The 44,744-nt window shown below is 68.2% G+C and carries 43 protein-coding genes, 1 other RNA gene and 1 riboswitch (1 of these 45 only partly in view); of the genes, 22 read left to right on the forward strand and 22 right to left on the reverse strand.

Going from position 1 to position 44,744, the window contains the following annotated elements:
- Positions 1 to 809, reverse strand: the start of a protein-coding gene (locus ABU113_RS10310) for a hypothetical protein (protein ID WP_454559429.1). The gene continues 922 nt to the left of window position 1, outside the view; the window shows 809 of its 1,731 coding nt (coding positions 1-809); its start codon is at positions 807 to 809; its stop codon lies off the left edge, out of view.
- A gap of 117 nt (positions 810 to 926) precedes the next feature.
- Between ABU113_RS10310 and ABU113_RS10315 the strand changes: the two genes are divergently transcribed.
- From ABU113_RS10315 to ABU113_RS10330, 4 genes are all read left to right on the forward strand, one after another.
- Entirely contained in the window at positions 927 to 2,114 is a 1,188-nt protein-coding gene (locus tag ABU113_RS10315; protein WP_454559430.1) for a class I SAM-dependent rRNA methyltransferase, read from the forward strand.
- A gap of 120 nt (positions 2,115 to 2,234) precedes the next feature.
- The gene (locus ABU113_RS10320; protein ID WP_454559431.1) at positions 2,235 to 4,364 is read left to right on the forward strand and encodes an NAD-dependent epimerase/dehydratase family protein; all 2,130 of its coding nucleotides are present in this window, start codon (positions 2,235 to 2,237) and stop codon (positions 4,362 to 4,364) included.
- A 9-nt stretch (positions 4,365 to 4,373) separates the two neighbouring features.
- A complete protein-coding gene (locus ABU113_RS10325) occupies positions 4,374 to 5,507 on the forward strand; it encodes a glycosyltransferase family 4 protein (RefSeq protein ID WP_454559432.1) in 1,134 nt (377 codons plus the stop codon).
- Positions 5,508 to 5,595: 88 nt separating this feature from the next.
- Positions 5,596 to 6,606, forward strand: a complete 1,011-nt coding sequence (locus tag ABU113_RS10330) for an NADP-dependent oxidoreductase (protein WP_454559433.1) — start codon at positions 5,596 to 5,598, stop codon at positions 6,604 to 6,606.
- Between the two features lie 28 nt (positions 6,607 to 6,634).
- On the opposite strand, the gene ABU113_RS10335 is transcribed toward ABU113_RS10330, so the two are convergent.
- From ABU113_RS10335 to ABU113_RS10355, 5 genes are all read right to left on the reverse strand, one after another.
- Positions 6,635 to 7,498, reverse strand: coding sequence for a dienelactone hydrolase family protein (locus tag ABU113_RS10335; protein ID WP_454559434.1), 864 nt, complete (start codon positions 7,496 to 7,498; stop codon positions 6,635 to 6,637).
- Positions 7,499 to 7,625: 127 nt separating this feature from the next.
- Entirely contained in the window at positions 7,626 to 9,032 is a 1,407-nt protein-coding gene (gene fumC / locus ABU113_RS10340; protein WP_454559471.1) for a class II fumarate hydratase, read from the reverse strand.
- Positions 9,033 to 9,094: 62 nt separating this feature from the next.
- Entirely contained in the window at positions 9,095 to 9,583 is a 489-nt protein-coding gene (locus ABU113_RS10345; RefSeq protein WP_454559435.1) for an SspB family protein, read from the reverse strand.
- Positions 9,584 to 9,681: 98 nt separating this feature from the next.
- Positions 9,682 to 10,034: a transfer-messenger RNA gene (gene ssrA / locus ABU113_RS10350) on the reverse strand.
- Between the two features lie 17 nt (positions 10,035 to 10,051).
- A complete protein-coding gene (locus ABU113_RS10355) occupies positions 10,052 to 10,360 on the reverse strand; it encodes a hypothetical protein (protein ID WP_454559436.1) in 309 nt (102 codons plus the stop codon).
- A gap of 141 nt (positions 10,361 to 10,501) precedes the next feature.
- Between ABU113_RS10355 and ABU113_RS10360 the strand changes: the two genes are divergently transcribed.
- Positions 10,502 to 10,975, forward strand: a complete 474-nt coding sequence (locus ABU113_RS10360; protein ID WP_454559437.1) for an Lrp/AsnC family transcriptional regulator — start codon at positions 10,502 to 10,504, stop codon at positions 10,973 to 10,975.
- Positions 10,976 to 11,456: 481 nt separating this feature from the next.
- On the opposite strand, the gene ABU113_RS10365 is transcribed toward ABU113_RS10360, so the two are convergent.
- The 4 genes from ABU113_RS10365 to ABU113_RS10380 form a co-directional block, all read right to left on the reverse strand.
- On the reverse strand, positions 11,457 to 11,933 hold the full coding sequence (locus ABU113_RS10365) for an RT0821/Lpp0805 family surface protein (RefSeq protein WP_454559438.1): 477 nt from the start codon (positions 11,931 to 11,933) through the stop codon (positions 11,457 to 11,459).
- 90 nt (positions 11,934 to 12,023) lie between these two features.
- Entirely contained in the window at positions 12,024 to 13,454 is a 1,431-nt protein-coding gene (locus tag ABU113_RS10370) for a sensor histidine kinase (protein WP_454559439.1), read from the reverse strand.
- The gene (locus tag ABU113_RS10375; protein ID WP_454559440.1) at positions 13,423 to 14,088 is read right to left on the reverse strand and encodes a response regulator; all 666 of its coding nucleotides are present in this window, start codon (positions 14,086 to 14,088) and stop codon (positions 13,423 to 13,425) included. Before ABU113_RS10375 ends, ABU113_RS10370 begins: the two co-directional genes overlap by 32 nt.
- A gap of 22 nt (positions 14,089 to 14,110) precedes the next feature.
- Positions 14,111 to 14,509, reverse strand: coding sequence for a PepSY domain-containing protein (locus tag ABU113_RS10380; RefSeq protein ID WP_454559441.1), 399 nt, complete (start codon positions 14,507 to 14,509; stop codon positions 14,111 to 14,113).
- 95 nt (positions 14,510 to 14,604) lie between these two features.
- On the opposite strand from ABU113_RS10380, the gene ABU113_RS10385 reads away from it, so the two are divergent.
- Positions 14,605 to 16,401, forward strand: a complete 1,797-nt coding sequence (locus ABU113_RS10385; RefSeq protein ID WP_454559442.1) for an ABC-F family ATP-binding cassette domain-containing protein — start codon at positions 14,605 to 14,607, stop codon at positions 16,399 to 16,401.
- A gap of 260 nt (positions 16,402 to 16,661) precedes the next feature.
- On the forward strand, positions 16,662 to 17,735 hold the full coding sequence (locus tag ABU113_RS10390) for a methyl-accepting chemotaxis protein (protein ID WP_454559443.1): 1,074 nt from the start codon (positions 16,662 to 16,664) through the stop codon (positions 17,733 to 17,735).
- A 33-nt stretch (positions 17,736 to 17,768) separates the two neighbouring features.
- On the opposite strand, the gene yaaA is transcribed toward ABU113_RS10390, so the two are convergent.
- The 9 genes from yaaA to ABU113_RS10435 form a co-directional block, all read right to left on the reverse strand.
- Positions 17,769 to 18,545 (reverse strand): peroxide stress protein YaaA, encoded by a 777-nt coding sequence (gene yaaA / locus ABU113_RS10395; RefSeq protein ID WP_454559444.1) that lies wholly within the window; start codon positions 18,543 to 18,545, stop codon positions 17,769 to 17,771.
- A 333-nt stretch (positions 18,546 to 18,878) separates the two neighbouring features.
- Positions 18,879 to 20,669 carry a succinate dehydrogenase flavoprotein subunit gene (sdhA, locus tag ABU113_RS10400; protein WP_454559445.1) on the reverse strand — a complete coding sequence of 597 codons (1,791 nt, stop codon included), beginning with the start codon at positions 20,667 to 20,669 and terminating at the stop codon, positions 18,879 to 18,881.
- A 3-nt stretch (positions 20,670 to 20,672) separates the two neighbouring features.
- Positions 20,673 to 21,053 carry a succinate dehydrogenase, hydrophobic membrane anchor protein gene (gene sdhD / locus ABU113_RS10405; RefSeq protein WP_454559446.1) on the reverse strand — a complete coding sequence of 127 codons (381 nt, stop codon included), beginning with the start codon at positions 21,051 to 21,053 and terminating at the stop codon, positions 20,673 to 20,675.
- Positions 21,054 to 21,068: 15 nt separating this feature from the next.
- Entirely contained in the window at positions 21,069 to 21,455 is a 387-nt protein-coding gene (sdhC, locus tag ABU113_RS10410) for a succinate dehydrogenase, cytochrome b556 subunit (RefSeq protein ID WP_454559447.1), read from the reverse strand.
- Positions 21,456 to 21,647: 192 nt separating this feature from the next.
- Positions 21,648 to 23,876 carry a TonB-dependent hemoglobin/transferrin/lactoferrin family receptor gene (locus tag ABU113_RS10415; protein WP_454559448.1) on the reverse strand — a complete coding sequence of 743 codons (2,229 nt, stop codon included), beginning with the start codon at positions 23,874 to 23,876 and terminating at the stop codon, positions 21,648 to 21,650.
- Between the two features lie 223 nt (positions 23,877 to 24,099).
- Positions 24,100 to 24,549: a hypothetical protein gene (locus tag ABU113_RS10420; RefSeq protein WP_454559449.1), complete on the reverse strand. Its 450-nt coding sequence runs from the start codon at positions 24,547 to 24,549 to the stop codon at positions 24,100 to 24,102.
- Between the two features lie 32 nt (positions 24,550 to 24,581).
- Positions 24,582 to 25,397 carry a DUF4198 domain-containing protein gene (locus tag ABU113_RS10425; protein ID WP_454559450.1) on the reverse strand — a complete coding sequence of 272 codons (816 nt, stop codon included), beginning with the start codon at positions 25,395 to 25,397 and terminating at the stop codon, positions 24,582 to 24,584.
- Between the two features lie 193 nt (positions 25,398 to 25,590).
- Positions 25,591 to 26,643, reverse strand: a complete 1,053-nt coding sequence (locus ABU113_RS10430; protein WP_454559451.1) for a 1,9-bis(guanidino)-5-aza-nonane synthase — start codon at positions 26,641 to 26,643, stop codon at positions 25,591 to 25,593.
- A gap of 129 nt (positions 26,644 to 26,772) precedes the next feature.
- Entirely contained in the window at positions 26,773 to 27,972 is a 1,200-nt protein-coding gene (locus tag ABU113_RS10435; RefSeq protein WP_454559452.1) for an alanine racemase, read from the reverse strand.
- 174 nt (positions 27,973 to 28,146) lie between these two features.
- On the opposite strand from ABU113_RS10435, the gene ABU113_RS10440 reads away from it, so the two are divergent.
- From ABU113_RS10440 to ABU113_RS10460, 5 genes are all read left to right on the forward strand, one after another.
- Positions 28,147 to 29,151 (forward strand): threonine ammonia-lyase, encoded by a 1,005-nt coding sequence (locus tag ABU113_RS10440; protein WP_454559453.1) that lies wholly within the window; start codon positions 28,147 to 28,149, stop codon positions 29,149 to 29,151.
- A gap of 143 nt (positions 29,152 to 29,294) precedes the next feature.
- Positions 29,295 to 30,503, forward strand: a complete 1,209-nt coding sequence (locus ABU113_RS10445; RefSeq protein ID WP_454559454.1) for a PEP-CTERM sorting domain-containing protein — start codon at positions 29,295 to 29,297, stop codon at positions 30,501 to 30,503.
- Positions 30,504 to 30,616: 113 nt separating this feature from the next.
- Positions 30,617 to 31,414: a polyphosphate kinase 2 family protein gene (locus ABU113_RS10450; RefSeq protein ID WP_454559455.1), complete on the forward strand. Its 798-nt coding sequence runs from the start codon at positions 30,617 to 30,619 to the stop codon at positions 31,412 to 31,414.
- A gap of 173 nt (positions 31,415 to 31,587) precedes the next feature.
- Positions 31,588 to 31,956 carry a hypothetical protein gene (locus ABU113_RS10455; RefSeq protein ID WP_454559456.1) on the forward strand — a complete coding sequence of 123 codons (369 nt, stop codon included), beginning with the start codon at positions 31,588 to 31,590 and terminating at the stop codon, positions 31,954 to 31,956.
- 217 nt (positions 31,957 to 32,173) lie between these two features.
- Positions 32,174 to 32,614, forward strand: a complete 441-nt coding sequence (locus ABU113_RS10460) for a hypothetical protein (protein WP_454559457.1) — start codon at positions 32,174 to 32,176, stop codon at positions 32,612 to 32,614.
- A gap of 116 nt (positions 32,615 to 32,730) precedes the next feature.
- Here the strand turns inward: ABU113_RS10460 and greB are convergent, their stop codons facing one another.
- Both greB and ABU113_RS10470 read right to left on the reverse strand, forming a co-directional pair.
- Positions 32,731 to 33,204 carry a transcription elongation factor GreB gene (greB, locus tag ABU113_RS10465; RefSeq protein ID WP_454559472.1) on the reverse strand — a complete coding sequence of 158 codons (474 nt, stop codon included), beginning with the start codon at positions 33,202 to 33,204 and terminating at the stop codon, positions 32,731 to 32,733.
- Between the two features lie 167 nt (positions 33,205 to 33,371).
- Positions 33,372 to 35,405 carry a transglycosylase SLT domain-containing protein gene (locus tag ABU113_RS10470; protein ID WP_454559458.1) on the reverse strand — a complete coding sequence of 678 codons (2,034 nt, stop codon included), beginning with the start codon at positions 35,403 to 35,405 and terminating at the stop codon, positions 33,372 to 33,374.
- A gap of 116 nt (positions 35,406 to 35,521) precedes the next feature.
- Between ABU113_RS10470 and dapA the strand changes: the two genes are divergently transcribed.
- On the forward strand, positions 35,522 to 36,397 hold the full coding sequence (gene dapA, locus ABU113_RS10475) for a 4-hydroxy-tetrahydrodipicolinate synthase (protein ID WP_454559459.1): 876 nt from the start codon (positions 35,522 to 35,524) through the stop codon (positions 36,395 to 36,397).
- Positions 36,398 to 36,425: 28 nt separating this feature from the next.
- Positions 36,426 to 36,911: an SsrA-binding protein SmpB gene (smpB, locus tag ABU113_RS10480; RefSeq protein WP_454559460.1), complete on the forward strand. Its 486-nt coding sequence runs from the start codon at positions 36,426 to 36,428 to the stop codon at positions 36,909 to 36,911.
- A 68-nt stretch (positions 36,912 to 36,979) separates the two neighbouring features.
- On the opposite strand, the gene ABU113_RS10485 is transcribed toward smpB, so the two are convergent.
- Positions 36,980 to 37,549, reverse strand: coding sequence for a TMEM165/GDT1 family protein (locus tag ABU113_RS10485; RefSeq protein WP_454559461.1), 570 nt, complete (start codon positions 37,547 to 37,549; stop codon positions 36,980 to 36,982).
- Between the two features lie 111 nt (positions 37,550 to 37,660).
- A riboswitch (yybP-ykoY riboswitch) is annotated at positions 37,661 to 37,775 on the reverse strand.
- A gap of 113 nt (positions 37,776 to 37,888) precedes the next feature.
- Between ABU113_RS10485 and ABU113_RS10490 the strand changes: the two genes are divergently transcribed.
- From ABU113_RS10490 to ABU113_RS10525, 8 genes are all read left to right on the forward strand, one after another.
- Positions 37,889 to 38,605, forward strand: a complete 717-nt coding sequence (locus ABU113_RS10490) for a sulfite oxidase-like oxidoreductase (protein ID WP_454559462.1) — start codon at positions 37,889 to 37,891, stop codon at positions 38,603 to 38,605.
- A 104-nt stretch (positions 38,606 to 38,709) separates the two neighbouring features.
- Positions 38,710 to 39,183: a Fur family transcriptional regulator gene (locus tag ABU113_RS10495; RefSeq protein ID WP_454559463.1), complete on the forward strand. Its 474-nt coding sequence runs from the start codon at positions 38,710 to 38,712 to the stop codon at positions 39,181 to 39,183.
- A 116-nt stretch (positions 39,184 to 39,299) separates the two neighbouring features.
- Positions 39,300 to 41,219 carry a 1-deoxy-D-xylulose-5-phosphate synthase gene (dxs, locus tag ABU113_RS10500; protein ID WP_454559464.1) on the forward strand — a complete coding sequence of 640 codons (1,920 nt, stop codon included), beginning with the start codon at positions 39,300 to 39,302 and terminating at the stop codon, positions 41,217 to 41,219.
- A gap of 89 nt (positions 41,220 to 41,308) precedes the next feature.
- A complete protein-coding gene (locus ABU113_RS10505; RefSeq protein ID WP_454559465.1) occupies positions 41,309 to 41,566 on the forward strand; it encodes an antitoxin in 258 nt (85 codons plus the stop codon).
- On the forward strand, positions 41,566 to 41,961 hold the full coding sequence (locus tag ABU113_RS10510; protein ID WP_454559466.1) for a PIN domain-containing protein: 396 nt from the start codon (positions 41,566 to 41,568) through the stop codon (positions 41,959 to 41,961). Before ABU113_RS10505 ends, ABU113_RS10510 begins: the two co-directional genes overlap by 1 nt.
- Positions 41,958 to 42,698 carry a TlyA family RNA methyltransferase gene (locus ABU113_RS10515; RefSeq protein ID WP_454559467.1) on the forward strand — a complete coding sequence of 247 codons (741 nt, stop codon included), beginning with the start codon at positions 41,958 to 41,960 and terminating at the stop codon, positions 42,696 to 42,698. Before ABU113_RS10510 ends, ABU113_RS10515 begins: the two co-directional genes overlap by 4 nt.
- A 13-nt stretch (positions 42,699 to 42,711) precedes the next feature.
- Complete coding sequence (locus tag ABU113_RS10520; protein WP_454559468.1) at positions 42,712 to 43,938, forward strand: class I SAM-dependent RNA methyltransferase; 1,227 nt, start codon at positions 42,712 to 42,714, stop codon at positions 43,936 to 43,938.
- Positions 43,939 to 44,022: 84 nt separating this feature from the next.
- The gene (locus tag ABU113_RS10525; RefSeq protein ID WP_454559469.1) at positions 44,023 to 44,385 is read left to right on the forward strand and encodes a hypothetical protein; all 363 of its coding nucleotides are present in this window, start codon (positions 44,023 to 44,025) and stop codon (positions 44,383 to 44,385) included.
- Positions 44,386 to 44,744: the final 359 nt, after the last annotated feature.

Here is a 44,744-nt window from a genome sequence, read left to right on the forward strand (position 1 = left end):
ACGGTCACGTCGGCATCACGGGCGCTGCCGTAGACGTAGACATGGGGGCGCACGCCCGCCTGACGCAGCAGCGCCAGCACCAGCCGGGAATCGAAGCCACCCGAGAGCGGGCATTGCACATTGTCGCCGTAGAGCCGGGCTGGCACCTCGAACATCCGGCCGAGCTGGTCGGCCATGCGCGTCACCAGGGTATCGACCGGCTCGTCGCTGACGACCGACGGCAGCCGCCGTGGTGACTGGTGTACGGTGACATGTTCGCCCAGCGACAGCTGCGCCGTCGGTGCCAGCCTGGCGATGCCGTCCAGCACCGTGTCCTGGCCAAGCGGCGTCGACGTGAACGCGAACTCGTAGACCGCCTGGCGGTTGAAGCGCAGGGTCGTCAGCGACTGGGCGAGCGCCAGAAAGGACGTCGACACCACGTCGTGGCTGGCGTCGTGATAAACGTGGAAGCCGCCGAACCAGTCGGCGAACACATGCAGCTGGTTGTTCTTGCGCACCAGCGCGCCGAACTGGCCCAGCACGTCGGTCCAGCGGTCGAACGGTGGCGCGAAATCGGCCAGCAGGCGTTTGAGCGCGGCCTCGCCGCCTTGGCCCTGGTAGAAAAGGGTGCCGGCCACCGCGATGAAGTCGTCGCCTTCGGTGGCGAGCGTTGCCAGTCCGGGGTGGATGTGGCCGACGTGGAAACCGCGGTGGGTTGGCGTCGCGAAAGCCTGTGGCTCGGCAAAGCCGTGGCGGGCGAACTGTGCGCGCGCCTGCGCCAGCCGGGCGTCGGCCCGCGCGTCGTTCCGGCAGAGATACCAGCCGCCCATCGTCCCCTCGTTCCGTTCCGCGGTCGGGGCAGAAATCCCCTTCGGCCCAACGCGATCAAGCTCTAGCCATGTCGGCAAAGGATTGAAACTCGGTGAATGCACCGCTACCCACCGTCCATGACAAATCCTGACGCCTGCCCCAAGATCGCCCTTGCCGCCGACACCAAGCCCGCCGCCGTGCGGGGGCGCCCCTGGGTGTTCGCCAACCAGCTCAAGATGACGGCCGAGACCCGCGCCCTGCCGCCGGGCTCGGTGGTGCGGCTGATGGAGCCGGACGGCCGCCTGCTCGGCCTCTACCACTTCAACCCGCATTCGCTGATTGCCGCCCGCCTGCTCACCCGCAATCACAGCCGGGCGATCGACGCGCGCTTTTTCACCGAGAAGCTGACACGCGCGCTGTCCCTGCGGGAGCGGCTGTTCGATGCGCCGTGTTACCGCCTGGTGCATGGCGAGGGCGACGGCCTGCCCGGCCTGATCGTCGATCGCTATGGCGATGTGCTGGTGGTCCAGCCCAACACCGCCGGCATGGACGCCAGCCTCGATCTGATCGTCGCGGCGCTGGAGAGCCTGGTCAAGCCGGCCGGCATCGCCGTGGTCGCCGATGGCCCGGCCCGCGCCCAGGAAGGGCTGGCGCCGCGCGCCGAGGTGCTTGTCGGCGCCGTCGCCTCGCCGGTGCCGCTGGTCGAGAACGGCATCACCTATCTTGCCGACCCGATCGGCGGCCAGAAGACCGGATGGTTCTACGATCACCGGCTCAACCGCGCCTTCGCCGCCGGGCTGGCGCGCGGCCAGAGCGTGCTCGACCTCTACACCTACGCCGGGGCCTTCGCGCTCGCCTGCGCCCAGGGCGGTGCGGCCCAGGTGACGGCGGTCGACCGCTCGGCGCCGGCGCTGGCGCTGGCCGCCGAGGCCGCCGCGCGCAACGGCTGGGCCGACCGGGTGACGACCGAGACGGCGGAAGTGTTTGGCTGGCTGGAGAATAATAACCGAACGTTCGGTTTGGTGGTTGCCGACCCGCCGGCCTTCGCCAAGACCCGCAAGGACATTTCCGCCGCGCTGAAGGGTTACGAGAAGCTGGCCCGGTTGAGCACGGCGAAGGTGGCGCCGGAGGGCTTCCTGTGTCTGGCCTCGTGCAGCCATCATGTGGCGCCCGAGGCGTTCCTCGATGCCTGCGCCGCCGGCATCCGGGCCGGCGGGCGTTCGGCGCGGCTCATTCACCAGGCCGGCGCCGGGCCGGATCACCCGGTCCACCCGCAGTTGCCGCAGACTGCCTACCTGAAGTTTCTGGCCTTCGCACTGGACTGATAAGATGTTGCGATGTTTCAGGGAAGTTTAACGCTGGTGGCCTAGACGAGACCCGCGGCAGACATGCGCGACCGGCTGCCGGTGGCGACATCTGAACGGATGAACTGATAGGAGGGGTATATGGTTGGCCGTCGTGTCGGCATTATCGGGGCTGGCTATATCGCCCAGACGCATCTTGAGGCGCTGGCGGCGCTGCCATCGGTACAGGTCGCGGCGATTGTCGACCCGAATGTGAAAGCCGCCGAGCGGCTGGCCGCCCAGCGCAGCGGCGTGCGGGTGTTCGCCGATCTTGCCACGGCGATTGCCGAAAAGGCGTTTGATCGTGCCCATGTGCTGGTGCCGCCGCACCTGCATGCTGCCGTCGGCGAGCAGTTGCTGAGTGCCGGGATCGCCACCTTCATGGAAAAGCCGCTGGGGGTGACGGCCGAGGAAACTGCCCGCCTGCTGGCGGCGGCCGACGCCGGCAATGCCCGCCTCGGCGTCAACCAGAATCTGATCTATCATCCGGCGCTGCAGACCTTCTGCAAGGATCTCGAGGCCGGCCGCTATGGCCGCTTGCGTCATGTAAGCGCCTCCATCGCGGTGCCGCTGCGCCAGCTTGCCGGCCGCCAGTTCGGCCACTGGATGTTCGAGCGGCCCTCCAATATCCTGCTGGAACAGATGGTCCATCCGCTGTCCCAGGTCATCCATCTCATTGGGCGGGCCACGATCACCGCCGCCGTCGCCCGCCCGGCGATCGAACTGGCGCCAGGGATGCACTTCCACAAGGGTTTCGAGGTGATGCTGCAGGGCGAGCGCGCGCCGGCCCAGCTGCACATGGCGTTCGGCGAGAACTATCCCGCCTGGCTGGTGACGGTAGTGTGCGACGATGGCGCCGTCGTCATCGACATGTTCCGCAACCAGATCACCCGGCTCGGTCGCACGCCGTGGCTGGATGCCGCCGACACCGCGTTGGTCGGAGTCAAGGCCGGCTTTGGCCTTGTCGGCCAGGGCGTTCGCGATTTCGCCCGCTATGTTGGGGCCCAGGTGCGGCTGGCCCGCCGGTCGGACGTGTTCTTCACCGGCATGCGCGGTTCGATCGCCGCCTTCCACGAGGCGGTGGATGTCGGCGACAACCCGCCGATCGATGGCGCCTTTGGCGGCCACCTGGTGGGGCTGTGCCTTGATGTCGCGCGCCTGGCCGGCGTGTCGGACGCGCCGGCACCGCTGCCGGCCAACGTGGTTGCGCCGGACGCGCCGGTACCCGCCTACGACGTGGCGGTGTTCGGGGGAACCGGCTTCATCGGCCGGGTGGCGGTGGAGAAGCTGGTGGAGGCCGGCTACAGCGTTGGCGTTGTGGCACGCAACCTTCGTGGCCTGGCGCCCGTGTTCCGTCACGAGAAGGTGCATCTGCTGCGCGGAGACGTCACTCGCGCGGCGGATGTCGAGCGCGGTGTCGGGTCGGCGAAGTATGTGGTCAACCTTGCCCATGGCGGCGCCAGCGGGTCGCGCCAGCAAATCGTCGACGCCATGGTCGGTTCCGCCGAGCTGGTCGCCCGGGTCTGCATGGAAAAGGGTGTCGCCCGCCTGCTGCATGTCAGTTCCATCGCCGGGCTGTATCTGGGCGAACCGGGCGCCGTCATCTCGCCCCAGACGCCGCCCGACCCGCAGGGCGCCGAGCGTGGCGACTACTCCTTCGCCAAGGCTGAAGCCGAGCGTCGTCTGCTGGCGCTGCATCGCGAAAAGGGCCTGCCGGTGACCATCCAGCGTCCAGGCGTGGTGGTTGGCGATGGCACCTCGCCGTTCCACTCCGGTCTTGGTCTGTTCAACAACGACCAGTATTGCCTCGGCTGGAACGACGGTCGCAACGGCCTGCCGTTCGTGCTGGTGGAGGATGTCGCCACCGCCGTGGTGGCGGCGCTGAAGGCCGACGACAGGGTGCTCGGGCGTACCGACAACATCGTCGGCGGCGTCTACATGTCGGCGCGCGAGTATCTCGATATTCTCAAGGGCATACTGGGCCGGCCGCTGGTGTTCCGCCCGCAGTCGGTTTGGCTGCAGGTGCTGATCGATCGCGGCAAGTGGCTGGTCAAGCGCGTCGGCGGCAAGCAGGTGCCGTTCCCGACCCCGCGCGACTTTGCCTCGCGGGGCATGCCGGTCCGCTGGGACATCAGCGAGACGGAAAGCGTGCTGGGCTGGTCGCCCAACCGCGATCGCGAGACCTTTATCGAGCGCGGCATCCGCGTACCGGCGCGCGCGCTGCTCGACTAGGCGCGCGCGATGCCTCGGCGACGCTGGCTGCATGTCTTCTCGACCTTCGATGTCGGTGGACCACAGGTGCGCGCCTGCCAGCTGATGAACATCTGGGGCGATGCCATCGAGCATCATGTTGCCTCCGCCAACGCCGGTCAGTATGCGGCGCGCGCACTGGTGGAGCCGGTGGTCCCGCTGGCGATCGTCGACGATCTTGCGCCCTTCAAGGGGCCGGCGCTCCCGGTGCGGCTCTGGAAGATCGGCCAGGCGCTGGCACGCAGCGACTATGACCTGGTGCTGACCTACAACTGGGGCGCCATCGAGGTTGCGCTGGCCAACCGGCTGCTGGCGCGCGTGCCATTGGTCCACCATGAGGATGGCTTTGGACCGGACGAGGCGGCGGGGACACTGCCCCGGCGTGATCTGATCCGCCGGCTGGCGCTGCCGGGGGCAGGCGCCGTGGTCGCCTGCTCACGCCGGATCGAACAGCTGGCGCTGACGCGCTGGGGCCAGTCCACGGCCCGCGTCCACTATGTTCCCAACGGCGTCGACGTGCTGGCGTTCGATCGCCATCCCGCGCCCGACGCCATTCCGGGGCTAACACGGCGGCCGGGTGACCTGGTGGTCGGTACCATGGCCGGGTTGCGGCCGGAGAAAAACCTGCGCCGTCTGGTGCGCGCCTTCGCCCTCGCCACCCGGGGGCGCGGCAACGTCCGGCTGGTGATCGCCGGCAAGGGCGTCGAGGAAGCTGGCATCCGCGCCGAGGCGCAGGCCTATGGCGTTGCCGATCAGCTGCTGCTGCCCGGCTATCTGCGCGATCCGGCGCGCTATGTCGGCCTGTTCGACGTCTTCGCCATTTCCTCCGACACCGAGCAGTTCCCCATCAGCCTCGTCGAGGCGATGGCGGCACGCCTGCCGGCGATCTGCACCGACGTCGGCGACATCGCCGACATCGTGGCGACCGAGAACAGTCCGTATGTCGTGCCGGCGACAGACGAGGCGGCGCTGGCGCGCGGTCTGGAACGTCTGCTGGCCGATGCCGAGCTGCGCCACCGCATCGGCAACGCCAACCGGGTGCGGGTGGAAAGCCAGTTCAGCCAGCAGCGCATGGTCGAAAGCTACCGGGCGATCTACGCCGAGGTGGGGGGGATCGGGTGGTAAGCATGGACGGCTGAGGCCGGCTCTGCCAAGGTTGCCCGGACACCTGTCGTGCGCGATATATCGAGAAGCAACTTTGGGGAGTGAGCCTATGACCACCATGCGTTCCTGGCGCCTGCGCCATCGCCCGGTTGGCGACATCAAGGACAGCGATCTCGAACTGGTGAGCGAGCCGGTTCCGTCGCTCGCCGACGGCGAGTTTCTGGTGCGTACCGTCTATCTGTCGCTCGATCCCACCAACCGTATCTGGATGAGCGACATGGACCAGTACATGCCGCCGGTCGAGATCGGCGACATCATGCGCGGCGGGGTCGCCGGCGTGGTCGTTGAATCACGCAATCCTCGTTTCAAGGTCGGTGACACGGTGTCGGGGCTCGGCGGCTGGGCCGACTATTTCGTCTCCGACGGCAGCATGCTGAGCCCGATGCCGCCGGCGCCGGGCGTGCCGCTGGCGGTGCAGTTCGGCCTGTTTTCGCTGATCGGTCCCACCGCCTATTTCGGCCTGCTCGATATCGGCCAGCCCAAGCCCGGCGAGACAGTGGTGGTGTCGGCCGCCGCCGGCGCGGTCGGCAGCCTGGTCGGGCAGATCGCCAAGATCAAGGGTTGCCGGGTGATCGGCATTGCCGGCTCCGACGACAAGTGCCGCTGGATCACCGAGGAACTCGGCTTCGATGGCGCCATCAACTACAAGCGCGAGAATGTCGGCGCCCGTCTTGACGAACTGTGCCCCAACGGCATCGACGTCAATTTCGAGAATGTCGGCGGCGAGATCATGGAAGCGGTGATGCAGCGGATGAACAATTACAGCCGCATGCCGCTGTGCGGACTGATCTCCACCTACAACGACACCGAGCCGGCGCCGGGGCCGCGCACCTGGCCGTTGATCCTGATGCGTCGCATCAAGGTGCAGGGCTTCATTGTGCTCGATTTTCTGCCGCGCATCGCCGAGTGCATCGCCGACCTCGGCAAATGGCTGGCGCAAGGCAGGCTCAAGGTCCGCGTCGATGTCCGCCACGGGCTGGAAAATGCCATCGCCACCGTGCGCGAGCTTTACTCCGGCGGCAACACCGGCAAGCTGCTGCTGCAGGTCGGCCCGGAGTGAGGTCCGGCCGGCGCGGCGCCCGGCAGCGTTACAGTCGTTCCTTGAACCACGCCAGCGCCGCCGCCCAGCCGGCGGCGGCGGCCGTGGCGTTGTAGCTCGGCCGGTAGTCGGCGAGGAAGCCGTGGTCGGCGCCGTCATAGACGGTGATCGTCGAGGGTGACCGTGCCGCGATCAGGCGCTGGCGCATCTGCTCGACATCGGCAAGTGGGATGCCGCGATCCAGCGCGCCATAGAGACCGAGGACCGGCGCCTGCAGCTGTGCCGCCAGATCGACGGGACGGCTGGGCTGCAGCGGGTTGGGCTGTCCGGTCAACCGGCCATACCAGGCGACGCCGGCCTTCAGTGTCGGATTATGGGCGGCGTAGAGCCAGGTTATACGCCCGCCCCAGCAGAAGCCGGTGATGCCAAGCTTATCCACCTGACCACCGTCGCCGCCGGCGAAGGCGGCCGTCGCGTCGAGGTCGCGCATTACCTGATCGTCGGGCACCTTGGCGACGATGGAGTCGACCAGAGTCTTGATGTCGCTGATCCGGGTGGGGTCGCCCTGACGGAAATAAAGGTCTGGCGCGATGGCGTAATAGCCGGCGTGGGCCAGCCGGCGAACGATGTCCTGAATCCATGCATGGACGCCGAAAACCTCCTGCACCACGAGGATGACCGGCCTCGGTCCGCTGTCGGCCGGTCGGGCGCGGTAGGCGGGGATAGTGCGGCCGTTCACCGGGACGTCGACCCAGGCGGTGTCGAGGCCGGCATCGTCGGTGGTCACGGCCGAGGCGGCCACCGGGCCTGCGGCCAGCGCGAAGCCGGCGCCGGCGGTGGCGCGCATGGCCTGACGGCGGGAGAACTGGGCGGTGCGTACCCAGTTGATCGTCTCGGGCAGTCGGTCGGTCATCGGGGAACTCCGAACAGGGGGTGTTCTGGTTGTGCCAGTGCTTCCGTCTGTTGTCATTGATCCTGTCGAGTCCCCACCGTGCGGGGCATGACGGCGTTGCCGGGAGCGGCATCCGGCGAGTGGCAGGTCAGTCCGCCAGCCCCAGCATTGCCTCGGGCCGCACCAGGGCGCGGAAACGTGCCTCGTCGATCAGCCCCAGCTCCAGTCCGGCGGCGAGCAGCGTCTGGCCATGGGCATGGGCGTGCTTGGCGATCTTCGCCGCGTTGTCATAGCCGATGGCCGGCGCCAGCGCCGTCACCAGCATCAGGCTCTGTTCCATCAGTGCCGCCAGCCGGTCGGTATTGGGGGTGATGCCGGCGACGCAGCGGTCGGCGAATGACGCCGCGCCATCGGCCAGCAGGCGGATCGACTGCAGCACGTTGAGCGCGATCACCGGCTTGAACACGTTGAGCTCCAGATGCCCCTGGGCGCCGGCGACGGTGACGGTGACATGGTTGCCCATCACCTGGGCGGCGACCATGGTCAGGCTCTCCGCCTGGGTCGGGTTGACCTTGCCCGGCATGATCGAGGAGCCGGGCTCGTTTTCCGGCAGCGCCAGCTCGCCCAGTCCCGAGCGCGGGCCGGAGCCCAGCAGCCGGATGTCGTTGGCGATCTTGTTCAGGCTCACGGCAATGGTGTTGAGCGCGCCGGACAGCTCGACCAGCGTGTCGTGGCTGGCCAGCGCCTCGAACTTGTTGGGCGCGGTGACGAACGGCAGGCCGGTGATGGCGGCCAGCTCGGCGGCGACCGCCTCGGCGAAGCCCGGCCCGCTGTTGAGGCCGGTGCCCACCGCCGTGCCGCCCTGGGCCAGCTGGTGTAGCCGGGGCAGGCAGGCCTCCAGCCGGGTGACGCCCATCGCCACCTGGTGCGCGTAGCCGGAGAACTCCTGGCCCAGCGTGATCGGGGTGGCGTCCTGCAGATGGGTGCGGCCGATCTTGACCAGACCCGCCCAGTCGCGTGCCTTGGCGTCCAGCGTCGCGTGCAGATGTTGCAGCGCCGGCAGCAGCCTTGTGGCCAGCTCGCGGGCGGCCGCCACATGCATGGCGGTGGGGATGGAATCGTTCGACGACTGGCCCTGGTTGACATGATCGTTGGGATGCACAGGCGCCTTGCCGCCGCGGGCGCCGCCGAGCAGTTCGTTGGCCCGCCCGGCCAGCACCTCGTTGACGTTCATGTTGGTCTGGGTGCCGGAGCCGGTCTGCCAGACCACCAGCGGGAACTGGTCGTCGTGCTGGCCATCGGCCACTTCAAGTGCGGCGACCTCGATGACATCGGCAAGGCGGGCTTCCAGACGGCCTGCCCGCGCGTTGACGCGCGCCGCCGCCAGTTTCACCAGCGCCAGCGCATGGATGAGCGGTAGCGGCATTCGCTCGTCGCCGATGGGGAAATTGCCGATCGCGCGCTGGGTCTGGGCGCCCCAGTAGGCGCGCGCCGGCACCGCGATGGCGCCAAGGCTGTCCGTTTCGTCGCGGGTGGCGAGGTCGGGGTTCGGCATGGTCACGTCAGCCTCCGGGGGCAGCAAAACCGCCGCCGCTGCCGTCAGGACCGGGCATGCCGTCAGGACTTCTTGCGGAAGCGGTCCAGGGTGATGACGTTGGTGGCCGGTTCATCGCTGGCGGGTTCCTCGGCGGCCGGCGCGTCGGTCGCCGCGATGGCGGGTTCGGCCTCGGGCGCGGCGGCTTCCACCTCGGGCGGCTGGAACTGCAGGCCGAAGTTCACCGCCGGGTCGACAAAGCCGATCAGCGCGTTGAACGGCACCACGATCTTGGTCGGCGTCTGGTTGAACGACAGGCCGACCTCGAAATAATCTTCGTGCACCTGCAAGTCCCAGAAGCGGTTCTGCAGCACGATGGTCATTTCGTCGGGATACTTGTCCAGCAGCGATTTCGGCACCACCACACCAGGGTAGCGGGTGCGAAACGCGATGTAGAAGTGGTGGTTGCCGGGCAGGCCGGCCGGGTCGACGCCCTTGAGGATGCGCGCGACAACGCCGCGCAGGGCGGCCTGCACATAGTCTTCGTAGGGAATGAGCGATTCTGTGGTCACGTCCCAACCGTGCGGCAAAGCGTTGGCGGCGTCAAGGCGGCTATCCGGCTAACATCATGAGTGGAGGGGCTTCTGTTGCCCGGCGCCCTCCCTGCCGCGGATTTCGCTTCTGTTGCCCGGTGCGTTCCAAACCGCGCTATGGTTGAAGTAACCGCTCCCGTTAGGGTTGGTTACGCGGCCAGAGCGAATGCCTCGTTGTCGTTGGCATTTGTCAGGTTTGACCGTTTTTGCGGCGCAGTCAGGCCGGGCGAAAGTCTCGTCTTTCAACACACGTCGATCCTAGTTCGCCCCCATCAGAACCGCCGCACCCTTGCGGGAAACGGCGGTTGTGGTGGAGGCGCCGGGTACCGCCCCCGGGTCCGCTGTGCCTATTTCACGACACCATTTATCGCCATAGCCGCGCGAACGCGGCATCCCCAATATAGGGACGGATCGACGGGAATAGAAGGGGAAAGCGTGCGACCGGAATCAGACCAGGACTTCGGTGAACTCCATCAGCCCGCCGGAGGCTCCCACCATCGCCTTGCGCCGGGTGGCGAACAGCCGGACATGGCGCACCGGCACCAGCTGGCCGATCTTGGCGGCGATCACCCGGGCGCGGGTATATTCGAGGTCCGGCACCGTCACCTCGACCTCCATCTCGTCCTCGCCGCGCCGGTTGGCGGTCAGGCATTCGGGCACATGGTTGTTCAGCGCGAAGAACTCCAGCACCCGCGACAGGGCGCCAGGGTCCTGCTCCGTCACCACCCGGTAGGTGAAACCCTCATTGCTCGGCATGACCATTGTCATCAATCCACAGTTCAAGCGAAAATCATGCAGTTTATAGGCGGATGAACGCGGAAAATCTTTGCAAACTTGCGGAATATGGCTGATATGGCGCATTAATCATCCACTCATAATGTAGATGTTGGAAAGGCCATGCAACACGCGCTCGATCGCCTCGACCGCCGCATCCTCGCCCTGCTGCAGCAGGACGCCAGCCTGTCGGCGGCCGAGATCGCCGAACGGGTCGGCCTGTCGCAGTCGCCGTGCTGGCGGCGCATCCAGCGCCTGCGCGAGGCCGGTTTCATCCGCGCCCAGGTGGCGCTGCTCGACCGTCGCAAGCTGGGGCTGAACGCGCAGATCTTCGCCCAGGTGCGGCTGTCGGCGCACGGGCGGGCGCATCTGGACGAATTCACCGCCGCCATCCGCGAGATTCCCCAGGTGCTGGAATGCTATGTGATGATGGGCGAGACCGATTTTTTCCTGCGCATCGTCGCCGCCGACATCGAGGCCTATGAGCGCTTCTTCTTCGACACCCTGTCGAAGCTGCCCGGGGTGCAGGAAATCAAGTCGACCATCGCGCTATCGGAGATCAAGCACACCACCGCCCTGCCGCTGGAGGAGCGGTAGGCGCTGAGGGCGGGGGCGGGGATCGCGCCGCTGTGGCGGCCAAGGGTGAAAAGTGGGGTGGATCCGCCGTCTTTGGTGGCCTCCTGCCAGGCTGATGACACGGCACACCGACCACCCCGGGCGTGGGCAGACTGCCACGATATGTCAGTGTCAGCAGATATTCAACCCCCGCGGTTGTTGTGCCCGCGGTAGTTATGATTGCGCGCGAGAGCGATAAGTGGGGTGGATCCGCCGTCTTTGTTGGCCTTCTGCCAGGCTCATGACACGGCACACCGACCACCCCGGGCGTGGGCAGACGACGATATTAGGCTGATAGCCGCTCTTTTGCAAGGTTTGCGGCGATCCGGCCGGGATCGTGCCGCCCTCGCGCAAGAAAGCCGGTGACGACGGGCGTCACCGGCTGTGAGGTATGGCAGAACCGGCACGGGCGCCGGATGCCAGGAGTCAACCGGATATCAGGGGCATGAGGTTGGCTCGGGGACTATTTCACGATTTTCCAGGCGCCGTCCGGCTGGCGGCAGGCAGTGCCGTAGGCGGTTTCCTTCTTGCCGCCGATCTCCACCGTCTGTGTGAACTCGCGGCAATACTGGTCCTTGTCGTTCTTGTAGGCGGGCTTGGCCTCGGTCCAGCCGGAGTGGCCGGTATCGGGGTTGTACCAGGTGCCGCGCTCGCCGGAGCGGCGGCGTTCCAGCGTCTCGTACTGGGCGCGCTCGGCCTCCAGCCGGTCGGCCTTGTCGAGGCCCTTGCCGATCTGGTTGCCGATCAGGCCGCCGATGATGGTGCCCGCGGCCACGGCGATGACGCCGCCCGAGCCGTCGTTATCGATGGCGGAGCCCGCCCAGGCGCCGAGCGCGGCGCCCGCCAGCGTGCCGACGCCTTCCTTGTTGGCCTCGCAGGCGGCCAGCGACAGGGCGGCGGCGGTCAGCAGGGCCGCGCGGGCGAAGGTCTTGGTGATCATCGTCACACTCCAGAAGCTCTCAACGTCGAACTTGAGGGTGAAACTAGGGGCGGCTGCCTGAACTGCGGCTGAACAATGGACGCAGGCGGTTTATTCCGCCGCCGGCAGAACGACGACGACGGCCAGTCCGCCAAGGTCGGCGGAGCGTTCCAGCCACACCTTGCCGCCGACGATCTCGGCGATGTCGCGCACGATCGCCATGCCGATGCCGGTGCCCGTCGAGGTCTCGTCAAGCCGCACGCCGCGCTCGAACAGCTTGCTCCATTCGCTGGCGGGAATGCCCTGGCCGTCGTCCTCGACGGTGAGGGTCAGGAACGGCTCGTCGTCCTCGCGCGGGGCGAGCCGCACGCTCACCCGCACCCGCTGGCCGCCATATTTGCAGGCGTTGTCGAGCAGGTTGCCGAGCATTTCCTCCAGATCCTGGCGTTCACCGCGAAACGCCAGCTCCGGGTCGCCCACCAGCTCGATGTGCACGCCCTTGTCGACGTAGATGCGCTCCAGTGCCCGCTTCAGACTTTCCAGCGAACGCCACACCGGCGTGCGGGCGCCAATCGCCGCCCGCCGGCCGAGCGCGCGGGCGCGGGCCAGATGGTGGTCGACATGGCGCTTCATCAGCGCCACCTGGGCCAGCACGGCCTGGCCCAGCGGGGTGTCGTCGCCGCGCGCCTCGTTCAGCAGCACGCTCATCGGGGTTTTCAGCGCGTGGGCCAGATTGCCGGCATGGGTGCGGGCCTGCTCCGACTGGACCTCGGTGTGGGCCAGCAGCGCGTTCATCTCGTGCACCAGCGGGCGGATTTCCGGGGGAAACGAGGGCTCGTCGATGCGGCTGGCCTCGCCGGAGCGGATCTCGGTCAGCGCCCGCTGTACCCGGCGCAGCGGCCACAGCCCGTAGGTCGCCAGCAGGGCGGCAAGGATCAGCAGCCCGGAGGCGAGGATCACCAGTGACCACACCAGCACCCGGCGATAGGCGTGAATCTGCGCCTGCAACTCGTCCACCCGCACCGCGACGGCGAAGCGGAAGATGCGCGGCGAGCCCGGCAGCACCGCGTCGCGCTCGGCGATGCGCAACGTCTCGTCGCTGTAGACGGCGACGGTGCGGTAGGTGCCGTCGAAATTGACCTTGTCGGGCGCGTAGGGCAGCGCCCGGTCCCACAGCGAGCGCGAGCGGAACGGCGTGATCCCCTTGCCGGAGACCTGCCAGTAGAGGCCGGAATAGGGCTCGAAGAAGCGCTGGTCGCCCAGCGGCCGGGTGAAGCGCACCTCGCCGGCGGGGTCGATCTCGGCCGAGGCGATCATCGAGCGGACATACTGGCTCAGCTGGTCGTCGAAGTTGCGGGTCAGGGTGTCGGCGAGCACGCGGTCGAGCGCCAGGCCACCGCCCAGCAGCAGCGGCAGGAAGGTGGCGGCGGCAAGCGCCAGCATGCGCCGCGACAGCGAGCCGCGTCGCAGGACCCACAGCCGCTCGCCCAGCCGGGGCAGGCCGGCGAGCCTAGGCGGGTGTGTCTTCGAGGCAGTATCCAAGGCCGCGCACCGTTCTGATGAGGTCGACGCCGAGCTTCTTGCGGATGCGGGTGACGAACACCTCGATGGTGTTGGAGTCCCGGTCGAAATCCTGATCGTAGATGTGCTCGGTCAGTTCCGTGCGGGAAATCACCTTGCCCTTGTGGTGCATGAGATAGGCCAGCAGCTTGTATTCCTGGGCGGTCAGCCGCACCGCCTCGCCATTGACGGTGACGCGGCTTGAGCGGGTGTCGAGCACCACCGGACCGGCCTCGATCTCGGAGGAGGCGAGCCCGCTGGTGCGGCGGATCAGTGCGCGTACCCGCGCCAGCAGTTCCTCCATCTGGAACGGCTTGGCGAGATAGTCGTCGGCGCCGGCGTCCAGCCCCGCCACCTTGTCGGACCAGGAATCCCGCGCCGTCAGTACCAGTACCGGCATGGCGCGGCCGTCGCGCCGCCAGCGTTCGAGCACGGTGATGCCGTCGATCTTCGGCAGGCCGAGATCGAGGATGACGGCGTCGTAGGTCTCGGTGGCGCCGAGGAAGTGGCCGTCCTCGCCGTCACCGGCGGCGTCCACCGCGTAGCCGACACCTTCCAGCGCCGTTTTCAGCTGGCGTTGCAGTGCCGGTTCGTCCTCGACCAGGAGCAGTCTCATGCCGGTATCTTCCCCTCAGTGATCAGTCGCCGCGCACCGCCAGTATCTGGCCGGTCTGGGCGTTGACATCGACGCGGACCACGGCGCCGCTGGGCCGCCGGTAGGTCAGGCGATAGACATACAACCCCTGCCGCGCCCCGCCATCATCCATTTCCACGCCCAGAAACTCGCCACCGACCCGGCGGGCGACGATGGCGCGGATCTGGGCCAGCGACAGGATCTGGCCGGCATTGACGGCGCGATAGGCCTCGTCCTGCTCATCGTCGACGCGCCGGCCAGCGGCACGCGGCGGCGGTGGTCGGTCGGGCCGTGCCTGTCGTTCCTGACGTGAGTCGTCCCGCCAGGCCTGGGCCGGCGATGCCAGCATCAGGCCAAGCAGGGCGGCGCCCAGCAGCCGCGAAAAAGTCTGACGCATGTTCATGGATGCGCTATCTACCTCTGCCCCCGTGAACCCGCCATGAACATGCCGTTCATGGTCCGGCGGCGTGTTCTAGCAGTTGTATCGGCCAAGAAACAATGTCTGCTCCCATCCTTTCCCTTGAGCGCATCGGCGTCCATCGCGGCGAGGGCTGGCTGTTCCGCCAGCTCGACGTCCATATCGGAGACCGCGACCGGCTGGCACTGGTGGGCCGCAACGGCGCCGGCAAATCGACCCTGCTCAACGTGCTGGCCGGCCGGCTGGAGCTGGACGAGGGCCGGCGGGTGCTGCGGCCGCGCCTGCGGGTGGTGCTGCTGGAGCAGGAGCCGGCGGTGGATCGTTTCGCCACCCTGCGCGACTTCGCCATGGATGCCGGCGACCAGCCGCAGCCGCCCGAGCCGCACGCGGTGGCCAAGCTCGCCGATGCGCTGGGCGTCGATCTCGACCGGCCCGCCTCCACGGCTTCCGGCGGTGAGCGGCGGCGGGCGGCGATCGCCCGCGCGCTGGCGCTGGAGCCAGACCTGCTGCTGATGGACGAGCCAACCAACCATCTCGACGTCGCCGCCATCGAATGGCTGGAGGGTTATCTGCGCAGCTTCGCCGGTGCTTTCGTGGTCGTCAGCCACGACCGCATGTTCCTCTCCCGGCTGACCCGGGCCACCTTGTGGCTGGATCGCGGTCAGGTGCGGCGCGCCGAGGTCGGCTTCGGCGGCTTCGAGGCGTGGAGCGAGAAGGTCGCCGAGGAGGAGCAGCGCAACGCGGAGCGGCTGGATGCCAAGCTGCGGCTGGAACAGCACTGGCTGGCCCGCGGCGTCACTGCCCGGCGCCGGCGCAACCAGGGCCGCCTGCGCAAGCTGATGGAGATGCGCGAGGTCCGCCGGCGGATGACCGGGCCGCAGGGTGTCGCCGCCCTCGCGCTGGCCGAATCCGAGCAGAAGTCGAAGGTGGTCATCGAGGCCGAGGGCGTCGGTCAGGCCTTTGGCGGCAAGACCATCTTGAAGAACTTCAACATCAAGGTGCAGGCCGGCGACCGCATCGGCGTCATCGGCCCCAACGGCGTCGGCAAGACCACCCTGCTCAAGCTGCTCACCGGCGAGCTGGCCCCCGACGAGGGGCGCATCCGCGTCGCCCGCACCCTCGACCGGGTGATGGTGGACCAGGCGCGGGCGTTCCTGACGCCGGGCAAGAGCGTGCGCGACGTGCTGGCCGACGGTGGCGACTGGGTGACGGTGGGCACCGAGAAGAAGCATGTGGCGGGCTACCTCAAGGAGTTCCTGTTCGACCCCGGCATGCTGGAGGCCAAGATCGAGACGCTGTCCGGCGGCGAGCGCTCGCGGCTGCTGCTGGCGCGCGAGTTCGCCAAACCGTCCAACCTGCTGGTGCTCGACGAGCCGACCAACGATCTCGACCTCGAAACGCTCGACCTGCTGCAGGAAGTGATCGCCGAATATGACGGCACGGTGCTGATCGTCAGCCACGACCGCGACTTCCTCGACCGCACCGTCACCATGGTCATCGCGCTCGATGGCTCCGGCAAGGCCGACGTGGTGGTGGGCGGCTATTCCGACTGGGAGGCCAAGCGCCTGCCACCCCCGACGGCCAGACCCGCCGCTGCCGCCCGCGCCGAGGCCGCCGCGCCCGCCCCGGCCAAGGCCGCCACCAAACTGTCCTACAAGGACCAGCGGGAACTCGACGGCCTGCCGGCGGAGATCGAGGCGCTGACCGACCGCATCTGCCAGCTGGAGGTCAAGCTCGCCGACCCCGACCTGTACACCAAGAAACCGGACCTGTTCGCCCGCACCAGCGCCGAGCTGGAGGCCGCGCGCGTTACCCTGGCGGCGCGCGAGGAACGCTGGCTCGAACTGGCGGAAAAGGCTGAAGCCCTTGCCGGCTGAGCCGACGGAATCAGAAGCCCTTGCCGGCTGAGCCGGCGGAATCAGAAGCCCTTGCCGGCTGAGCCGGCGGATCACCTGCCGGCTGGGCTGGTGGAGTCGCCTGCCGGCGGGGCTGGCGGGCGCACACTTCCCAGCCCTTGAGATGCCAGGATTTTCGCTGGTTGGATAATGTCTTTAGTCGCATTGTCATATAAGCCGGCGCACATATGATCCGTGATTCATGTTTGGCCGTCTGGCCAATGTTGAGGGGTCGCGTCACCATGTCCGTTACTGAGTCCATGCCCGCCGATCAGGCCCAGTCCACCGATCCCGAGCAGATCGCCCGGCTGGCGGTCGCTGTCGGTCAGGCGGTGCAGGAAGGCACCGAGGCCATTCGCGGCATCACCAGCCGCACCAAGATGCTGGCGCTCAACGCGCTGATCGAGGCGGCCCGCGCCGGGGACGCCGGGCGCGGCTTTTCCATCGTCGCCAACGAGGTGAAGGGCATCTCCGGCGAGATCGAGGAGGTGGCGCAGAATCTCGAGTCCGAGCTGGTCGGCAAGGCCCGCCTGCTGGAACAGGTGGGCGCGCGCCTCACCGAGGCGGTGCGCGGCCAGCGGCTGGCCGATCTGGCGCTCAACGCCATCGAGATCATCGACCGCAATCTTTACGAGCGCACCTGCGACGTGCGCTGGTGGGCGACCGACAGCGCGGTGGTGGCCGCCGCCGCCGAGCGCAGCGATGCCGCCTGCCGTCACGCCAGCCAGCGGCTGGGGGTCATTCTCGACGCCTACACCGTCTACCTCGACCTGTGGATCGCCGACGCCGCCGGCACGGTGATCGCCAACGGCCGGCCGGACCGCTACCGGGTGGCCGGCCACAGCGTCGCCGGCGAGGCGTGGTTCCGCGACGCGCTGGGCTCGGCCAGCGGCGACGACTATGCGGTCGCCGACATCACGGCCTGCCGGGCGCTCGACAACAGCCTGGTCGCCACCTATGCCGCCGCCATCCGCGAGGGCGGCGAGCGGCATGGCCGGGTGCTCGGCGTGCTCGGCATCCATTTCGACTGGCAGCCGCAGGCGATGGCGGTGGTCAACGGTGTGCGGCTGTCCGCCGAGGAGCGCCGGCGCTCGCGGGTGCTGCTGCTGGACAGCCAGCACAAGGTGATCGCGGCCTCCGACAATGTCGGCGTGCTGGCCAGCCATTTCGCCCTGGCGACCCAGCGCGGTGACATCGGCCACTACGAGACCAGCGACGGCGCGGTGGTGGGCTATGCCCGCACGCCGGGCTACGAGACCTATCGCGGCCTCGGCTGGTATGGCTGCGTCGTCCAGCGGCGCGCCGAGGACGCCTGAGGTCGGGAAAGCCGGCGCGGCGCGCGCCTGGCGTTACTTCACGAACACCCAGTTCCGGTCGTCGGACAGCGCGGCGTCAAAGCGGTAGCCGTCCGGCGCCAGGTCCTTCAGGTCGTCCGGCCGGTCGATGCCGGCCGCGCAGAGGGCGCGGGCCATGGCGCCGCGTGCCCGCTTGGCGTTGAACGAGATCACCTTGAGCTGGTTGCCCCGGCGCTCCTTGAAATGCGGCGTCACCACCGGGCAGGGCAGCCGCTGGGGGCGCACCGCGCCGAAATATTCCTGGCTGGCGAGATTCACCACCACCGGCGTGCCGGCGTCCGCCAGATCGGCGGCGATGAGGTCGGTGATGGTGTCGCCCCAATAGGCGTAGAGCGTGCGCGCGCCGGGGGTTTTCAGGGCGATGCCCATCTCCAGCCGGTAGGGCTGGATGAGATCGAGCGGCCGCAGCAGGCCATAGAGGCCCGAGAGAATGCGCAGGTGCCGCTGGGCAAAGGCGATCGCCCCGGCCTCCAGCGTGCCGGCGGCGAGGCCTGCATAGACGTCGCCGTTGAAGGCGAACACCGCCGGGCGCGCGTTGTCCGGGGTGAAGGGGGTGCGGAAGGCGCGGAAACGGTCGACGTTGAGGGTCGCCAGCGCGTCGGAAATCCCCATCAGGCTTTTCAGATCGTCCGCCGACAGCGCCCGGGCGTGGGCCACCAGGTCCGCGGCGCGGTCCAGCAGGCGCGGCTGGGTCGGCGCCCCGGCGGGCAGGGGGGCGGGCAGGGCGGACTCGAAATCGAGCGATTTGGCGGGGGACAGCAGGGTCAGCATGGCAACTCGGGCAACGGGCGTTTCATCCCCGTCACCTGCCGGGCCGGGTCCGATTCGTCAAGCGTCGCCACCGGCTGCTGTCGCCGGGAGCCGGATCGGTGGGTGCCATCCCCGCCCGGCGAGGGGCGGATGTCTGTACCCGCGATCATGCGGATCCGGCACCGTGGAATGAGTTTAACAATTTATGATTGCTTTTTTCCTATAACTGTGCCAGAAAGCCGTCAGTAGGCGTATTGCTCTTTCTCATTGTTGGTCTTTACCCGAGGCCCAGCTGAAACGCGAAGGGCCACGGGGATGCCCCGTGGCCCTGGCGATCAGCGGTGCGCCGCCGGATCAGTACACGCGCGCCTTCGGCTTGATGTACTCGATCTCGTCGGTCAGCGTGTTGGTGTGCACCGGACGATAGTCGATGGTCACCTTGCCGTCGTTGGAGAACCAGGCAACGGTATGCTTCATCCAGTTGTCGTCGTCGCGGTTGGGGTAGTCCTCGTGCATGTGCGCGCCACGGCTTTCCTTGCGGTTGGCGGCGCCATACATGGTCACCACCGCCTGCGGCAGCATGTTGTCGAGTTCCAGCGTCTCGATCAGGTCGGTGTTCCACACCAGCGAGCGGTCGGTGACGCCGATGTCGGTCATGCCCTGATAGACGGCGTCGATCTTGCCCTTGCCTTCCTCAAGGATCTTCTCGGTGCGGAACACGGCGCAGTCGGCCTGCATCGTCTTCTGCATCTTGAGGCGCAGCTCGGCGGTCGGCGTGCCGCCCTTGGCGTGGCGGAAGTGGTCGAGCCGGCCCAGCGCCAGATCAGCGGAGTCCTTGGGCAGGGCGGCGTGCGCCGTGCCCGGCTTGATGATCTCGGCGATGCGGTGGCCGGCGGCGCGGCCGAACACCACGAGGTCGATCAGGCTGTTGGAGCCCAGGCGGTTGGCGCCGTGCACCGACACGCAGGCAGCCTCGCCGACGGCGAACAGGCCCGGCACCACGGTGTCGGGGTTGCCGTCCTTCAGCGTCACCACCTCGCCGTGGTAGTTGGTCGGGATGCCGCCCATGTTGTAGTGCACCGTCGGCACCACGGGGATCGGCTCCTTGCGCAGGTCGACGCCGGCGAAGATGTGCGCCGTCTCGGTGATGCCCGGCAGGCGCTCGGCGAGAATCTCCGGCGCGATGTGGTTGAGGTGCAGGTAGATGTGGTCGCCTTCCTTGCCGACGCCACGACCCTCGCGGATTTCCATGGCCATCGAGCGGGAGACCACGTCGCGGCTGGCCAGATCCTTGGCCGACGGCGCGTAACGCTCCATGAAGCGCTCGCCGTTGGCGTTGGTGAGATAGCCGCCCTCGCCACGCGCGCCCTCGGTGATGAGCACGCCGGCGCCGTAGATGCCGGTCGGGTGGAACTGCACGAACTCCAGGTCCTGCAGCGGCAGGCCGGCGCGCAGCACCATGCCGCCGCCGTCGCCGGTGCAGGTGTGCGCGGACGTCGCCGAGAAGTAGGCGCGGCCGTAGCCGCCGGTCGCCAGCACCACGGCCTTGGCGCGGAAGCGGTGGATGGTGCCGTCTTCCATGCACATGGCGACGACGCCACGGCACTCGCCGTTCTCCATGATCAGGTCGAGGGCGAAATACTCGATGTAGAAGTCGCAGTCGTACTTCAGGCTCTGCTGGTACAGCGCGTGCAGCATGGCATGGCCGGTGCGGTCGGCGGCGGCGCAGGTGCGCTGGGCGGCCGGGCCGTTGCCCATGTTCTGGGTCATGCCGCCGAAGGCGCGCTGGTAGATCTTGCCTTCCTCGGTGCGGCTGAACGGCACGCCGAAGTGCTCCAGCTCATAGACGGCGGCCGGGGCCTCGCGGCACAGATACTCGATGGCGTCCTGGTCGCCGAGCCAGTCGGAGCCCTTCACCGTGTCGTACATGTGCCAGGTCCAGTGGTCCGGCCCCATGTTGCCGAGGCTGGCGGCGATGCCGCCCTGGGCCGCCACGGTGTGGCTGCGGGTGGGGAACACCTTGGTGATGCAGGCGGTCTTCAGGCCGCTTTCGGCGATGCCCATGGCGGCGCGCAGGCCCGAACCGCCGGCGCCGACGACGACGGCATCATAGGTGTGGTCGATGATCTTGTAAGCCTCGGACATGGATCAGGCTCCGAACGCGATCTTGAGAATGGCGAACACGCCGGCGACGCCGCCGGCGATGGCGAGGAAGTTGACCGCCAGCAGCGCGGCCAGCTTCATGCCGTGGTCGTGGACATAGTCCTCGATCACCACCTGCAGGCCGAGCCTGGCGTGATAGAACATCGCCACCACGAACAGCAGCAGCAGCACGGCGACCAGCGGGTTGCCGATCCAGGCCGTCACCACGGCATGGCCGCCGGCGACATGCGAGACCAGCGAGGCGATCAGCCAGACGGCGAGCGGAATGAGGGCGATGGCGGTGGCGCGCTGGAGCCACCAGTGATGGGTTCCGGCCTTGGCGGCGCCCAGGCCGCGGACCTTGCCGAGTTCGGTGCGCAAGCTCATCGGTCTCATGCTCCCTTAGGCGAAATAGACGAGGAACCAGGTCACCAGGGTCAGGATCGTCGATCCCGCCAGGGTGAGGCTGGCCAGCCTGCGGCTGGTGGCCGGGTCGTAACCCTCGCCGGTGTCCATATAGAGGTGACGGACGCCCGAGCACAGGTGCTGGAAGAACACGAAGGTCAGGCCGAACAGCACCAGCCGGCCCAGCGGACTGGTCGCGGCGTCGAGGAAGAAGGCATAGGCCTGCGGGCCGGACGCGGCGGCCAGCAGCCACCACAGCAGCACGGCGGCGCCGACGGTGGCCAGCCCGCTGCCCGTCACGCGGTGCAGGATGGACACCAGCATGTTGGACCGCCAGCGGTAGACCTGAAGATGCGGGGAGAGTGGTCGCGCCCTGTTCGCCATGTCGTCTTGCCCTCACAAACCAACCAATGAGACTCGCGGCCCTGTCCGGGCCACGGTCACTCGCGGAAAGGCTTTAAGCACCGCGCGCCGCTGTGGGAAGTCAAAAAAACGAGCGGGCCCCGCCGAGGCGGGGCCCGCGAGGGCCATGGCCGCGACCCGGTCTCGCCCGGGCCGCGTGTGCCGGCGGGTCTGCTACAGCCGGGCGGTGAGCGACAGGCCGACGTTGCGCCCCGGCTGGGTGTAGGCGTCCTTGACCGTCGAGGTGGCGCCGAGCCCGCGCACGTCGCTCCACCACCAGTATTTGCGGTCGAGGATGTTGAACACGCCCACCCGTGCGCTCAGGTGGCTGTTGACGTTGAAAAAGGCGGTGGCGTCCACCAGGGTGAAGCCATCGGGCGCGAAGCAGCCGCCGGAACAGGCGGTCGAGATGCGCGAGGATTTCTTGTCGGCGACCATGGTGGCGATCAGCTGGCCGCCGAAGCGGTCATCGGCGGCGCGCCAGCTCAGGCCCGCCACCAGCTTGAACGGGTCGATGGTGTCAAGCGGCACGTCGTCGCCGTCCATCCTGGTGTCGCCTTTGGTGTAGGAGGCGGTGGCCAGCAGGCCGAAGCCGGCCGGCAGCGTCAGCTGGCCGCGGGCCTCGACGCCGCTGATCTCGACGCGATTGAGGTTGATGTACTGGAAAATGGCCGGATTGGTCGCGGTGTAGCTGCCCGAGACCAGCTGCATCGAGATGAAGTCCTTGTACCAGCCCTTGAAGGCGGTGGCGTTGAGCGACCACGCCTTGCCGGAGAGACGGACGCCGGCCTCGATGGTCTCGCTGGTTTCGGGCTTCAGGTCGGCGTTGGAGACGATCTGGTAGTTGGAGACCGGATTGGTGTAGCCCGAGTTGACCTGCGACGGCGATGGCGCCTTGAAGCCGCGGGCGTAGTTGGCGAACAGGCCGATCGAGTCGGTCGCCTTGAACACCAGGCCGAGCTTGGGCGACAGGTGGGTGTCGGACTGCCGGGTCGGCGGCGAGCCGGTGTAGGTGGCGTCGGTCTCCGGCTTGATGCGGTAATAGTCGAGGCGCAGTGCGGGGAACAGCGTCAGGCGCTTGTCCATCAGGCTGATTTCGTCCTGCACGAACAGGCCGCCCAGTGTGTGGTCGGTGGTCGGGAAGGCGCGGGCCGGGAAGGTCTCGCCGGCCGGCGGCACGGTGCCGTCGCGCAGGCTTTTCTGGCGGGTGATCGACAGGTCGCCGCCGTAGACGAAGTGGTGGGAGATGGCCTCGCCCTCGATCACGGTCTCCAGATCGGCGTTGGCGCCGATGACGCGTGTGTCAAAACGGTTGTCGCGAATGCGATCGGCGGCGGTGTTGCGGTCCTCCTCGGCATATTCCTTGTTGCGGCTCTGCTGCCAGTGGAGGTTCCAGCGCGCGGCGTGCAGCAGGCCGCCGTCGCCGGTATAGCGGTGGTCGAGGCTCACCCGGTCGCGCTTGATGTTGTCCCGCGACCACAGGGCCAGGGTGCTGGTGGCGGCGGTGGGCGTCGGCGCGACGGCGCTGAGCACGTCGGTGTCGATCTCGCGGTCGCTGTGTTCGGCGGTCAGGCGCAGGCGGTGGGCGTCACTGGGCGCGAACACCAGCTTGGCCAGCACGGCGTTGGACCCGATATCCTGCGGATTGGCGCGGGTACGGTTGCTGTTGGGCTCGTCGTTGTCGCCTTTGGTGTCCTGTTCGTGGCCGTCGCGGCGGGTGTAGGCCAGCAGGTACTGCCAGGCCCCGGACCTGCCGGCCACCAGCGCGCTCTTGGCGAGGCTCTCGTCGGCGCTCGCATAGCCCGCCTTGGCCTCCGCATACCAGCCGTCGGTGTCGATGTAATCATCGGGATCCTTGGTGGTGAAGCTGACGGCGCCGGCCACGCCGTCGCTGCCATAGAGCGCCGAGGTCGGCCCGCGCAGGATCTCGACCGACTTCAGCAGGTCGAGGTCGAGATAGTCGCCGCGCCCGGTGGCCTGGGCGCCGAAGCTGAACGCCTCGGGCAGGCGGATGCCATCGACCTGGATCAGGATGCGGTTGCCTTCCAGGCCGCGGATGTTGAAGCCGCTGTTGCCGTCACGCCCCGTCGCCGATCCGGCGGCGGAGTAGCGGCTTGGGGCGCTGCGGACTGAAACGCCGGGCTCGAAGCGGATCAGATCCTTGATGTCGGTGACCAGATTTTCCTCGATCTGCTGGTCGTCGATGACGCTGACCGTCGACGGCACGTCGGCGATGTCGGTCTCGATCTTGGTCGCCGAGACCGTCACCGCTCCCAGCCGTGTCGCCGAGTCGCGGGCCGGTGCCTTGTTGACATCGGCGTCGGCGGCGGCATCGGCGGCCAGGGCTGGCGCCGCGAGGGCACCGACCCACAGTGGCAGTGAAAGCAGCAGAGCATGACGCATGGAAACCCCCTTGGGTGTGAATGAACCGTGGGGATCGTTATTAATAATAAGTCGCAGAATCAATATGAATAATGACGTACAGGTGAATTTGAATTATACGAAATAACCAAAAAAGACGGGCAGCCGCGCGGCTGCCCGTCAGGACAGGGAAAAGTGTCACAAGAATGATCGGGACGGCGCCGGGCCGCCGGGGTCGGCGGCCGCGATCGCCATCCCGGCGGGGTTATTTCTTCGCCGGCGGCTGGTTGGCGGTGACGGCGCTGTTCTCGCCGGCGCCGGACAGCTTGCCGTTGCTGTTGCTGTCGTGGCTGCCGTACATCCGCCAGCCGGAGGCGAGATACTCGTCGCGCGACATGCGCTTGTCGGCGTTGGAGTCGATCGACTCGAAGCGGATGTGTGCCTGCTTGAGCTGGGTCTCGCGCATGCGCTTCATGTTCTCGTCCAGGCGCTTGGTGAATTCGGCGACGTACTCGGTCTCGCTGATGACGCCGTCCCGGTTGGTGTCGGTCTCCTTGAAGCTGGCGTCGCGCTCCTGCTGGAACTCCAGCGGGCTGACGATGCCGTCGCCGTTGCTGTCGTACTGCTTGACGAAGGCCTCGAAGCCATGGGGCGCGGCGCCTGCCGTGCCGGCGATCAGCGTGATGGCGAGGGAAAGCCCGAAGGTTCTGGTCATGACGATGTCCTTTGTTGGAGAGAGGGTGAAGATCACGGCATGACCTCGAAGGTCAGCGTGTAGGTGTGGCTGCGCCAGGGCGTGGCGGCGCCGGCGGGTGCCGGCCCACGATGCCGGGTCATCAGCATGAACAGCCCGGGCTGGCTGAAATCGAGACGGGCCTTGCCGGCGGCGTCGGTGGTGACGCTGGTCAGCGGCTTGTGGCTGCCTGGCACCTGATGGCCGAGAAACAGCTCCAGGCGCTGGTTGGCCAGCGGCTTGCCGTCGTGCAGCAACTCGAAGGCAAAGCCGTCGGTCACGAACAGCTCGCTGGGATGCGTGAGCGGGTGGAGCTCGACACCGCTGCCGGTGGGCGCGAGCACCGTGGCGGTGGGCGCGCCGCGCGTGACGTAGGTCTCCGACGTGGTCACGCTCTGCACCGGCACCACCGAGGTGGCGCCCGCCGGCGGTGACGCATTGCCTTCGCCCAGCACCACCCAGGCATCCTTCACCCGCGCCATGCGGCCGAGCCGCCCGAGGCGCAGCCCGGTGGACAACCGGTAGGTGCCCCGGGTGGGCAGGGCCGCCTCCAGCACCGTCTTGTCGCGCACCGAGAATACCGGCGCCAGCCGTACCCGGCTGCCATCGGGCGCGAGCATGTGAAACTGCTCCGACTTCAGGGCGATGTCCGACGCGAAGGCGGTCTCGGTGAACCCGGCGTCCACCGTCACGTGGTCGCGATCGGTCACCGAGAAATAGTTGGGCAGCAGGAACGGCATGTGTGCCGCCGCCGGCAGGGCGACCGCCGCCACGAGCACAGCCAGCGGCGCGGCGGTCATCCAGGCGGCGCTTCGGGTGCGACGCGTCATCTTTGTCCCCTGTCTCTACAACTCGATCGCGTATCTGTTATTACGACTCATTATCATCCGCAAGAGGCAATCCGCCACGCCCGCTGATCCGGTCACGCCAATGCAAACGGGGCGCGCCGGCTAGGCACGCCCCGTGTCGGTTCAGCAATGGCTCGCGGCCGGCTGGCCGCCGCCGAGCCGTCGACGTCAGCGATCAGTCGAAGATGGCGCCCCAGCGCCGCTTGACGCGGTTGCGCCAGTGGCCGCGGTGGTAGGCGTCGGAGGCCAGCAGCGGCAGCACCGAGCCGGCCTCGGCGAACACCATCTGCTCCAGCGCGGTGTCGACCTTGCCCCAGCTCGCCGCCTCCTTCAGCGTCGAGGACGAGCAGGCGCCGTCACGCACGTCGGCGACGGTGATCTGCACCGCGTACTTGTGCATCTCGACGTCCTCGTGGCCGAGGATTTCCGCACACACCACGGTGTCCTGGATGAAGTTCTTCGGCACGCCGCCGCCGATCATCAGGAGGCCGGTGGTGCCGGCCTTGATCTTGATGTCGGTGAGTTCGCGGAAGTCGGCCACCGCGTCGATCATCATGTACGGCTTGCCTTCCTTCATCCGCTCGACCTGGTGCTTCACCAGGCCGAAGCCGGCCGAGGAGTCGACGAACGCCGGGCAGAAGATCGGCACGTCATGCTCGAACGCCAGCTTGACCAGGCTGTTGTCCTTCTTGCCGTGCTCGGCGAGGTAGCGGCCCATCTCGCGGATGAAGGCGCGGCTGGAATAGGCCTTGGGCTCCAGGCTGTCGGCGATCTTGCCGATGGTGTGGTCGCAGTCCTGCAGTTGCTCTTCATCGATGTAGGTGTCGTAGATGCGGTCGATGTAGAGCGAGCGCAGCGTGTTGTCGTCGGGGATTTCCAGCGCCTGATAGTGCTTGTGGCCCAGGCCCTCGAAGAAATCCATGTCGACGATCGAGGCACCGGTCGCGACAACGCCGTCGATCATGTTCGAGCGCAGCAGCTCGGCGTAGGCGTCCATGCAGCCGCCCGCCGAGGTGGAGCCGGCGATGACCAGGAAGATCGAGCAGTCCGGGTCGGCCAGCATCTGGTTGTAGATGCTGGTGGCGCGGGCGAGATCACGGCTGGTGAAGCTCATCTTCGCCATCGAGTCGATGATCGGACGGGCGTCAAAGCTGGTGATGTCGATGTGCTCGACGGTGGTCGACAGCAGTGCCGCCTTGCGCTTGTCGTTGCTCAGGTTGTGGGACATGGAGGCAAGCCTTTCCATACTCAAACGGCCAAGACCCGCCGAGCCGCGTCGGCGTGTGCTGGCCATGGGCATGATCCTCGCCCGGGGTATGCGGGCTTCGCCCCGGGCGAGGAATGGGTGCGGGTTGTCTTACTCGGCCGTGCCGGCGACGTTAAGCGTCTCCCGTGACGCTTCCATGTCGGCGTCGTCGTAGAGCGACAGCATCGGCGCGTCGGCGACCACCACCGTTTCGTCGGCCCGGAAGCCGTTGAAGTCGGTGCGCATGGCCGCGCCATAGGCGCCGAGCATGCCGATCTCGATATAGTCGCCGGCCTGGATGTCGGCGGGCAGCATGAACGGCCCCTGCATGAAGTCCATGTCGTCGCAGGTCGGGCCGTAGAAGCTGAAGCCCATCTCCTTGGCCCGCGAGGCCTCGGCGCGCAGCAGCGTCACCGGGAACCGCCAGTCGACGTGGGCGGCATCGAACAACGAGCCGTAGGCGCCGTCGTTGATGAACAGCACGTCACCCCGCCGGCGCTCCACGCGCACGACGACGCTGGCATATTCCGCCGACAAGGCCCGGCCCGGCTCGCACCACAGTTCGGCCGAGTAGGAGATCGGCAGCGCCTCGAAGTGGGTCTTGATCACCTCGAAATACGCCTCCAGCGGCGGCGGCATCATGCCGGGGTAGGCCGACGGAAAACCGCCGCCCACGTCCACCACGTCGACGGTGACGCCGGCCTGGACGATCGCCGCGCGGGCGATCGCCAGCGCGTCGGCATAGGCCTGCGGCGACATCGCCTGGCTGCCGACATGGAAGCACACGCCCAGCGTGTCGGCGGCCTGACGGGTGGCCAGCAGCAGGTCCGGCGCGTCCTCGACGCCGGCGCCGAACTTCGAGGCCAGCGACAGCTTGGAATGGCCCGACGACACCCGCAGCCGCACGCACAGGGTCAGATCGGCGGCATTGTCGGTCGCCGCCATGATCTTCGCCAGCTCGTCATGGCTGTCGAGCGAGAAGGTGCGCACGCCATGCTGGAAGTAGGCTTCCGCGATGGCTTCCGGCGCCTTGACCGGATGCATGAAGCACAGCGTCGCTTGCGGGTGGATGCGGCGCACCAGACGCACCTCGGCGATCGAGGCCACGTCGAAGTGCGTGACGCCGCTGTCCCCCAGGAGCTGGATCAGCTCTGGCGACGGATTGGCCTTCACGGCGTACAGAACCTTGCCCGGAAACTTCTCGGTGAAGAAACGGGCGGCTCGTGCAGCGGCGTGCGGACGAATGCAGGTGACCGGCTGAGCCGGACGACGGGTTGACGCTAACCCCAGCGCGCTATGGTCGTTGCGCATCTCATGGGACCTCCAACGGGTAGTTGACGATACGCTGCCTTGCGGTTGGAAGTCCCATGGGGCAGCAGAAGGCGCACATAGGGTCTGCGGACCCCCATGTAAAGATGCTTTTTGTGACATCGTCCGTGGTCCTGGGGGACGTGAAATGTCCTTTGTCTTTCAAGGGGTTGATTTATGAATGCAGGGTTAACGGCGGCTGCGCCGGCACAGGCGGTAGCACTGGCGGACGTCCATGATGCCGCGCGCCAGATTCGCGGCGTCGCCCTGCGCACCCCGTTGCTGGAAAATCCGGTGCTCAATCAGCGGGTTGGCGGCCGGATTCTGCTCAAGGCGGAGGCGCTGCAGCGCACCGGCTCGTTCAAGTTCCGCGGCGCCTGCAACCGGCTGGGCCGGCTGAGCCCGGCCGAGCGCCGGGCCGGCGTCGTCGCCTTCTCCTCCGGCAACCACGCGCAGGGGGTGGCGGCGGCCGCCGCCCTGCTGGAGGTGCCGGCGACCATCGTCATGCCGGCCGACGCGCCGGCGCTGAAGGTGGCGCGCACCCGGGCGCTGGGCGCCGAGGTGGTGTTCTACGACCGGGCGACGGAAAGCCGGGAGGCGATCGCCGGCCGGCTGGCGGCGGCGCAGGGCCGGGTGCTGGTGCCGTCGTTCGATGACCCGCACATCATCGCCGGCCAGGGCACCGCCGGGCTGGAGATCGCCGAGGACTGCGCGGCGCTCGGCGTGGTGCCGGATACCTTCGTGGTCTGCTGCGGCGGCGGCGGGCTGGCGGCCGGCTGCACGCTGGCGCTTACCGACGCCTTCCCCGGCATCGCCATCGTCACCGCCGAGCCCGAACAATATGACGATGTCGCCCGCTCGCTGGCCGCCGGCACCCGGCTGGGCATCGACGGCTACCCGCCGACCCTGTGTGACGCGCTGCAGACGCCGATGGTCGGCGCGCTGACCTTCCCGATCCTGCACGCCGCCGGGGCGCGCGGCGTCGCGGTGACCGAGGCGGAGGTGGCGGCGGCGGTGGCCTTCGCTTTCACCGAACTGAAGCTGGTGGTCGAGCCGGGCGGGGCGGCGGCGCTGGCGGCGGTGCTCGCCGGTCGCGTCGCCGCCGCCGGGCGCACGCTGGTGCTGACGCTGTCGGGCGGCAATATCGACCCCGCCACGCTCGCCCGCTGCCTGGGGGAGTGACGGGGGCAAGCGCGGTGGCTTTCGACACTCTGGCGTAGGCATCCTGCTGGCGGCGGCTTGGCAGGGCATGTCCGCCAGGCGTGTTGATGTGGCGCGTTATTTCGCGTATAAGGAGTTTTACTCGATATGATGTGAGGGGCATCATGAGTCGCACGGCATTCGCGAGGGCGGCGTCGTTCGCCTTGGTCCTGACGGCCTCCGTGCTCACCGTGCTGGCGCCCGCCGCCCACGCCAGCCCGATATACGGTGTCATCGACCTGACGCCTGATCGCGCCGAAGCGATCGCGGCGCTTAACGACCGTGATGATGTCTATCTGTCGTTGGGCGATGACGAGCAGAGCGGGCTTGATTATGCCGCCTGGATCCGGGAACGGAACGGAAATTCGCACGTCATCGGCGAGACGTCGATCCTGTCCGATGGCGCGATCAACAACGCTGGCGAGATCATCACCAGCACATTGCTCGGCGTTGATGGCTCGGATCGTCGTATCCTGCGCGGCAAGGTCGGCCAGGGTCTGACGCTGTTGCCGGAGCCGGCGCTGGCACCCGACGAACTCTGGCGCAACTATCATCCGGTCGCCATCAACGACAGCGGTGTCATTATTGGCAGGGTCGCGATAGTCAAGCAGTTGCCCGATGGCGGCACGGCTGGTTTCACCACCGTCTTCCGCTGGGATGCGGCAGGCAATGTCTCGACCATTGATGGTCTGCCGCCGGGCCTGGAGACGGTCGTCGTCGACGGCACCGAGCACTTGCGGACCACCAGCGTCCTTGCCGTGGACCTCAATAATCGCGGCGACATCATCGGTCGGGTGGTGACGAGGGACAATGGTGTTGTCACCGCCACCACGCCGTTCTGGGCGCCGGCCGGCGGCACCGCCATCCTGCTGACGGACTGGCCGGCGGCGGGCGGCGCGATGCCTTACCACATCAACGAACAGGGCCAGATTTTCGGGGTCCGCACGGTCGCTGGCGAGCAGCGCCTGTTCCGCTGGGAGGCGCTGACCGGCTTCACCGATCTCGGCTTGAAATTCACCAATGGGGCGATTGTCGACATCAATGATTCCGGGGCCGCCATCGGCATGTTCGACGACCGTGCCGCACTCTGGACCCCTGCGGCCGGGTTGCAGTACCTTGACGAGATCACCGCGCTGCCGACCGACTGGCTGATGCTCGGCCTGTTCGACCTCAACAATGCCGGCAACATCGCGGCCACCGCACTCGACGAGGATCGCTTCATTCATGCGGTTCTGCTGCTGCGCCAGGCCGCGCCCGTGCCGGAGCCGGCGGCGCTGGCCCTGCTGGCCGGCGGACTGATCGGCGTCGTCCTGGTCCGTCGCCGCCGGGCCTGATCCGACCCGTTGACCCCCGATCCGCCGGACGCTGACCCCTCGGGCGATTGCCTGCCTGCCGGTCCAGTCCTACTCTCCCGCATCGTCAGGAGACGGACGCGAGGGAACGGGCCATGGCCGGCAGGCTGCGACTGAAGGACTTCGAGGACGGCAAGCCGCTGTCCGACACCGTCTATGAGCAGACGCTGAAGCAGCTGCAGCGCCAGCTCCAGATCATCCAGACCGCCTATATCGTCCAGAAGCGCCGCGCCATCGTGCTGTTCGAGGGCTGGGACGCCGCCGGCAAGGGCGGCACCATCAAGCGGCTGACCGAACCGCTCGACCCGCGCTTCTGCCGGGTGTGGCCGATCGCGGCGCCCGACGAGCATGAACTCGCCCGCCACTATCTCTACCGCTTCTGGCGGCGGCTGCCCGGCCGGGGCGAGCTGGCGGTGTTCGATCGCTCCTGGTACGGCCGGGTGCTTGTCGAGCGCGTCGAGGGCCTGTGTCCGCCCGAGGCGTGGGGCCGCGCCTACGGCGAGATCAACGAGTTCGAGCGGATGCTGACCCAGGATGGCACCCGGCTGGTCAAGCTGTTCCTGCATGTCACGCCGGCGGTGCAGGCCGAGCGACTGCGCGAACGGCTGGAGGTGCCCTACAAGCGCTGGAAGACCGGTTTTGACGATTTTCGCAACCGTGACCGCCGCGCCGACTATCATGCCGCCATCGAGGACATGTTCGACCGGACATCGACCCGCCACGCACCGTGGACGGTGATCGCCGCCAACCACAAGAAGGCCGCGCGCATCCGGTGTATCGAGACGATCATTGCCACGCTGTCGCGCGACGTCGACCTCACCGACCCGGTGCTCGATCCGGCGCTGAAGCGGCTGGCGGAAAAATCACTGGGGGTCCGGCTGAAGGCTGACTGAGCCGGCTGGCGGCTCAAGGCCGACCGAACGGGCGCGGGGAGGTCGCCGGCGGGGCGATGAACGGTGCCTGGGCGCCGACAGCCGGACGAAGGCTCGCGCGACGGTGGCGCGTAACTGGTTGTGAGGTGGCAATGGCTTGCCATCGATTGCCTGAAGAAATTGGGAGAACAGCAATGACCCGCACATGGATCGTCGCCACCGCGACCCTCGGCCTCGGCCTTGCCAGCATGACCGCGCTCGCCGCCGACCAGACGCCCGCGCCGGGGATGGGGCCGGGGAAGGGTCGGGGCATGATGGAGGTCACCAAGGCGGATTTCGACGCCCGCACCGAACAGCAGTTCAAGAACCTCGACGCCAATGGCGATGGCACGGTCAGCCGCGCCGAGTTCAAGGCGGCGCAGGACAAGCGGTTCGCCGGCATGGACGCCAACAAGGACGGCAAGCTCGATCGCGCCGATCGCATGGCCCGGCGGGACAAGTTGCGCGACAACATGCCGTGCCGCGATATGGACGGCCCGGACATGGACGCGCCGAAGAAATAACGACGGGACGTTGACTCTCGCCAGACGCGGGGCCGGGTGGAAACACCCGGCCCTTTTCCGTTGGTGGCCCGTCGTTGCCATCCGTCGTCGTCATCCGCGCCGTTTGGCTGAATGTCTGCTGAACGACCTGCTCAGCGCCGGTTCAGCCAGCCACTGGCATGGTCGGATCATCGCCACCCCGAGATGGCGAGGACACTGGACCCAAGGAGACACGACGATGGGCAGGACGATGATGATGGCCGTGGCGCTGGGCATGCTGGCGTCGGCTCTGCCGGGCGCCGCCGCGCAGGCTCATGGCTATGGCGTCCGCGACGGCGCGCTGCATGCCGTGTTCGACAGCCGCAACGATCGCGAGGCGTTTTTCCGCTGGGCTTATCGCAACTTCGATGCCAACCGCGATGGCCGTCTTGGCGAGCGCGAGATGACGATGGCACGGCGCTCGGCGCTGACGCTGGCCGACCGTAACGGCAACGGCCGGGTGAGCGAGAAGGAATGGGACCGCTTCGTGCGTTCCTCCGCTTACCACCGCCACCCGGCCTATGCCTGGCATGATCGCCGCGATCATCGCGACCGCGACCGCCATGACCGCGACCGCCATGACCGCGGCCAACATGACCGCGACTGGCGCGACGATAATCGCTGGTGGCGCGATCGCTGATCGCGCGGGGCGCTGGTGGCGCGATCGCTGATCGCGCGGGGCGCTGGTGGCGCGATCGCTGATCGCGCGGTGGCGTGAGCGTCCGGCGCCTGATCCGGGTACCGTCCGGGGCCGGGTCAGGCGTCGTAGGCGATCGCCAGCACCTCGATCTCGACCGGGCCGCGCGGCGTCGTCAGGGTCAGGGAGTCGCCGACGCGTGCCTTCATCAGGGCGCGGGCGATCGGCGACACCCAGCTCACATACTGGCGATCGGCATCCGTGCCCATGTCCACCTCGTCGCGGCCGACGATTTTCACCGTGCGCTCGACGTCCTGCTCGTCGACATAGGTGACGGTGGCACCGAACAGCACCCGCGACTTGTCGGTCTGGCGCTCGGGGTCGACGACGATCGCCGTCTCCAGTCGCTTGGCGAGGAAGCGCAGCCGCCGGTCGATCTCCCGCAGCCGCTTCTTGCCATAGAGATAGTCGCCGTTCTCCGAGCGGTCACCGTTGGAGGCCGCCCAGGTAACGGTTTCCACCATCTTCGGTCGTTCCACCGCCACCAGCTGCTGATGTTCCTCGCGCAGGCGGCGATAGCCCTCGGGCGTCATGTAGTTCCGGTCGCCGGGCAGCGGCGGCGGGGTGTCGTCGTCCTCGTCGTCCGCGTCCTGCGATTCCCGCACGAGTGCCTTGCTCATGGTGCCTCAACGTCTGTTCCTGTGGCGCGCTGCCGTCATGGCAACGCCGGCCAGCTCGGCCATCAACCGTCGCCAGTCTGTCAGCTGTCGCCCGTCAGCCCGAGCAGGCGCGACAGCGCCTTCAGCCGCGGTTGTCCCGCCGGCTTGTCGCCGGTTCCGCCATCCGGCGCGATGCTCTGGTAGATCACCGCGTTCTCCAGCACCCGCTGGACATAGTTGCGGGTCTCGCTGAACGGGATCTGCTCGATCCAGCTCACCGTGTCGACGGTGGGGTCACGCGGGTCGCCGAAGCGTTCCAGCCAGCGGACGACCCGGCCCGGTCCGGCGTTGTAGGCGGCCACCGCCAGCACGTGGTTCCCCCGGAAGCGATCGAGCATCTGCTGGAAGTAGGTGGCGCCCAGCGTCATGTTGTAGGCGGGGTCGGTGGTCAGCCGCGCCGGTTCGTAAGGCAGACCGACTTTCTTCGCCACCAGCTGCGCCGTGCCCGGCATCAGCTGCATCAGGCCGCGCGCGCCCGCCGGGCTCACCGCCTGGATGTTGAACAGGCTCTCCTGGCGCGAAATGGCATGCACCATGGTCCACATGCCTTCCAGCTCGCGCGCCAGCGGAATCCGCGGATAGGAGGCGTAGGCGAGGTTGATGCCCTTGCCGCGCGCCAGCTTGGCGGTGACGACGCCCAGATCCGGCCGGTTGAGCGCCTGCGCCAGGTCGGCGGCGAGGCGCTTCTCCGCCGGCGTCTGCGCCGCGCTGGCCAGCTCGCGGATGAACACGGATTCGGTGGGGCTCTCCCCCAGCTCGTTGAGCAGCCGGGTCGCCTGCACCAGGTCGCTGGCGGCGAACGCCACCGCCTGGTTCGCCAGCAGTGGCGGCGGTGTGAGTTCGGGCGAGGGCAGGGCGATACTCAGCTTTTCGGCGGCGAGCTGGCCGTAGAAGGCATCGGCGAACTGCGCCGCGCGATCATACCAGGCGCGTGCCAGCGGACCGTCGTTGACCGCTTCCGCCGCCCGCCCGGCCCAGAAGGCGGCCTTGCTCAGCGTGATCGGCGTCCGTGCAATGGCGAACATGCGCTCGAAATGCCGGATGGCGTCGCGCGGCCGGCGGATGTCATGCAGCGCCAGCCAGCCGGCCTGCCATTCCAGGTCGGCGACGGCAATTCGTTCGGCGTCGGGCGCATCGGCGCCGGATGCGGCGAGGCCATGCTGGCTGACCAGCCGGTAGGCCAGTACCGGGTTGCGGGCGCCGGTTGCCCAGCGCGCCAGGCGCAGGCGCTCCTCGGCCCAGGTGGCCGGGCGGGCGATGTCCCCCGGGCTGGCGGGAGCGCCCGCGAGAATCTGCGCGGCACGGGCCGGGTCATTGCCCTTGTTGCGGTACCAGAGGGCACGATCCAGCAGCAGGCCGGCATTTGCCTGCAGGCTGGCCGGCACGCGATCGGCCATGGCCGGCGCGTCGGCTGCCTGGGCGCGCAAGGCGATGCGGGCCTGCGCCCAGGCCTGACGGTCGGCGTCGAGGAACGGCAGCATCCGCCGGGCGGCGCTGGTCATGCCCTGCCACAGCTGCTGGTCGACCCGGGCCAGATGATCGTCGGGCGTCAACCGGGCCCGGAACAGGCTGAGCAGTCTTTGCTCGTCCTCCGGCCCCAGGCTGCCGCTGGTCCAGGCTTCCCGAGCCAGGGTGCCGGCCCGCTCCCACAGGCCGGTCGCCGCCAGCGCCTCGGCGTGGCGCAGCCTGCCGGCGGCGGTGATCGCCGGGTGGCGCTCGAAATAGGCCAGCCGTTCGGTGTGCGGCACGGCGGGCGTCATCGACTGTTCCAGCCGGCCGCGCATCTGGCGTTCCTGCGGCCAGCCGCGATTGGTCATCAGGAAGCCGTACAGGTCCGCATAGGGCGCCTTGGCCTCCAGGCAGCGCAGCCGGTCCCATGCGGCCAGCTTCGTGGCGATGGCGGCGCGGGCGGCGTCACTGGTGCGGCCGGCGCGGCCATAGGCGTCCAGCCGTGCCTGACAGGCCGCCGACAGGGGTGCCGGGGCACCGGCCGTGGTGCCGGCATGCACCGGCGCGGCCGCGAGGGCGCCCAGCAGGGCCGCCAGCGGCACCGTCATCCAAATCTTCGAGCGCATGGGCCTGCCTGCCGCCATCGAACTTGCCTGCCTCCGTTGAACGTGCTTAGGGTCTCCGCCAATCGCGGCGGTCAGCTCCTGATTGCCATGAACTGCTTGAGATGAGGTATAGTCCCATGATTGGCGGGTCCATTCCAGCCCTGATCACGCCGTTCCGAGATGGCGTCATCGACGAACCGACGTTTCGTACCCTCGTCGAGCGGCAGATCAAAGGTGGCAGCAAGGCGCTGGTGCCGGTGGGCACGACCGGCGAATCGGCGACGCTGAGCCATGAGGAGCATCACCGGGTCACCGAACTCACCATCGAGGTCGCCGCCGGCCGGGTGCCGGTGATCGCCGGCTGCGGCTCCAACGCCACCGCCGAGGCGATCAGCCTGATGCAGCACGCCGAAAAGGCGGGCGCCGATGCGGCGCTGGTGGTCTGCCCCTATTACAACAAGCCGAGCCAGGACGGTCTCTACCAGCATTTCAAGGCGCTGGCCGAGGCGAGCGCGCTGCCGATCATCATCTACAACATCCCCGGCCGCTCGATCGTCGACATGAGCCCGGAGACCATGGGCCGGCTCGCCGAGCTCAAGACCATCATCGGCGTCAAGGACGCGACCGGCAACATTGCCCGCGTCAGCCAGCAGCGCGCCACCTGCGGCACCGGCTTCATCCAGCTATCCGGCAACGACGAGACGGCGCTGGCTTTCAACGCCACCGGCGGTGTCGGCTGCATTTCCGTTACCGCCAACGTGGCGCCCGAACTGTGCGCCCGGTTCCAGGCGGCCAGCCTCGCCGGCGACATGGGTACGGCGCTGGCGCTCAATGACCGGCTGTTCCCGCTGCACCTGGCGCTGTTCGCCGATGCCTCGCCGGGGCCGACCAAATATGCGCTGCACAAGCTGGGCCTGCTGCCGACGATGGAGATGCGCCTGCCGATGACGGCGCCATCGGCGGCCGCCTGCGCCAGGGTGGACGCGGCGCTCCAGCACGCCGGCCTGCTCTGAGGCCCGCTCCGGAGCCCCGTGTGTCGCCATGGCCCGTCCGCATGTCTCCCAGCCGCTGACCAAGCGCAAGGTGGTCGCCGAGAACCGGCGGGCGCGGTTCGACTATTTCGTCGATGATGTGTACGAGGCGGGCATCGCGCTGACCGGCACCGAGGTGAAAAGCCTGCGCTTCGGCGAGGGCTCGATCGCCGATTCCTACGCCGAGGTCCGCAATGGCGAGGTCTGGCTGGTCAACGCCAACATCCCCGAGTTCAGCCACGGCAACCGCTTCAATCACGAGCCCAAGCGGCCGCGCAAGCTGCTGCTGCATGCCCGCGAGGTGGAGAAATTCCACGGCGCCGTCAACCGCCAGGGCATGACGCTGATCCCGCTGTCGATCTATTTCAACGATCGCGGCCGGGCCAAGGTCGAGCTGGCGCTGGCCAAGGGCAAGAAGCTGCACGACAAGCGCGAGACCGAGAAGAACCGCGACTGGCAGCGCGAGAAGCAGCGGCTGATGCGCGACAAGGGCTGAGGCGCGACAGGAGCTGAGGCGCCCCTGGTGCGCGGGGGGGGCGTGGTCGTGCCCCCCCGCAACCCATCTCAGAACAGGCCGCCGAGATTGAGCAGGGTGGCGATGCCCAGCAGGCCGAACAGCACGGCGGCGATGATCCGCACCAGCTTGAGCGGCAGTACCCGCGTCGCGGCCTCGCCCAGCAGCACCGCCGGCACGTTGGCGATCATCATGCCCAGCGTGGTGCCGGCGGCGACCATCAGCACCGCATGGTAGCGCGCAGCCAGCGCCACGGTGGCGACCTGCGTCTTGTCGCCCATCTCCACCAGGAAGAAGGCGATGGTGGTGCCCAGAAACGCCCCCCAGGCACCACGATCCTCCGGCGCCTCGTCCATGGTGTCGGGCACCAGCGCCCAGGCGGCCATGGCGAGGAAGGAGGCACCGAGCACCCAGCGCATGATGTCGGGCGTTAGCAGGTCGGCGACCAGCGTGCCGGCCAGCGCCGCCAGCGCGTGGTTGGCGATGGTGGCGACGAAGATGCCGAGAATGATCGGCAGCGGGCGTTTGAACTTGGCCGCCAGCAGCAGGGCGAGCAGCTGGGTCTTGTCGCCGATTTCGGCGATGGCGACGATGCCGGTGGAGACGAGCAGGGCTTCCATGACGCAATCCGGGGGCAGGGGCGGGCAACAACCAGTGACGACCGCGTCGCCCGACCCTGCCAGTGTCGGACGCGGCTCGCCAATGGTCTCGCCAAGGTCGCGGTGCCGTGCGGCACCGTGGTTCCCGGTTGCGCCATGGCCGTGGCGGCCGAGCCACCCGTGCCAAGTCTGTTGACGCAACCCCCTCTGATCCGCGAGGGCGGCTACTCCCCAATGAAGCGGCTTTCCCATAGCGTGACGGTGCCGGTATGGCAAGTCACCTGACCTGTTGCCTGCAGGAGGGGCTGGTCGGCGCGGCCGCGACACTCTATCTGCTGGGGCAGCAAGCACGAGGCAACGATGAGCGACACCGACAGCGACGCGCCGGGGGGCAAGGCCCCTGCCAGTGAAATCCCACCCGGGGAGAGCCCTTCCGGCGAGATCCGGGACAAGCTGGTGCAGTCCAAGCAGCAGTGGGCGCGCGAGGGCCGGCTGCTCACCGGCACCAAGGGCGACCGCCAGGTCGACCGGCTGCCGCCGGGCCAGCGGCTGGTGACCAACTGGCCGGTGCTCGATCTCGGCATCCAGCCGGCGATTCCGCTCGACGTGTGGACGCTGACCGTCGATGGCCTGGTGGACAATCCGCTGCGCTGGTCGTGGGCGGATTTTTGCGCCCAGCCCGCCTTCGAGGACGTGTCGGACATCCACTGCGTCACCCAGTGGTCGCGCTACGACAACCGCTGGGAAGGCGTCTCCACCCGCCATATCGTCGCCGTGGCGGGGGTGCGGCCGGAGGCCCGCCACGTCGTCCTGCACGGCTACGACGGCTACACCACCAACGTCACGCTGGCCCACTTCACCGATACCGACTGTCTGCTGGCCCACAGCCACGACGGCCAGCCGATCGCCCGCGAGCATGGCGGCCCGGTGCGGGTGATCATTCCCAAATATTACTTCTGGAAATCCGCCAAGTGGATCAAGCGGATCGAGTTCGTCGACCTCGACAAGCCGGGCTTCTGGGAAGTGCGCGGCTACCACAATGTCGGCGATCCGTGGGACGAGGAACGCTACAGCTGAGCGGGCCGTCCATTTGGCCACGGCCGCGGCCGGGTCGGTCATGTGGCCGCAGCGCGGCCGGGCGGGTTGTCAATCCATACCCCCACCCCCTATCTTGAGTGTCGATGACCCACGCCTGCGATCATAGCCACCCGGAACTCGGCGCGCCCGACTTCCTCGCCGCCGCCGAACAGGCGCTGGTGGGGCGCGGCGAACAGTGGACGCCGCTGCGTCAGGCGGTGTTCGAGGCGCTGCTGGCGGCCGGGGGCCCGGCCAGCGCCTACGACATCGCGGAGCGGGTCTCCGCCGGCCAGGGGCGGCGCATCGCCGCCAACACCGTCTATCGCATCCTCGACCTGTTCGTCGGCGCCAACCTTGCCAAGCGGGTGGAAAGCCGCAACGCCTTCCTGGTCTGTGCCCACCCCGACCACGCGCACGACTGCATCTTCCTGGTCTGCGAGTCCTGCGGCGCCACCACCCACATCGACGACGACGGCGTGGCGGCGCAGATTCGGGCGCTGGCGCGCGCGCAGGGCTTCGAGCCGCGCCAGCCGGTGATCGAGGTCAAGGGCCGCTGCGCGGCCTGCGTGGCGGGCTGAATCCGCCCCCCTCCCTTCGTGGTTCGACAAATGGCGCATGGAGGGCTATAGCGCTGTCATGGTTTCATTACTTCCCGGAGTTCAGGGTGACGGATCGTCTGCCCACGCCACCGTCCTTGACGCCTTCCACGCCGCTGCTTGATCAGGTCCGTCTGCCGGCCGACGTGCGCCGGCTGACGCCCGAGCAGCTGCCGCAGCTGGCGGAAGAAGTGCGTCAGGAGCTGATCCACGTGGTGAGCCAGACCGGCGGCCATCTCGGCGCCGGGCTGGGCGTCGTCGAGCTGACGGTGGCGCTGCATCATGTGTTCAATACCCCGGACGACATCCTGATCTGGGATGTCGGTCATCAGGCCTATCCGCACAAGATCCTCACCGGCCGGCGCGACCGCATGACGACGCTGCGCCAGGGCGGCGGCCTGTCGGGTTTCACCAAGCGTTCGGAAAGCGTGTACGACCCGTTCGGCACCGCGCATTCCTCGACCTCCATCTCGGCGGCGATCGGCTTTGCCGTCGCCAACAAGCTCGCCGGCGCGCCGGGCAAGGCGATCGCCGTCATCGGCGATGGCGCCATGTCGGCCGGCATGGCCTATGAGGCGATGAACAACGCGCTGGCCGCCGGCAACCGGCTGATCGTCATCCTTAACGACAACGACATGTCGATCGCGCCGCCGGTGGGCGCGCTGTCGGCCTATCTTGCCCGGCTGCTGTCGTCGCGCTCCTACATGTCGATCCGCGACATCGGCCGCCACGTCGCCCGCCATCTGCCGCGCCCGCTGGCCCAGGCCGCCCGCAAGGCCGAGGAATATGCCCGCGGCATGGCCACCGGCGGCACCCTGTTCGAGGAGCTGGGCTTCTATTACGTCGGCCCCATCGACGGGCATAACCTCGAACACCTGATCCCGGTGCTGGAGAATGTCCGCGACGCCAAGGAAGGGCCGATTCTGGTCCATGTCGTGACGCAGAAGGGCAAGGGCTACGCGCCGGCCGAGGAGAGCGCCGACAAATATCATGGCGTCAACAAGTTCGACGTCATCACCGGTGCCCAGCACAAGGCGCCTGCGAAGGCGCCGCAATATACCCGCGTGTTCGCCCAGGCGCTGATGGCGGAGGCCGCGCGCGACGACAAGGTGGTCGCCATCACCGCCGCCATGCCCTCGGGCACCGGGCTCGACCTGTTCGCCCAGGCCTATCCCGACCGCTGCTTCGATGTCGGCATCGCCGAGCAGCACGCGGTCACCTTCGCCGCCGGTCTGGCCGCCCAGGGCCGCCGGCCGTTCGCCGCGCTCTATTCCACCTTCCTGCAGCGTGCCTACGACCAGGTGGTGCATGACGTGGCGATCCAGAACCTGCCGGTGCGCTTCGCCATCGATCGCGCCGGTCTGGTCGGCGCCGACGGCGCCACCCACGCCGGTTCGTTCGATGTCACCTATCTTGCCACCCTGCCCAACATGGTGGTGATGGCGGCGGCGGACGAGGCGGAGCTGGTGCACATGGTCCACACCATGGCGCTGCACGACAGCGGCCCGATCGCCTGCCGCTATCCGCGCGGCGAGGGTACCGGCGTGCCGCTGCCGGCGACGCCGGAGCGGCTGGAGATCGGCAAGGGCCGCATCGTCCGCGAGGGCGGCAAGGTCGCCATCCTGTCGCTGGGCACCCGGCTGGCCGAGGCGCTCAAGGCCGCCGACGAGCTGGCCGCCAAGGGCTATCCGGCGACGGTGGCCGACATGCGCTTCGCCAAGCCGCTCGACCTGGCACTGATCCGCAGACTGGCGCTCGGCCATGACGTGCTGGTGACGGTGGAGGAAGGCGCCATCGGCGGCTTCGGGGCCCATGTGCTGACCTTCCTGTCCGACGAGGGGCTGCTGGACGCCGGCCTGAAGATCCGCACCCTGCGGCTGCCGGATGTGTTCCAGGATCAGGACAAGCCGGAGAAGATGTACGACGAGGCGGGGCTGAACGCGCCCGATATCGCCCGCACCGCGCTGGCCGCGCTGCGCCACAACGACGTGTCGCTGGCCGGTACGGCACGCGCCTGAGCCCTGATTTGTCCTGATCCCCGATTGTCTTGAGATCGGGCTGAATGTATATACACCATGTATCTACATTCCCGTGAGGAGCACCACCGTTGGGCAAGCAGTATACCGCGCGTCTGTTCCGTACCGGCGGCAGCCGGGCGGTGCGGATTCCCGCCGAACTGCTGCCACCCGGCGATGAGGTGGTGATCACCAAGGAAGGGGATGCCATCGTCATCCGCGCGGCCTCGGACAGGTGCCCGACCATGGGTGACCTGCTCGCCGATCTGCCGGCGTGGGGGCCGGCCGAGGACGACCCCTGGGCCGATCTGCCCGATCCGCTCCCCGAAGCACGCGATCCGCTGGCCTGATGTTCCTGCTCGATACCAACGTCTGCAGCGCCATCGTCAGGCGGTCGCCATCCACGCTGTTCGACCGTTATGCCGGTCTGCGCGCCGGTGAGGCGGCGATCTCGGCCATCGTCTATGCCGAAATCCAGTATGGCCGGACCAAGCGACCGCTGGGGCGGGTGCGCGAGACCATCGTCGCGCGGGTTCTCGCGACGCTTGAGGTGCTGCCATGGACGCAGGTGGCGGCCGAGCATTATGCCGATATTCGTGCCGGGCTGGAGCGGGAGGGGACACCTATCGGCGCCATGGACATGCTGATCGCGGCCCACGCCCGTTCGGCGGACGCGACACTGGTCACGTTGAACCACCGCGAGTTCGCGCGGGTGCCCGGCCTGCGTGTCGAGAGCTGGTCATGAGCAAACAGCGGGTCGATCAGCTGCTCGTCGAGCGCGGGCTGGCCGAAAGCCGGGCACGCGCCCAGGCGTTGGTCATGGCTGGCCTGGTGTTTTCCGGCGAGCGCAAGATCGCCAAGTCCGGCGACACCCTGGCCGCCGACGCGGCGCTGGAGGTGCGCGGCCGCGACCACCCCTGGGTCAGCCGCGGCGGCCTGAAGCTCGACCATGCGCTGAGCCATTTCGGCTGGGACATCACGGGTCAGGTGGTCATCGACGTCGGCGCCTCGACCGGCGGCTTCACCGACGTGGCGCTGACACGCGGCGCGACGCGGGTCTATGCGGTGGATGTCGGCCACGGCCAGCTGGCGTGGAAGCTGCGTCAGGACGACCGGGTGGTGGTGCTGGAGAAAACCAACGCGCGGGCGCTCACCACCGCCGAGATCCCCGAGCCGGTGGACCTGGTGGTGTGCGACGCCAGCTTCATCGGCCTGAAAACCGTGCTGCCGGCGGCGCTGGCGCTCACCAGGCCGCACGCCCGGCTGGTGGCACTGATCAAGCCGCAGTTCGAGGTCGGCAAGGAACGGGTCGGCAAGGGCGGGGTGGTGCGCGATCCGGCACTGCACGCCGAGGTTTGCGCCGACATCGAGGCGTGGCTGAACGGCCTGCCCGGCTGGCGGGTGACCGGCATCACGCCCAGCCCGATCACCGGGCCGGAAGGCAATATCGAGTTTCTGATCGCGGCGGAGAAGCAGGCGTGAACGAGGTGCCGGCATGAACGAGGTGGTGGTCCAGTATCTCGGCGCCCAGGGCGATGGTGTGGCGCCGCGGCCGCCGGGCAAGCCGCTCTATGTCAAGGGCGCGGCACCTGGCGACATCGCCCGGCTCGACGATACCGGCCTGGTCGCCGAGCTGGTGCCGGGGCCCAACCGCGCCGAGCCGGTGTGCCGCCACTTCGGCGTCTGCGGCGGCTGCACCCTGCAGCATGTCGCCGAGCCCGCCTACCGCGCCTGGCTTTCCGAGCGCATCCTGATGGCGCTGGCCCAGCACGAGGTGACGCCGGCCCGGGTGGAGCCGGTGCACCTCAGCCCGCCGGGCAGCCGCCGCCGGGCCAGCCTGCGGGCGGTGCGGCGCGGCCGGCGGGTCGAGATCGGCTTCAACATCGAGCGCACCCACCGTCTGGTCGATCTGGCGGAATGTCCGGTGCTGCACCCGGCGCTGCTGGCGGCGCTGCCGCCGCTGCGCGACTTTCTGCGCACCCTGCTGGCCGATGGCCACGCCGCCACCGTACAGCTGACGGTCACCGATGCCGGCCTCGACGTCACCCTGTCCGGGCTGAAGGTGCGCGGCTTCGAGCAGGAAGAGGCCTGCGCGGCCTTCGCCGAGGCGGCCGATCTCGCGCGACTGTCGATCGAGGGCGCCTCGGGGCTCGACGTGATGCTGGAGCGGCGGCCGCCGACGCTGCGCTTCGGTGGCGTGCCGGTGCGGCTGCCGCACAACGTGTTCCTCCAGGCCACCGCCGATGGCGAGGCGGCGCTGGTCGACGCCGTGCTGGACGCGGTGGGCGGAGCGACGCAGGTGGCGGACCTGTTCGCCGGCGTCGGCACCTTCGCGCTGCCGCTTGGCCGCACCGCGCGGGTGCTGGCGGCGGACGCCGCCCAGCCGGCCTTGCAGGCGCTCGACCGGGCGGCACGGGAGGCCGGCCGGCCGGTCACCGTGACGCACCGCGACCTGTTCCGCCGGCCGATGATCCCGGCGGAGCTGAAGGACATGCAGGCGGTGGTGGTCGATCCGCCGCGCGCCGGCGCCGAGGCGCAGGTGGAAATGCTGGCGCAGTCCGGCGTTCCGGTGGTGGTGGCGGTGTCGTGCAACCCCAACACCTTCGCCCGCGACGCTCGCCGGCTGGTCGATGGCGGCTATCGGCTGGAGCGGCTGTGGCCGGTCGGCCAGTTCCTGTGGTCGACGCACGTCGAGCTGGTCGCCCGCTTTGCGCGCGCCTGAGACTGACCGCCGATTAACTTGACCTGACGCAAGGCGCCGCCAGCGGGCTTGCGCCAGGGTCGTGAGACTAGAAGGGAAAGTCTCATGACCTGGAACACCATCCGCCTCGAACTGGCCCGTACCCGCGAATATCCCGAGGGTAGCCCGTCGCATGCTTACATGCTGCATCTGCCGCTCGATGACCGTGGCTACATCGACGAGGACGCCTGGCGCCAGAGCCCGGCACGGGCGACGGTGACGCGCTTCTGGCCCGGCGAGCCGGACCTGCGCGGCCAGGTCATCCGTACCCGCGGCAGGGCCTGGGCCTTCTCCTACGAGCCCGGAACCGACGACGACGAGCCGATCTATCATCTGGAAAACCATGTGCTGCGGGTCGGCGAATATGTCTCCATCACCGAGACCGATGGCGATCGCCTGCCGTTCCGGGTCGTGAGCTGCCATTCTTAGCCATTTGTCTAATTTCCGGCTGGCTGCCCTCGGCCTATCCTGACACATCCGCAAATTCACGCATCAAGGCTCCCGCCTTGACAAGAGCGTTCGTTCTGTTGTGACTATTACTTAACCTTAATAGACTAGGTTTTTACAGCTATTCATCGTGGGCGGGGAACTATGCGGGCGGACCCATATGGCGGGGCAGGGCAGCGGAATGCGGCGTGATTGATCCTGCGCTTTCTCAGCAGGTCGCGTCCGTCAAGGTGGTGTAATTTCGGCTGTGGCCGTGGGCCATCGTCAGGCGGCTTTGGCGGTGATGTGTAGGGGCTGATTTTCCTCCTCGATCATGGGTTGGTTGAGTTCGGCCATGCCTT

This window comes from Parapedomonas caeni (assembly GCF_041060555.1).
In the GTDB taxonomy this organism is placed as follows: Bacteria; Pseudomonadota; Alphaproteobacteria; order Sphingomonadales; family Sphingomonadaceae; genus CAUJIW01.

Excerpts from the sequence above, each read along its gene's own strand:
- ABU113_RS10450 (WP_454559455.1), top strand. The coding sequence starts at position 30,617 with ATGGCCGGCAGGCTGCGACTGAAGGACTTCGAGGACGGCAAGCCGCTG.
- ABU113_RS10490 (WP_454559462.1), top strand. The coding sequence starts at position 37,889 with ATGAGCGACACCGACAGCGACGCGCCGGGGGGCAAGGCCCCTGCCAGT.
- smpB (WP_454559460.1), top strand. The coding sequence starts at position 36,426 with ATGGCCCGTCCGCATGTCTCCCAGCCGCTGACCAAGCGCAAGGTGGTC.
- fumC (WP_454559471.1), bottom strand. The coding sequence starts at position 9,032 with ATGCCGAACCCCGACCTCGCCACCCGCGACGAAACGGACAGCCTTGGC.
- ABU113_RS10525 (WP_454559469.1), top strand. The coding sequence starts at position 44,023 with ATGACCTGGAACACCATCCGCCTCGAACTGGCCCGTACCCGCGAATAT.
- ABU113_RS10425 (WP_454559450.1), bottom strand. The coding sequence starts at position 25,397 with ATGACGCGTCGCACCCGAAGCGCCGCCTGGATGACCGCCGCGCCGCTG.
- ABU113_RS10320 (WP_454559431.1), top strand. The coding sequence starts at position 2,235 with ATGGTTGGCCGTCGTGTCGGCATTATCGGGGCTGGCTATATCGCCCAG.
- ABU113_RS10515 (WP_454559467.1), top strand. The coding sequence starts at position 41,958 with ATGAGCAAACAGCGGGTCGATCAGCTGCTCGTCGAGCGCGGGCTGGCC.
- ABU113_RS10325 (WP_454559432.1), top strand. The coding sequence starts at position 4,374 with ATGCCTCGGCGACGCTGGCTGCATGTCTTCTCGACCTTCGATGTCGGT.
- ABU113_RS10355 (WP_454559436.1), bottom strand. The coding sequence starts at position 10,360 with ATGCCGAGCAATGAGGGTTTCACCTACCGGGTGGTGACGGAGCAGGAC.
- sdhA (WP_454559445.1), bottom strand. The coding sequence starts at position 20,669 with ATGTCCGAGGCTTACAAGATCATCGACCACACCTATGATGCCGTCGTC.
- ABU113_RS10330 (WP_454559433.1), top strand. The coding sequence starts at position 5,596 with ATGACCACCATGCGTTCCTGGCGCCTGCGCCATCGCCCGGTTGGCGAC.
- ABU113_RS10455 (WP_454559456.1), top strand. The coding sequence starts at position 31,588 with ATGACCCGCACATGGATCGTCGCCACCGCGACCCTCGGCCTCGGCCTT.
- ABU113_RS10390 (WP_454559443.1), top strand. The coding sequence starts at position 16,662 with ATGTCCGTTACTGAGTCCATGCCCGCCGATCAGGCCCAGTCCACCGAT.
- ABU113_RS10440 (WP_454559453.1), top strand. The coding sequence starts at position 28,147 with ATGAATGCAGGGTTAACGGCGGCTGCGCCGGCACAGGCGGTAGCACTG.
- ABU113_RS10360 (WP_454559437.1), top strand. The coding sequence starts at position 10,502 with ATGCAACACGCGCTCGATCGCCTCGACCGCCGCATCCTCGCCCTGCTG.
- yaaA (WP_454559444.1), bottom strand. The coding sequence starts at position 18,545 with ATGCTGACCCTGCTGTCCCCCGCCAAATCGCTCGATTTCGAGTCCGCC.
- sdhC (WP_454559447.1), bottom strand. The coding sequence starts at position 21,455 with ATGGCGAACAGGGCGCGACCACTCTCCCCGCATCTTCAGGTCTACCGC.
- ABU113_RS10365 (WP_454559438.1), bottom strand. The coding sequence starts at position 11,933 with ATGATCACCAAGACCTTCGCCCGCGCGGCCCTGCTGACCGCCGCCGCC.
- dapA (WP_454559459.1), top strand. The coding sequence starts at position 35,522 with ATGATTGGCGGGTCCATTCCAGCCCTGATCACGCCGTTCCGAGATGGC.
- ABU113_RS10510 (WP_454559466.1), top strand. The coding sequence starts at position 41,566 with ATGTTCCTGCTCGATACCAACGTCTGCAGCGCCATCGTCAGGCGGTCG.
- sdhD (WP_454559446.1), bottom strand. The coding sequence starts at position 21,053 with ATGAGCTTGCGCACCGAACTCGGCAAGGTCCGCGGCCTGGGCGCCGCC.
- ABU113_RS10415 (WP_454559448.1), bottom strand. The coding sequence starts at position 23,876 with ATGCGTCATGCTCTGCTGCTTTCACTGCCACTGTGGGTCGGTGCCCTC.
- ABU113_RS10430 (WP_454559451.1), bottom strand. The coding sequence starts at position 26,643 with ATGTCCCACAACCTGAGCAACGACAAGCGCAAGGCGGCACTGCTGTCG.
- ABU113_RS10385 (WP_454559442.1), top strand. The coding sequence starts at position 14,605 with ATGTCTGCTCCCATCCTTTCCCTTGAGCGCATCGGCGTCCATCGCGGC.
- ABU113_RS10420 (WP_454559449.1), bottom strand. The coding sequence starts at position 24,549 with ATGACCAGAACCTTCGGGCTTTCCCTCGCCATCACGCTGATCGCCGGC.
- ABU113_RS10460 (WP_454559457.1), top strand. The coding sequence starts at position 32,174 with ATGGGCAGGACGATGATGATGGCCGTGGCGCTGGGCATGCTGGCGTCG.
- ABU113_RS10485 (WP_454559461.1), bottom strand. The coding sequence starts at position 37,549 with ATGGAAGCCCTGCTCGTCTCCACCGGCATCGTCGCCATCGCCGAAATC.
- ABU113_RS10445 (WP_454559454.1), top strand. The coding sequence starts at position 29,295 with ATGAGTCGCACGGCATTCGCGAGGGCGGCGTCGTTCGCCTTGGTCCTG.
- ABU113_RS10435 (WP_454559452.1), bottom strand. The coding sequence starts at position 27,972 with ATGCGCAACGACCATAGCGCGCTGGGGTTAGCGTCAACCCGTCGTCCG.
- ABU113_RS10315 (WP_454559430.1), top strand. The coding sequence starts at position 927 with ATGACAAATCCTGACGCCTGCCCCAAGATCGCCCTTGCCGCCGACACC.
- ABU113_RS10495 (WP_454559463.1), top strand. The coding sequence starts at position 38,710 with ATGACCCACGCCTGCGATCATAGCCACCCGGAACTCGGCGCGCCCGAC.
- ABU113_RS10375 (WP_454559440.1), bottom strand. The coding sequence starts at position 14,088 with ATGAGACTGCTCCTGGTCGAGGACGAACCGGCACTGCAACGCCAGCTG.
- ABU113_RS10335 (WP_454559434.1), bottom strand. The coding sequence starts at position 7,498 with ATGACCGACCGACTGCCCGAGACGATCAACTGGGTACGCACCGCCCAG.
- ABU113_RS10380 (WP_454559441.1), bottom strand. The coding sequence starts at position 14,509 with ATGAACATGCGTCAGACTTTTTCGCGGCTGCTGGGCGCCGCCCTGCTT.
- greB (WP_454559472.1), bottom strand. The coding sequence starts at position 33,204 with ATGACGCCCGAGGGCTATCGCCGCCTGCGCGAGGAACATCAGCAGCTG.
- ABU113_RS10470 (WP_454559458.1), bottom strand. The coding sequence starts at position 35,405 with ATGCGCTCGAAGATTTGGATGACGGTGCCGCTGGCGGCCCTGCTGGGC.
- ABU113_RS10520 (WP_454559468.1), top strand. The coding sequence starts at position 42,712 with ATGAACGAGGTGGTGGTCCAGTATCTCGGCGCCCAGGGCGATGGTGTG.